Consider the following 57,671-nt stretch of genomic DNA (forward strand, 5'->3'; position numbering starts at 1 on the left):
CCACCGCCGAGCTGGTGAAGGTCTCGGCCAACGCCTTCCTCGCGACCAAGATCTCGTTCATCAACGCGATCGCCGAGATCGCGGAGGTGACCGGCGCGGACGTCACACAGCTCGCCGACGCCATCGGCTACGACGTGCGGATCGGCCGCCGCTTCCTGAACGCGGGCATCGGCTTCGGAGGCGGCTGCCTCCCGAAGGACATCCGCGCCTTCTCGGCCCGCGCCGGTCACCTCCGCGATCTCGGCGATCGCGTTGATGAACGAGATCTTGGTCGCGAGGAAGGCGTTGGCCGAGACCTTCACCAGCTCGGCGGTGGCGTAGTCGGTGACCACGAGCGGGGTCTCGGCCGCGAGCGCCGTCGCGTAGACCTCGTCGAGGGTCGCCTTCGCCGCTGCTCCGGCCTCGCCCGCGGGCACGCCGTAGACGAGGCGGTCGGGGCTGATCGTGTCCTTCACGGCGAAGCCCTCGCGTAGGAACTCGGGGTTCCAGGCGAGGGTCGCACCGGAGGAGGCGATGCGGTCGGCCAGGCGGGCGGCGGTGCCGACGGGGACGGTCGACTTGCCGACGACGAGGGAGTCCGCCTCGAGGTAGGGCAGGAGACCGTCGATCGCCGAGTCGACGTAGGTCATGTCCGCGGCGTTCTCGCCCGGCTTCTGCGGGGTGCCGACGGCGACGAAGTGCACGGCGGCACCGGCGGCGTCGGCCATGTCGGTCGAGAAGCGCAGGCGCCCGGAGGCGACGCCGGAGGACAGCAGCTCCGGGAGGCCGGGCTCGAAGAACGGCGCGGTGCCGGCGGCCAGGGCGTCGATCTTCTTCTGGTCGACGTCGATGCCGATGACGTCGTGGCCGAGCTCGGCCATGGCGGCAGCGTGGACGGCACCGAGGTAGCCGCAGCCGATGACAGAAAGCTTCACAGGGGTTCTCCGAATCGTGGCGGGTTCGTGTCGCGGTCGCGACGGTGAGGAGGAGCGATGCGATGCGGCGAGGCGTCAGCGCGCCCGCGGACGCGCGACTACCGCCGCGCCAATGCTCTCAGATCACGGGAGAGGTCGGCGACAGCCGCCGCGATCTGCGCCGCCACGCGCTCGTGCACGGCCTCGCTGCGGCCGATCGGGTCCTCGATGTCGTCGCCGCCCTCGCCCCGCGGGGCGCGCCCGCGGTGGGCGGCGGCGAGCCGCACGACGGCGCGGAGCCGCGCGGCGGGGTCCTCGACCGTCGGCAGCGGCACCTCCCGCAGCACGAACGGCAGCACGCGGGCGAACTCGAGCAGCGTGAAGCCGCGGAGGAGGAGCGACGGGAAGCGCCGGGAGGCGTCGACCAGGTGGTCGCGCGTCATCGTGAGCAGGAGGTCGGCGTCGCCGACGATCGCGTCGCCGAGCACCGCGCTCGTGTGCGCGGCCGGGTCTCCCCCGTGCTGAGCCGAGAAGCGGGCCGAGACCGGGTCCATCGGCAGTCCGTCGCGCGTCCTCACTCCGGCGCTCGTGAACGCGAAGAGCGGACCTCCCGCGGGTGAGGTCGCGTCGGCGAGTGCGGCGCGCAGCAGCTGCTCCGCCATCGGCGACCGGCAGATATTGCCGGTGCAGACCGAGAGCACGGTGAAGACGGGCGCGGCGGAGGCGGCGACCGGTTCGTCCGGTCGCCAGCTCCGGCGGGCGGGGCGGGCGGAGTCGTCTCCCGGGAAGATCATCGCGGGGCGCTCAGGCCGAGGTCGACGCGGGCTCGGGCTCGACGGCCGTGTCCGGGCGGGCACCCGATCGCTCGGAGCCGTAGTAGCTCGTGTAGTAGTAGCCGTAGCCCCGGCCGACCTGGCCGCGCGCGGGCACGCGGTTGAGGATCACGCCGAGGGTGTGGCCGCTGACCCGCTCGAGGTTCTGGATCGCCTTGCCCAGCTCGTCGGTCGTCGTCCTGCCCGCGGAGATGACCACGAGCGCGCCGTCGGTGCGGGCGGTGAGAATGGCGCCGTCCGTGACGGGCAGGAGCGGCGGCGCATCGACGATCACGATGGCCTCGCGAGCGATCTCGTGCAGGAGGATGTCCATGCCGTTGGAGCCGAGCAGCTCGGACGGGTTCGGCGGGATCGACCCGGCTCCGAGCACCCAGAGGTTGCCGGACGGGCCCCACGGCTGCAGGACGTCCTGCAGCTCCGCCTTGCCGATCAGCAGGTCGGTCAGGCCGACGCCGGGAACAAGGCCGAACGACTTGGCGACGGTGGGCTTGCGGAGGTCGCCATCGACGACGACGGTCCGCTGGCCGGAGGCGGCGAGCGTCACCGCGAGGTTCGCGGTCACCGTCGACTTGCCGTCCGAGGGCAGCGGGCTCGTCACGACGATGATGCGCGGCGGGCTGTCGATGTTCATGAACTGCAGGTTCGTGCGGAGCTCGCGCAGCGCCTCGGCGAGTGCGTGCTTGCCGTCGGCCTTGATGTAGTCGGTCGTGTCGGCCTCGGGGACGATGCGGTTGGTCTCGCTGAGGCGCTTGTCGACGGGGAGGGTGCCGACCACGGGGAGGTCGAACAGGCGCTCGACCATCTCGGCGGTGCGGATGCGCCGGTCCAGCGTGTTGCGGACGAACGCGTAGACGAGGCCGAGGACGAGGCCCGCGAGCGCGCCGACCGCGAGGACGAGGCGCAGGTTCGGGAACGCCGGCGAGGACGGGAGCGCCGCGGTCTGCAGGACGGTGAGGGAGACCGTGTCGCCGACGCCCGTCTCCTGGTTGACCTGCTGCACCTTGGTGGCGATGGCCGCGACCCAGGCGTCGGCGAGCTTCTGCGCGCCCTCGGGGGTGGAGGCGGTGGCGCTGACCTTCATCACCGGGGCGACCGTGTCGGCCTGCACCGCGATCGCCGAGATCAGCGTGGCGGGCGAGACATCGAGGCCGAGGCTGTCGATCGCGATCTGCGCCACGTCGCGCGAGGTGGCGATCGGGACGTAGGTGGCGAGGCTCGACTTGGCGACGGACTGCGCGATCTGCTGCGTGTAGATCGCCTGGCTGTCGTCGGCACCGGTGGTGGCGACGGAGACGAGGCCCTGCGAGTCGGCGACGTACCGCGGCTTCTGCGTCAGCGACCAGCCGAAGGCGACGAGAGTGCCGAGGAGGATCGCCGCGACGATCGGGATCCAGTGGTCGCGCAGGAGCCGGAGGACGTCTCGAAGTTCCACAGAGTCAGATTTCCTTCGCTGGTACGGATCACGCGGCGGGCGCCGGAGACGGGTTCTTCCGAATTCTGACACAGCGCTTCCGCGCCCTCGGCGCCAGGCGCGTCAACCGTGCCACCCGTCGGGGGTGGGCTCCGGCGGAGTCCCTCTCGTGATCACTCCGAGGCCCTCGAGCTCGACGACCGCCGACTCGACGACCGCCTCCGCATCGACGCCGGCGGGCGGCGGGCCCGCCTCCTCGAGCACCGCGGCGACGAGACCGGGCAGATCGGAGCCCCGGCCGGCGTGGCGCCAGATCGTCGGGCCGATGCCGGACAGGCGCACGAGGGTGCCGCCGCAGAACACGAGCAGCTGGCCGTCGGCGAGCTCCACCGCGTCGTCCGCAGGGGTGCGCAGGACGGTGCCGGGCAGGGCCTCGCCCACGGCGTAGAGCGGCACGGAGACCACCTCGGACCAGGCGGACGGGGCCTCGGCGCCGAGGGACGCGAAGACCTCCTCGACCAGGTGCACCACGCTCGCGGCCTCGGAGTAGACCAGTCGCCGGACGCCGCCCAGCGCCGAGAGGGTGCGGACGAGATCGGCGATCGGCCGCGGGCGGGCCGAGAGGTAGGAGGTCTGCGGCAGCAGGTCCTCGATCGCGTCGACCGGGTCGACGTGTTCGAGGAAGGGCGTCCCGACGCCGTCGCGGCGCTCGAGCAGGAGGACGCCCGCCAGCCGCAGGGGCGCCTCCGGGACCGGTCGGAGGGCGAGCGACCCGGGGGCCAGCTGCGCCTTCGGCGCCGATCCGGTCAGCGGCTTCACCGACAGCGGCTTGGGATAGGGCAGGACGCGCCCCTCCGGGGTCACGCCGACCGTCTCGTCGGTGACGTAGCCGAAGCGGGACCCGAGCGTCCGGGCGATGGTGGTCTTGCCGGTCCCGGAGGCGGCGACGAAGGCCAGCACGCGGCCGGACTCGTCGGAGATCCCGCAGGCGTGGAGCATCAGCAGGTCGGCGCGCCTGGCGCCGATCGCCTCGAGGGTCAGGGTCGAGGTCAGGGACTCCTCGAGCTGCGCGAGCGTGGCGCTCGAGACCCGGGGCGAGCCGTCGACCGGGACGGAGGGGTCGTGCCCCACCTCGGCGAGGACGTCGCGTGCTCCCGCGTCGGGCTCGGACGCGCAGGCCGCCCAGCTGTCGGCGATCCGCGCCGCGTCCTCGTCGCCGACGCCGCGTCCGAAGACCACGCGGAACGGGGTCTCGAGGACCGAGACGGACAGGGTGCGGGGCTCGGCGCCCCTCCACCCGGCGATCAGTACGCCCCGTCGCGGGCGAGGACGGCGCGCGCGGTCTTGAAGAGGATGACGATGTCGCCGGTCATCGACCAGTTCTCGACGTAGTACAGGTCGAGGCGGACGGTGTCCTCCCACGAGAGGTTCGAGCGTCCGCTGACCTGCCAGAGCCCGGTGATGCCCGGCTTCATCAGGAAGCGGCGGTGCACGTGCTCCTCGTACTGCTCGACCTCGCGGGCCAGCGGCGGGCGGGGGCCGATCAGGGACATGTCGCCGCGGAAGACGTTCAGGAACTGGGGCAGCTCGTCGAGGCTGAAGCGCCGGAGGATCGCGCCCACCCGGGTGACGCGCGGGTCCTTCGCCATCTTGAAGAGGATCGAGTTCCCCTCCGCACGCTGCTGCGACGCGAGAGCCGCCAGTCGCGCCTCCGCGTCGACGACCATCGAGCGGAACTTCAGCATCTCGAAGGTCGCGCCGTTCAGGCCGATGCGCTCCTGCCGGAAGAGCACGGGCCCGGGGCTGGTGACCTTGACCAGCACGGCGACGACGACGAGCACCGGCGCGCTGAGGATGATCAGCATGGTCGACGCCAGGATGTCGAAGAGGCGCTTGGCGAACCGCTGGCGGCCGTCGAAGCGCGGGGTCTCGACGTGGATCAGCGGAAGGCCCGCGACGGGGCGGGTGTGGATGCGCGGACCGCCGATGTCGGTGAGGCTCGGCGCCACGACGAGGTGCTCGCGCCCGGGCTCGAGCGTCCAGCTCAGCTCGCGGATCCGCTGCGGCGCCAGCTCGTCGGAGCTCGTGACGACCACCGTGTCGGCACCGGTGGCGTCCATCACGGCGCGGACGCCGTCGATCCCGGTGAACCCGTGGACCGCGAGGCCCGAGAGCTCCTGCTCGCTCCGCAGCGCGTCCGCACCGCCGACCGAGGTCGAGACGGCGCCGACGAGCTTGTAGCCGGCCTCGGTGCCGCGACGCAGCTCGCGCGCGGTGTGCAGGACGCTCGCGCGGGAGCCGAGGAGCACGACCTGGCTCGAGAAGCGGCCCGCCCGACGCTGCCGGGTGAGCCAGGAGCGCCAGACCAGGCGGCCGACGCAGATCAGCACGATCCCGGCGGGGAACGCCGTGATGATGTAGCCGCGCGCGAGCAGGATCTGGAGCAGGTAGGCGATGATCGCGACGATGCCGAAGAGCCAGATGGAGGCGTCGACGACGCGGCGGTACTCGACGTAGCCGGTGCCGACGATCCGGCGGTCGCGCGTGTCGAAGACCTGGAGGGCGAGGAGCCAGCCGACCGACAGGGCGACGGACACCCAGGTGTAGCTGACCGCGATGTCGGCGGGGTTCTTGAACCCCAGATCCGAGTTCAGGTTCAGGTCGAACCAGAAGAGCTGCGTGCCGAAGACGGAGAGGACGATCGCGACGACGTCCGTGATGAGCAGCCGTCGCCGGTAGTCCTGCTCCCACGACGGCCGACGCCTCAGCGGTGCCCCTTGCGCCGTCATCGTTTCCCCCGACCTTTCCTGCTGCTTCGAAAGGCGTAATTCCGTTTCCGGTGTTGTCACGTCGTCAGGCTACCCACTTCCTCGTTTCGGAGGGGTGTCGCACCGGTGAGGAACGCTCGACCGGTCAGCCGCGGAGCCGGCCGCGACTCTCCTGGAGGTAGCACGCGCCGCACAGCGACTCGTAGGTGACCGCCGTTCCGTCGATCGCGACCTGATCGCCGTCGAAGACGAAGCGGCCGTCCACGACGCGCCCGTTGAAGATCGCTTTGCGCCCGCACCGGCAGATCGTCTTCAGCTCCTCGAGGCTGTGGGCGATCTCCAGGAGCCGCCTGCTGCCCGGGAACGCGGCGGTGCGGAAGTCCGTGCGGATGCCGTACGCCAGGACGGGCACGTTCTCGAGGATGGCGATCCGGAGCAGATCGTCGACGTGCGACTCCGGCAGGAACTGCGCCTCGTCGACGAGCAGAGCACTCACGTCGCGCTTCGACTCGGCCAGCACGCGGGCCCGGGCGGCGGTGAAGACGGCCACCGGGTCCCCGTCGGGCTCGAACAGGATGTCCACCGGACGGGTCACGCCGAGCCGCGACACGATCAGCTCCTCGCCCTTCGTGTCAACGGCCGGCTTGGCCAGCAGCACCCGGTGCCCGCGCTCCTCGTAGTTGTGCGCGGCCTGCAGGAGCGACGTGCTCTTCCCGCTGTTCATCGCTCCGTAGCGGAAGTACAGCTTGGCCATCAGGTCTCCTCGGGGCGGGTCCGGAGGCGGGGCCCCCGGGGTGAGCAGGGGCCGGTCACGGGAGGAACCCGTCCTCGCCGGCGCGGCGGATCAGATCGGCCCGGCGGCTCGCTGGCCTGCCGACGGCGACGTACTTGCGGCGCACGCGCTGCAGGTAGGTCTTCGCGGTCTCGAACTGCACGTTCATCTTGGCGGCGACCTCGGGGGTGCTCGATCCGGACGCGTAGAGGCGCAGCGCCTCCAGCTCGCCGGCGCTGAGCCGTGGGCGCTGCTGCGCCGCGACTCCGGACGGCAGGGGCCGCCACTGCGCGGACGAGACGTCGGCAGAGCGCATCTCGAGAGCGGCGCGGGTCTGCTCCATCACCTCGGCGAGCGGGCGCGACTTCGCCAGGTGCCGCACCGCTCCGGCCTTCAGGGCGCGCTCGCGGACCTCGTCGTCCTCGCTCGCGGAGAGCGCCACGACCGCGGCTCCGGCCGCCCGGCAGGTCCGGATCCGCGCCTCGATCGAGATCGGCTCGCGCAGCTCGACGTCCATCACGACCACCTGGGTGGGGAAGACATCGCTCGTCACCAGGTCGTGCCAGGTGGAGGCGGCCACGACGACCTCGAAGTCCGGGGCGTGGGTGCGGATCCACGCGCTCGTCGCCGCGAGCAGGTCCTCGCGCGGGTCGAGCAGGCCGAGCCGGACCGCACGGGGTGGCGCGTCGCGGGCGCTCCGGGCGGAGGAGCCCGAGGGCTCACCGGAGCGGGTGACCATGCGGACGATCCTAGCCGCGGCCGGGCCCGCCCCCGGCTCAGAACAGCGTCGGCTGTCCGACGCCCGGCAGGATCGCAGCGCGCTCCGGCCCGAGCTCCCCGACCAGCAGCCCGTCGTGCTGGAGGGAGCGCCGCTCGCCGCCGAGGGTCCGCAGCGTCCCGAGCGAACCGAGGGCGGAGGACTTGACGGAGCCGGTGGCCGGGTCCTCCTCGCCGCGCTCGAGCCCGTGGGCGCGCATCAGCGGGCGGATGCGCGCCGAGAGCCAGCGCCGGTACTCGAGAGGCGCGTAGGCGTCGCGCCCCGGGTAGAGCGCTCGGTACTTGTCGACCAGCTCGGGGTGCTTCTGCCCGAGCCACTGCAGGAACCACTCCTTCACCCCGGGCTTGAGGTAGAGGGTCGAGTACATGATCGTGCTGGCGCCCGCCTCGCGGCAGGCCCGGAGCGACTCGTCGAGGTGCGCCCGGGTGTCGGTGAGGAACGGCAGGATCGGCATCAGGAACACCGAGCAGTCGAAGCCGGCCTCCCGTGCCGCGGTGACCGTCGCCAGCCTGGCCGCCGCAGTCGGCGCACCCGGCTCGACGGAGCGCTGGAGGCCCTCGTCGTAGACGGCGATCGAGACTCCGAGGTCGACCGGGACGTGCTCTGCGGCCTCGCGGAGCAGCGGCAGGTCTCGCCGCAGCAGCGAGCCCTTCGTGAGGATCGAGATCGGGGTGCCCGAGGCGGCGAGCGCGGCGATGATGCCCGGCATCAACCGGTAGCGGCCCTCGGCGCGCTGGTAGGGATCGGTGTTGGTGCCGAGTGCCACGGGGTGCCGCTCCCAGCTCGGCTTGGCGAGCTCCCGGGTGAGGACCTCGGCGACGTTCACCTTCACGACGATCTGCGAGTCGAAGTCGCGGCCGCCGTCGAACTCGAGGTACTCGTGCGTGGGCCGGGCGAAGCAGTAGGTGCAGGCGTGGGTGCAGCCGCGCATCGGGTTGATGCTCCAGCCGAACGGCATCTTCGAGGAGGTGTGCACGCGGTTGAGCGCCGACTTCGCGAGCACCTCGTAGAAGGTGATGCCCTCGAACTCCGGCGTGCGCACCGTCCGCACCAGGTCGGTGAGCTTGACGAGCCCGGGCAGCGCGGCCTCGTCGGCCGTGCCGATCGACTGCCCGCTCCACCTCATGGAGCCATTAGAACATATGTTCGAACGGGTCGCACCCGATCAGACCGAGGCGGACAGCTCCAGCGTCTCGGCGGTCGCGGTGACCGTCTGCTCGGCCTTCTCGGGCGCGTCGTTGAGCGTCGAGCCGTAGCTCGGCACCAGCGCGCGGATCCGCGGCTCCCAGGCCTTCATCCGGTCGGGGAAGCACTTCTGCACGATGTCGAGCATGATCGGCACGGCGGTCGAGGCTCCGGGCGAGGCGCCGAGCAGGCCGGCGATCGTGCCGTCCCCTCCGGTGATGACCTCGGTGCCGAACTGCAGCACGCCGCCCTTCTTCTCGTCCTTCTTCATCACCTGGACGCGCTGGCCGGCGGTGATCAGGTACCAGTCCTCGTCGCGGGCGGTGGGCAGGAACTCGCGCAGGGCCTTCATCTTCTTGCCGCGGCCCGCGAGCACCTCGCCGATCAGGTACTTCATCAGGTCGAGGTTGTCGCGGGCGACCGCGAGCATCGGGCCGATGTTGTGCGGCCGGATCGACAGGGGCAGGTCGAGCCACGAGCCCCGCTTCAGGAACTTGGGCGTGAAGCCCGCGTAGGGGCCGAAGAGGAGGGACGACTCGCCGTCGACGACGCGCGCATCGAGGTGCGGCACCGACATCGGGGGCGCACCGACCGCGGCCTTGCCGTAGACCTTCGCCTTGTGCCGGGCGACCAGCTCGGGGTTGTCGGTGCGGAGGAACTGCCCCGAGATCGGGAAGCCTCCGAAGCCCTTGATCTCGGGGATGCCCGACTTCTGCAGGAGGTGCAGCGCACCGCCGCCGGCGCCGACGAAGACGAAGCGGGCGGTCACCGACTGGGGCGTGCCTCCGACGACCTGCTTGAGGTCGAGGCGCCAGGTGCCGTCCTTCTGCCGGGTGATGTCGGTGACCTCGCGGCCGGTGTCGAGCGTGCCGCCGTGGGCGACGACGTGGTCGAACAGCTGGTGGGTCAGCGAGCCGAAGTCGACGTCGGTGCCGGCCGGCACGCGCGTCGCCGCATAGGGGCCGCCGCCGGCGGGACGCTGCTCCATCAGCAGCGGCGCCCACTCGTGGATGGTCTTGACGCTCTCGGTGAACTCGATGCCGGCGAACAGCGGCTGGTCCTTGAGCGCCTCGTAGCGCTTGCGGAGGTACTCGACGTTGGCCTCGCCGTGCACGAAGGTCATGTGCGGCGCCGGGTTGATGAAGCTGGAGGGCTCGCGGATGTCGCCGGACTTTACCAGGCTCGACCAGAACTGGCGCGAGATCTGGAACTGCTCGTTGATCTGGATCGCCTTGGCCGGGTCGACGGAGCCGTCGGCCGCCTCGGGCATGTAGTTCAGCTCGCAAAGGGCCGCGTGACCGGTGCCCGCGTTGTTCCACGGGTTCGACGACTCCTGCGCCACGTCGCCGAGGCGCTCGTAGGCGGCGATCGTCCAGTCGGGCTGCAGCTGGGTGATGAGGGCGCCGAGCGTGGCGCTCATGATGCCCCCACCGATGAGGGCGACGTCGACCGGTTCCGAGGAGTTCACGAGAGTCGAGTTTACGCTCGCCCGAGCACGCCGCGGCGGGGAGGGGCCCCGCTCCCCCATCAAATTCGCGGCTTTTCCACCCGGAAGGGGCCGGAGCGCTCGGCGCCGGCCCCGTCCACGGAGGTCAGGAGACGGGCTGCTTCGCCGCGATGAGCTCGGCGATCTGCACGGCGTTCAGGGCCGCGCCCTTGCGGAGGTTGTCGTTGCTGATGAAGAGCGCGAGGCCGCGTCCCTCCGGAGCACCCTCGTCGGCGCGGATGCGGCCGACGAAGCTCGGGTCCTTGCCCGCGGCCTCCAGCGGAGTCGGCACCTCGCGCAGCACGACGCCGGGCGCGTCGGCCAGCAGCTCGCGAGCACGCTCGGGGCTGAGGGCGGAGGCGAACTCCGCGTTGACGGAGAGCGAGTGGCCGGTGAACACGGGGACGCGCACGCAGGTGCCCGAGACCAGCAGCTCCGGGAGCTCGAGGATGCGGCGGCTCTCGTTGCGGAGCTTCTTCTCCTCGTCGGTCTCGTTCGAGCCGTCCTCGACCAGGCTCCCCGCGAAGGGGATGACGTCGAAGGCGATCGGGGCGACGTACTTGTCCGGCGCGGGGAAGTCGACCGCCGAGCCGTCGTGCACCAGGTCGAGCAGGTGCTCGTCGGCGACGGCGGCGCGGACCTGGCCGGCCAGCTCGTTCGCTCCGGCCAGTCCGCTGCCGGACACGGCCTGGTAGGTGCTGACGATCAGGCGCGTGAGCCCCGCCTCGCGGTCGAGGACCTTGAGGATCGGCATCGCGGCCATCGTGGTGCAGTTGGGGTTGGCGATGATGCCCTTGACCGCCTGGTCGATGGCGTGGGGGTTCACCTCGCTGACGACCAGCGGGACCTCGGGGTCCATCCGCCACGCGCTGGAGTTGTCGATCACGGTGACGCCGGCCGCGGCGAAGCGGGGCGCCTGCGCGCGCGAGCCCGTGGCTCCGGCCGAGAACAGGGCGATGTCGAGCCCCGACGGATCGGCGGTCTCCACGTCCTCGACCACGACGTCCTCGCCGCGGAACGGCAGCGTCGTGCCCGCCGAGCGGGCGGTGGCGAAGAAGCGGATGGACGCGATCGGGAAGTCGCGCTCCTCGAGGAGGCGGCGCATCACCTTCCCGACCTGGCCGGTCGCGCCGACGACGCCCACGTGGAGGGGGGTGCTGCTCATGCTGTGCTCTTTCGTCCGTGCGGCGCGCGGGCCGCTCGTGGCGGGGGGATCGAGGGAGAGGGTACCGGTCGGTCCGGCCGCTCGGGAGGAACGGCCGGATCGCGAGGGTGTCCGGCCGTCAGCGGCCGGTGCCGGCGTAGACGACGGCCTCGTCCTCGGCGTCGAGCCCGAAGGCCGTGTGCACGACGCGCAGGGCCTCGTTCACGGTGTCGGCGCGGGTGACGACCGAGATGCGGATCTCGCTCGTGGAGATCATCTCGATGTTGATCCCGGCCTCGTAGAGGGAGCGGAACAGCTTCGCGGAGACGCCGGCGTTGGTGCGCATCCCGGCGCCCACGAGCGCGAGCTTGGCGATCTGGTCGTCGTACTGCAGGGACTCGAAGCCGACCTCGTCCTTCTCGGCGTTGAGAGCCATGAGGACCGTCTGGCCGTCGGCCTTGGGCAGGGTGAACGAGATGTCGGTGCGGGCGGTGGCCGCAGCCGACACGTTCTGCACGATCATGTCGATGTTGGAGCCGGTCTTGGCCACGATCGTGAAGATCTGCGCGGCCTTGCCCGGGATGTCGGGGACTCCGACGACGGTGATCTTCGCCTCGTTCAGGTCGGCGGCGACTCCGGCGATGATGGGCTCTTCCACGGCTTGTCCGTTCTGCTCGACGCCGGAGGTCTCGGCGTTGTAGACGATGGTGCCCTCGTTGGGGCTGAAGGAGGAGCGCACGTGGAGCGTGACTCCGTGGCGGCGGGCGAACTCGACGGCGCGGATGTGCAGCACCTTCGCTCCCGCGGCGGCCAGCTCGAGCATCTCCTCGCTGGTGATGCGGTCGAGCTTGCGGGCCTTCTTGACGACCCGCGGGTCGGCGGTGAAGACGCCGTCGACGTCGGTGTAGATCTCGCAGGTGTCGGCGCCGAGTCCTGCGGCGAGCGCGACGGCGGTGGTGTCCGAGCCGCCGCGGCCGAGGGTGGTGATGTCCTTCGTGTCGCGGTTGAAGCCCTGGAAGCCCGCGACGATGACGACGGCGTTCTCGTCGAGCGCCTCGCGGAGGCGGACCGGGGTGATGTCGACGATGCGGGCGGCGCCGTGCTGTGCGTCCGTGATCATGCCGGCCTGGCTGCCGGTGAAGGAGCGGGCCTCGAAGCCCATGCTCTTGATCGCCATCGCCAGCAGCGCCATCGAGATGCGCTCGCCCGAGGAGAGCAGCATGTCGAGCTCGCGGGGGGCGGGGATGGGCGTGACCTGGTGGGCGAGCTCGAGCAGGTCGTCGGTGGTGTCGCCCATGGCCGAGACGGCGACGACCACGTCGTTGCCCGCCTGCTTGGTGGCGACGATCCGCTTCGCGACCCGCTTGATGCTCTCCGCGTCGGCGACGGAGGACCCGCCGAACTTCTGGACGATCAGGCTCACGTGCTGCTCCCGTGTCGGTGGCTGGACCGCCGTCGCGACCCGACGGGCGAGTCTACCGGTCGACCGCATGCCGGAGCGGTCATGCGACTCCGGCGGCCGCGTCAGTTCTCGACGAGCCGGCGGCCCTCGAAGGCGCGGCCGAGGGTGATCTCGTCGGCGTACTCGAGGTCTCCGCCGACGGGCAGCCCGGAGGCCAGGCGGGTGATGCGGATGCCGAGGGTGCTGAGCATGCGCGAGAGGTAGGTCGCCGTCGCCTCGCCCTCGAGGTTCGGGTCGGTCGCGATGATGACCTCCTGCACCTCGCCGTCCGCGAGCCGCTGCAGCAGCTGGCGGATGCGGAGCTGATCCGGGCCGATGCCGTCGATCGGACTGATCGCGCCGCCGAGCACGTGGTAGAGCCCGCGGAACTCGCGGGTGCGCTCGATCGCCGGGACGTCCTTCGCCTCCTCCACGACGCAGATGACGGCGCGGCTGCGGCGCGGATCGCGGCAGATCCCGCAGGTCGCCTCCTCCGCCACGTTCCCGCAGATGTCGCAGAAGTGCACGCGGCCGCGCAGCTCGAGCAGGATCTCGGCGAGCCTGGTGACGTCGAAGGTCTCGGTCTGCAGGATGTGGAACGCGATGCGCTGGGCGGACTTCGGGCCGATGCCGGGGAGCCGGCCGAGCTCGTCGATCAGCTCCTGGACGATGCCTTCGTACATGCGGTCGCCTCCTCTCGGGTGGGGCGGACGGGGGTGCTCCTCGATGAACTGGGCGCCGAGGATCTCGCGCACGACCGCCTCGCCGTAGCGCTGACGGCCGTCGGCGGTGGCCGAGCGGGTCGTGCGGGTGACCGGGCGCGCGGCGGGAGCCGGACGCTCGGCGACGGGGGCGGGCCGCGACGGGGCGGCGGGCTCGGGCGCGGCGGCGGGCTCGGGCGCGGCGGCGGGCTCGCCGGGAGGTGCGACGGTCGCCCAGGAGTCGGGCATCGGCGGCTCGACCGGCGGCATGTCCTCCTCCGGCGGCTCCTCGTCGAACGGGGGCTCGTCGCCGGCGGGAGCGGCTGCAGCAGCGGCGGCGGCGGGAGCGGCGCGCATCGGCTCGGCGCCCACGGCGGGGGCCTCGACCGGAGCGGACGGAGCAGCCGCCTCGGCCGCAGGGGTCGGATCGGCGGGGATCGCCACTGTGGCCCAGCCGTCGGAGCCGGTCGCGGCCGGGATCGACGCAGCCGGAGCGGGCGCGGCGGTCGCCTCGACGGCGGCGCGCTCGGCCTCGGGGGCAGCGGCGCGCGGCTCGACGCGGGCGATGTACTTCACCCGCAGGCCGAGGACCTGCTGGATCGCCTGACGCAGGTACTCGCTGACTCCGGGCTGCCCGGCGGTTCCCGGCATCTTGAACGACTCGACGTCGTTCTGGCTCGGGAACGAGAGGGTCAGCACGTCGTCCTTGAGGGCGCGCACCTGGGCGGTGTAGGCCACCAGCCAGGCGGTCATCTTCGCCTTCTGCACGACCTCGAGGATCTCGGGCCAGGTGTCCTTCATCCGCTGGAGGGTGACCGCGCCGTCGGCGGGTGCGTCGCCCGCGGCCGCAGCGGGTGCGGAGGCGGCGGCCGCGGAGGCGGCGGCCGCCTCATTGGACGCAGCGGCCTGATCCGACGGCTCCTGCTCGACCGGCTCCGGACGAGCCGCCGCGGCGGTCGTCGCGCGGGGGCGTCCTGACTCGGCCGGCGCGGACTCGTCCGCCTCCGGGGCGGCCGCCGTCTCGTCGGGCGCCTTCGCCGGCGGCGCAGCGACCGGTGCGGACGCCGTCACCGGCGCCTCGGTGCGCGGAGCGGCCGCGATGGACTCGGGCACCGAGCCGGGAGCGGCGGCGTGCGAGGCGTGGTGGGGCTCGGGCGCACGGGACGGCTCGGACGCGCGCGACGCCTCGGACGACCGCGGGGCGGGCGCCGCGGACTCGCGCGGCGCGGCCACGTGCCGCGGGCGCTCCTCCTGGGCCGCAGCGGGCGCGATGCCGGCGCCGGTGCCGTGCACCAGGGTGCGGGCGATCATCAGCTCGAGGTGCAGGCGCGGCGAGGTCGCACCGGTCATCTCGGTGAGGGCCTCGTTGACCACGTCGGCGATGCGGGAGAGCTCGGCCAGGCCGAGCGCGCGCGACTGGCCGGCCATGCGGTCGAGCTCGTCCTGCGAGACGCCGCGGAGGACGGCCGAGGCCGCGCCCCCGGTCGCCGCGACGACGATCAGGTCGCGGAGCTTCTCGAGCAGGTCCTCGACGAAGCGGCGCGGGTCCTGCCCCGTCTGGATGACGCGGTCGACCGCTCCGAACGCCTCGGCGGAGTCGTGCTCGGCGAGCGCGTCGACCACCTCGTCGAGCAGGGCGCCGTGGGTGTAGCCGAGGAGGGCGACGGCCCGCTCGTACTCGACGGTCTCGGCCTCGGAGCCGGCCATCAGCTGGTCGAGCAGGGAGAGCGTGTCGCGGACGGACCCGCCGCCCGCGCGGACCACGAGCGGCAGCACGCCGGCCGCCACGTGCACGCCCTCGCGCTCGCAGAGCTCCTGCGTGTAGTCGAGCATCTGCGCCGGCGGGACGAGCCGGAACGGGTAGTGGTGCGTGCGCGAGCGGATCGTGCCGATGACCTTGTCCGGCTCCGTGGTCGCGAAGATGAACTTCACGTGCTCCGGCGGCTCCTCGACGATCTTGAGCAGCGCGTTGAAGCCCTGCGGCGTGACCATGTGCGCCTCGTCGAGGATGAAGATCTTGAAGCGGTCGCGCGCCGGGGCGAAGATGGCGCGCTCGCGCAGATCGCGCGCGTCGTCGACTCCGTTGTGGCTCGCGGCGTCGATCTCGACCACGTCGAGCGAGCCCTGGCCCTCGCGGCTGAGCTCGACGCAGCTGTCGCAGACGCCGCAGGGGGTGTCGGTCGGGCCCGTGGCGCAGTTGAGGCAGCGGGCGAGGATGCGCGCCGAGGTGGTCTTGCCGCAGCCGCGGGGGCCGCTGAAGAGGTAGGCGTGGTTGACGCGGTTGGTGCGAAGCGCCGTCATGAGCGGATCCGTCACCTGGGACTGGCCGATCATCTCGGCGAACGTCTCGGGCCGGTACCGGCGATACAGGGCTGCTACCACCCGACAAGAGTAGCCGCGACCTCCGACACCGGAGCCGGGACGGCGGAGACCGGAGCGCGCGTAGCCTCGGTCCCGTGCTCCCGCCGCCTCCGCTCCCCCGCTTCGACGCGGTCGTGCTCGCCGGCGGACGCGCTTCCCGCCTCGGCGGCGCGGTCAAGCCGCTCCTCCGGCACCGCGAGTCGACGCTCCTCGGCACCGCCCTCGCAGCCGTGCGCGGAGCCGAGCGGAGGGTCGTGGCCGGACCGTCGTCGCTCGCACCGGCCGTCGACGGCGCCGAGCTCGTCCAGGAGGATCCGCCGTTCGGCGGCCCGGTCGCGGGCCTGGCCGCCGCGCTGCCCCTGCTCGACCGCCCGGGCGCTCCGGACTGGGTCGTCGTGCTCGCCGCCGATCTCGTCGCCCCCGCTCCCGCAGTGCACACGCTGCTCGAGGTCGCATCGAGCGCCGTCGAGGCCTCCCTCCTGGCCGTCGACGCGAGCGGCCGCGCCCAGCAGCTCCTCGGCGTGCACCGGCGAGCGGCCCTCGTCGAGGCGCTCGCCGCGCTCGGCGATCCCGACGGCGCCTCGGTGCGCGCCCTCCTCCGGGACCTTCCCCCGCGGCTCGTGACGGTGCCCGGAGGGACGACCGACGACGTCGACGCGCCCGCCGACGCGCTCCGGCACGGGATCGACCTGCCGGGCCCGCGCGGCGCAGACTGAGCGGATGGACGACACGACCGGCCCCCGCCCCTCCGCCTCCGACGGCGCCCGCCCCACGGAGGAGGTGCTCGCCGGCTGGTGGGCCGAGCTGTGCTCCGCGCTCGGCCTCGGCGAGGTCCCGGTGGACCCCGACGCCCTGCTCGCCCTCGCCGGTCGCGCAGCGCACGGAGTGGTCCGGCCGGCGGCTCCGCTGACCACGTTCCTCGCGGGCTACGCGGCGGGCCTGGCCGGGGGCGGACGGGACGCGCTCGACGCGGCGCTCGCGGCCTCGCACCGGGCGGTGGACGAGCGTCCGCACGCCTCCTGAGACGCTACTCCACCGGCCTCGATCCGGCACCAGGTCGACGCCGTACGGTTCCCCCGAGTCCCGGCGCCGCGGCTCGGACCGAGAGCGGCGCAGGACTCCCGCGGCCGACTGCGCCGCGGTCGTCCATCTGAAGGAGCCCCGCATGTCAGGCAACAGAGCCGTCGCCTACAAGTCCCCCGGAGTCGTCGAGGTCATCGACATCGACTACCCCACCTTCGAGCTGAAGGACGGACCCGGCGTCAATCCGGCGAACATCGGGCGGAAGCTGCCGCACGGCGCCATCCTCCGCACCGTCTCCACCAACATCTGCGGCTCGGACCAGCACATGGTCCGCGGCCGCACCACCGCTCCGTCGGACCTCGTGCTCGGCCACGAGATCACCGGCGAGGTCGTGGAGGTCGGCCCCGACGTCGAGTTCGTCAAGGTCGGCGACATCGTGTCCGTGCCGTTCAACATCGCCTGCGGCCGCTGCCGCAACTGCAAGGAGCGCAAGACCGGCATCTGCCTCAACGTGAATCCGGACCGCCCGGGCAGCGCGTACGGCTACGTCGACATGGGCGGCTGGGTCGGCGGGCAGGCCGAGTACGTGATGGTCCCCTACGCCGACTGGAACCTCCTGGTGTTCCCGGACCGCGATCAGGCGCTCGAGAAGATCCTCGATCTGACGATGCTCTCGGACATCTTCCCGACGGGCTTCCACGGCGCGGTGACCGCCGGAGTCGGCGTCGGGTCCACGGTCTACGTCGCAGGAGCGGGACCGGTCGGACTCGCCGCGGCGGTCGGAGCGCAGCTGCTCGGAGCGGCCGTCGTGATCGTCGCGGACCTCAACGAGGAGCGTCTGGCGCAGGCGCGCTCCTTCGGCTGCGAGACGGTCGACGTCTCGAAGGGCGATCCGGCCGGCCAGATCGAGCAGATCCTCGGCGTGCCCGAGGTCGACTGCGGAGTGGACGCCGTCGGCTTCGAGGCGCACGGCAACGGCGCCGACTCGGGGAAGGAGGCGCCGGCGACGGTGCTGAACTCGCTGATGTCGATCACCGCGGCGGGCGGCGCCCTCGGCATCCCGGGCCTCTACGTCACGGGCGACCCGGGCGGAGTCGACGAGGCGGCCCAGGAGGGCTCGCTGTCGATCCGCCTCGGGCTCGGCTGGGCGAAGTCGCTGTCCTTCACCACGGGCCAGTGCCCGGTCATGAAGTACAACCGGCAGCTGATGATGGCGATCCTGCACGACCGGGTCCACATCGCCGACGCGGTCCAGGCCACCGCGATCAGCCTGGACGACGCTCCCCGCGGCTACGCCGACTTCGACAAGGGCGCCGCGAAGAAGTTCGTGCTGAACCCGAACGGCTACCTGGGATGACCGACGGGGCGGGTCCTGCCCAGGGCCCGCCCCGAGCCCCGGGAGAATGGACGGGATGAGCGCACACGGGCACGAGGCGACCGACTGGGACGAGGCCAGGCGGATCGTCGGCGAAGCGGTGGCGCGCTCCGGCGTCTCGACAGTCCCCCTCCTCGACGCCCGCGGAGCCGTCCTCGACCGCGCCGTCACCGCCGCCCGGCCGCTCCCCCACTACGACTCCTCGGCCATGGACGGCTGGGCCGTGCGCGGACCCGGGCCCTGGCCGCTCGAGGACGGCACCGCCGCGCCGATCGTCACCGGAGCCGCCGTGCCCGACTGGAGCGACGCGGTGCTGCCGTCCGAGCAGGGCGCGGTCCGCGACGACCTGCTCACGGCGCGGGCGCCCCTCCCGCCCGGCCGCCACGTCCGGCGCGCGGGCGACGAGGCCGCCCGCGGAGCCGTGCTGGTCGATGCCCGGACCCGCCTCACTCCCGCGCACCTCGCCCTGCTCGCGGTCGCCGGGATCGACGCGCTCGACGTCCGCCCGCCCGCCGCGGTCGACCTGCTCCTCACGGGGGACGAGGTCGACACCGAGGGGATGCCGCCCGCCGGACGGGTGCGCGACGCGTTCACGCCGCTGCTGCCCGCGCTGGTCGAGCTCTCGGGCGGAGCCGTGGGAGAGGTCGTGCGCCGCGGCGACGACGAGGACGCGATCGCCCGGACGCTGCTGGCGGGCACGGCGCCGATCCTCCTCTCGACGGGCGGGACCGGGCGCTCCCGGGTGGACGCGGTCCGTCGCGCCCTCGATGCGGTGGGCGCGCGCGTCCTCGTCGACGGAGTCGGCATGCGCCCCGGCCACCCGACCATGGCTGCGCTGCTGCCGGGCGGGACGCTGGTGATCGCGCTGCCGGGCAATCCGCTCGCCGCACTCCTCGCGGCGCTCTCCTTCCTGCCGCCGGCCCTCGACGCGGCGTCGGGCGCCGCTGCCCGACTCCTCGGGCGGGGCGTCCTCGCCGAGCCGCTCGGGCGCGCGGGGGCCACGGTGCTCGTGCCCGTCTCCTCCGGAGAGGACGGCTGGCGGGCCTCCGCGGGCATCCGCTCGCACATGCTCACCGGTCTCGCCGGCTCGGAGGCCGTCGCCGTCGTGCCCGCACCGGGAGCGGCAGCGGGCGACTCCGTGCGCCTGCTGCCGCTGCCCTGGTGAGGCCTACGCCGCCGGTTCGAGGCGGATCACGACCGACTTCGAGGTCGGCGTGTTGCTGATCTTCGCGGTCGAGTCCAGCGGTACGAGGACGTTCGTCTCGGGGTAGTAGGCGGCCGCGCAGCCGCGGGGCGTGTCGTACGCCACGACGCGGAACGCCTCCGCCCGCCGCTCGACGCCGTCGGGCCACTCCGAGACCAGGTCGACCATCGCGCCGTCCGCGAAGCCCAGCTCGGCGACGTCGGCGGCGTGGACGAACACCACCCGGCGGCCGTCGTGGATCCCGCGGTAGCGGTCGTCCTTGCCGTAGATCGTGGTGTTGAACTGGTCGTGCGAGCGCAGCGTCTGCAGCAGCAGCCTGCCCTCCGGCACCCGCGGGTACTCGAGCGGATTCGCGGTGAAGCGGGCCAGGCCGGAGGGGGTGTCGAAGCGGCGCGAGTCGCGCGGCGGGTGCGGGAGGACGAAGCCGCCGGGCACGTCGATCCGGGCTTCGAAGCCGTCGAAGCCGGGGACGACGTTGGCGATGTGCGAGCGGATGCGGCGGTAGTCGTCGCGCAGTCCCGCCCAGTCGACCCGCGGGACGTTCTCGCGGCCCTCGAGCAGCCGCTCCGCGATCCCCGTGAGGATCGCCACCTCCGAGCGCAGGCCCGGGCTCGGCGGGCGCAGGCGGCCCCGGGAGGCGTGCACGGCGCTCATCGAGTCCTCGACCGTGACCCGCTGCTCGCCCGAGCGCTGCACGTCGGAGTCGGTGCGGCCGAGGGTGGGCAGGATCAGCGCGCGCCGGCCGGTGACCACGTGCGAGCGGTTGAGCTTGGTCGAGACGTGGACGGTGAGGGCGAGCGAGCGCATCGCCGCCTCCGTCACTCCGCTGTCGGGCGTCGCCCGGGCGAAGTTGCCGCCGAGCCCCATGAATACGCGGGCCTTCCCGTCGCGCATCGCCCGGATCGCGGCGACCGTGTCCGTCCCGTGCACGCGCGGGGAGGAGAAGGAGAACTCGCGGTCGAGCGCGTCGTGGAAGGAGTCCGGCATCCGCTCGAAGATGCCCATCGTGCGGTCGCCCTGCACGTTCGAGTGGCCGCGCACCGGGCAGACGCCCGCGCCGGGCTTGCCGATGTTGCCGGTGAGCAGGAGCACGTTGACGACGTCCTTGAGCGTCGCGACCGAGTGCGCGTGCTGCGTGAGGCCCATCGCCCAGCAGACGACGGTGCCCTCGGACGCCGCGATCAGCTCCGCGACGGTGCGGATGCGCGTCTCGTCGATCCCGCTCGCCCGCTCGATCTCGTCCCACTGGACCTCCCGCAGCCCGTGGAGGTACTCGGCGAGGCCGCCGGTGCTCTCGCGGATGAAGGCGTGGTCGAAGACGTCGCCGCGCGCCTCCTCAGCCTCGAGCAGCGCCTTGCCCAGACCCTGGAACAGGGCCTGGTCGCCGCCCAGCCGGACCTGGAGGAAGTGGTCGGCGAGGGCCGTGCCGTCGCCCAGGGTGCCGCGGACGGTCTGCGGGTTCTGGAAGCGGAGCAGCCCCGCCTCCGGCAGCGGATTCACGGCCACGATGGTGCCGCCGGCGCGCTTGGCGCGCTCCAGCGCGGTCAGCATCCGCGGGTGGTTCGTGCCGGGGTTCTGGCCGGCGACGATGATCAGCGGTGCCCGCTCCACGTCGCGCAGGCTCACCGAGCCCTTGCCGATCCCGATCGTCTCGGTGAGGGCGGATCCGCTGGACTCGTGGCACATGTTCGAGCAGTCGGGCAGGTTGTTCGTGCCGAAGCCGCGGACCATCAGCTGGTAGACGAAGGCCGACTCGTTCGAGGTCCGGCCGGACGTGTAGAAGATCGCCTCGTCGGGGCTCGCGCAGGCGCGCAGCTCCTCCGCCACGAGGTCGAGCGCCTCGTCCCAGCCCACGGGCCGGTAGTGCGTCGCGCCCTCCTCGAGCAGCATCGGCTCCGTGAGCCGGCCCTGCTGGCCGAGCGCGAAGTCGTCCCACTCCTCCAGCTCCGCGACGGGGTGCGCGGCGAAGAAGGCCGATGTGACGGTGCGGAGCGTGGCCTCCTCGGCGACCGCCTTCGCTCCGTTCTCGCAGAACTCGGCGACGTGGCGCTTGTCGCCCTCCGGCCAGGCGCAGCCCGGGCAGTCGAATCCGGTCTTCTGGTTCACCCGCAGGAGCGTCTCGGCGCTGCGCACCGGGCCCATCTGCTTGAGCGAGATCTCGAGGGCGTGGGCGACGCCGGGGATCCCGACGGCGCGTCTCTTCGGCGACCGGACGGAGAGGCGGCTCTCGTCGATCGGACTCTCGCGGGGCTCGGCGTCATCGACCATTCCAGCATCGTACGTCCGTACCCCGGCATCGCTCCCGGTTCCCGGTGGGAGGATGACCTCCACCGCCTGAGGAGACCCATGAGCCGCAGTGTCGCCCGCACCCGCCTGACCGCCGTCCGCGCCGACGATCCGCCCCGACGCCGCGAGGACGTCCTGGCCGTCGAGGAGCCGCTCGAGATCCGCGTCGGCGGACGGCGCTTCAGCGTGACCATGCGCACGCCCGGCGACGACTTCGACCTGGTCGCGGGATTCCTGGTGTCCGAGGGGGTGCTCACCGAGTCGGAGCAGCTGGCGGCGATGCGCTACTGCGCGAGCGGCTCCGGTCCGGGCGAGAACACGTACAACGTGGTCGACGCGAGCGTCCGCGGCGGGCGGGAGGCCGTGCTGCTCGAGCGCGAGCGGTCGGTCTACACGACGAGCTCGTGCGGAGTGTGCGGGCTCGCGTCGCTCGAGGCGGTCGCCACCGACTCGGCGTGGAGCGTCGCGGAGGACGACCTGCGGGTCGAGCGGGAGCTGCTGGTCTCGCTCCCCGATCGGCTCCGCGAGGCGCAGGCGGTGTTCGAGCGGACGGGCGGCGTCCACGCGGCCGGGCTGTTCGACGCGGACGGCTCGCTGCTGGTGCTCCGGGAGGACGTCGGGCGGCACAACGCCGTGGACAAGGTGGTCGGCTGGGGGCTCCGGGAGGGGCGGCTGCCGTTGCGGGGGACGCTGCTGCAGGTGTCGGGGCGCGCCTCGTTCGAGCTGGTGCAGAAGGCCGTGATGGCCGGCATCCCCCTGCTCGCCGCGGTCGGTGCCCCGTCGTCGCTGGCGGTGGACCTGGCTCGCGACTCCGGCCTCACCCTGATCGGCTTCAGCCGAGGCTCCGGCTTCAACCTCTACGCGGGCGACGCGCGCCTGCTGCCCTGAGCCGGGGCTCCTCAGTCGGCTCCTGCGGATGGAGCAGCCCGCACAGCGGGCGCATCGAGATCCCCCTCGTACTCGGTGGCTCTCGACACGCCGCGTCCCGCGGCTACTCGACCAGCGAGGGTCGCCGCGTGTTCGGCAGAGGGCGCGACCCGGAATCGCGTGCGAGCGATTCAGGGCAGCCCGACAAGACCCGCTCTGCGCAACGCAGGCCCACGAGAAGCCGACCGAGGTCGCGCAGCGGGCCACCGCTGCACGACGAGCGAGCACCGCCGCGTGCCAGCGATTCAGGACAGCCCGACAGGAGCCGCTCCACGGGAGCCGCCACCCCCGGAAGCCGACCGCGAGTCGTGTCGCGGCTCCGCCGCTACACGACCGACAAGCTCTGCCGGGCGATCTCCAGCTCCTCGTTCGTGGGGATGACGAGGACGGCGACGCGGGAGTCGTCGGTGGAGATGCGGCGGGCGCCGCGGTCGGAGGACGTGTTGCGCTCGGGGTCGAGCTCGATGCCCAGGCCCTCGAGGCCGCGGAGGGCGCCGGCTCGGACGGCGGCGACGTTCTCGCCGACTCCGGCCGTGAACACCACGGCGTCGACGCGGCCCAGCTGGGCGTAGAAGGCCCCGATGTAGTGGCGGAGGCGGTGGTAGTAGACCTCGAGTCCGGCGCGGGCCCGCTCGTCGCCGGCCTCGGCCGCCTCCTGGACGTCGCGCATGTCGCCGCGACCCGTGAGGCCGAGGAGCCCGCTGCGCCGGTTGAGGAGGGTGTCGAGCTCGTCGATCGAGAGGCCCGCCTTGCGGGCGAGATGGAAGACGACGGCCGGGTCGAGGTCGCCGGAGCGGGTGCCCATCACCAGGCCCTCGAGCGGGGTCATGCCCATCGAGGTCTCGACGGAGACGCCGCCGTCGACGGCGCAGGCGGACGCTCCGTTGCCCAGGTGCAGGACGATCGTCTTCAGGTCGGAGCGGCGGCGGCCGAGGTAGGCGGCGGCGGCCTCCGAGACGAACTTGTGCGAGGTGCCGTGGAAGCCGTAGCGGCGGACGCGGTGCTTCTCGGCGAGCTCGGCGGGCAGCGCGTAGGTCGACGCCTCGGCCGGGATCGTGTGGTGGAAGGCGGTGTCGAAGACGGCGACGTGCGGGACGTCCGGGAAGGCCTTCTGCGCCGCCTCGATGCCCTCGAGGTTGGCGGGGTTGTGCAGCGGGGCGAGGTCGGCGAGGTCCTCGATGTTGATCTTTACCAGGTCGGTGACGACGGTGGGCTCGAAGAAGCGCTTGCCGCCGTGCACGACGCGGTGGCCCACGGCGACGGGAGGGTACTCGTCGAGGCTCGGGCCGTGCTCGCCGAACGCGCGGATCATCGCGTCGAAGCCGGCGGTGTGGTCGGGGATCGGCCCCTCGATCTCGAACGACTCCCCGTCGCGGGTGTGCTTCGTGCGGCCGGTGTCCTCGCCGATCCGCTCGACGAGGCCGCTGGCGAGCGTCTCCTCGGTGGTCATCTCGATGAGCTGGTACTTGAACGACGACGATCCGCTGTTGACGACGAGGACGACGGACATGAGGGGACTCCTGGGGTGATCGGGGTCGGGAGGGGCGGCGGCGGGGTCGCCGCTAGCGCACCACGGGGATGGCGGCGGTGGGCGGGACGATGGCCTGGGTGGCGGCCTGGATGGCCGTGATCGCGACGGTGTTGACGATGTCCTGCACGAGCGCGCCGCGCGAGAGGTCGTTGACCGGCTTGCGCAGACCCTGGAGGACCGGTCCGATGGCGACGGCGCCGGCCGAGCGCTGCACGGCCTTGTAGGTGTTGTTGCCCGTGTTAAGGTCGGGGAAGATGAACACCGTCGCGCGCCCGGCGACCTGGGAGCCGGGCATCTTCGAGGCCGCGACCGCCGCGTCGGCCGCCGCGTCGTACTGGATCGGGCCCTCGACGAGCAGGTCGGGCCGGCGCTCGCGCACCAGCGCCGTCGCCGCGCGGACCTTCTCGACGTCGGCGCCGGCTCCGCTCTCGCCGGTGGAGTAGGAGAGCATCGCGATGCGGGGGTCGATCCCGAACTGCTGGGCGGTCTCGGCGGACGAGATCGCGATGTCGGCGAGCTGCGCCTCGGTGGGGTCGGGGTTCACCGCGCAGTCGCCGTAGACCAGCACGCGGTCGGCGAGCGCCATCAGGAACACGCTCGAGACGACGGAGACGCCCGGGCTCGTCTTGATGATCTCGAAGCCGGGGCGGATGGTGTGCGCCGTCGTGTGCGCGGCTCCCGAGACCATCCCGTCGGCCAGGCCGAGCTGCACCATCATCGTGCCGAAGTAGGAGACGTCCGTGACCGTGTCGTAGGCGTGGTCGTAGGTGATGCCCTTGTGCGCGCGGATGCGGGCGTACTCCTCGGCGAAGCGCGCGCGGTGCTCGGGGTCGAGGGTGCTCAGCACGCGCGCGCCGTCGAGGTCGAGGCCGAGGCCCGCCGCACGGGCGCGGATCTCGGCCTCCTCGCCGAGGATCGTGAGCCGGGCGATGCCGCGCTTGAGCACTGTCGCGGCGGCACGGAGGATCCGGTCGTCGCCGCCCTCGGGCAGGACGATGTGGCGGTCGGCGATGCGCGCGCGCTCGATCAGCCCGTACTCGAACATCAGCGGCGTGACGACCTCGGACCGGCCGACGTCGAGGAGGGTGAGCAGCTCGACCGCGTCGACCGCCTCCTGGAAGAGGGCGAGGGAGGTGTCGCGTTTGCGCGGGGAGTCGGCCGCCAGGCGGCCGCGGGCCGCAGTGACGCGGACGGCGGTGTCGTAGGTGCCGAGCTCGGTCATCACGATCGGCACGCGGCTGTCGACGCCCTCGATCAGCCGGACGATCGGCTCCGGCAGCTCGAAGCCGCCGTTGAGGATGATGCCGGTGACCGTGGGGAACGTGCCGGAGGCGTACGCCATGATCACGGCGAGGACGACCTCGGGCCGGTCGCCGGGGACGATCACGACGCCGCCCTCGGTGAGCCGCGGCAGGACGTTCACCATGGACATCCCGGCGATCACCACGCCGAGCGCCTCGCGGCCGAGCAGCTCCGGATCGCCCGCGACGACGACGCCGTCGACCGCCTCGACCAGGCGGGACAGGCTCGGAGCGACGAGGAACGGATCCTCGCGGATCGCCCAGACCGGGACGGTGGCGGGGATGCTCTCGCGGATCGCGGCGACGGCGTCGGCGGCGGTGTCGGGGTCCGCGCGGTTCGCGATCACTCCGATGAGGCTCGCGTGGGCCGTGCGCAGCTCGACCGAGGCGAGCTCCGTGATCTGGCGCATCTCCTCCGGCGTGCGCGCGGGAGCCTGGCCCAGCTGCTCGCTGCGGGACGAGTCCCGGCCGGTGAGGACGAGCAGGACCGGGGCACCGAGGTTGGCGGCGATGCGGGCGTTGTAGCCGAGCTCGGTGGGGCTGCCGACGTCCGTGTAGTCGGAGCCGAGGATGACGACGGCGTCGCACCGGGCCTCGACGCCCTTGTACCGCTCGACGATCCGCGAGAGCGCCGCCTCGCCGTCGGCGTGGACGTCCTCGTAGGTGACGCCGATGCAGTCCTCGTAGGCGAGGCCCGAGTCGGAGTGGCCGAGCAGCATCTCGAGCACGTAGTCCGGCTCGGAGGTGGAGCGGGCGATCGGGCGGAAGACGCCGACCCGCTGCACCTGGCTGCTGAGCGCATCGAGGACGCCGAGGGCGACCGTGGACTTGCCCGAATGACCTTCGGCGGACGAGATGTAGATGCTCTGAACCATCGGATCCAGCCTACCGAGGGGGTCCCTCCGCCTGGCTGAGTAGAGGCCAGGGATGGGAGGGCGTGCACGGCGCGCGGCTGTGGAGGAGCGTCCGCCGCCGGTAGGGCCTCGTAGAGGCTGTGCGGCGGTCCATGGGCGGAGCAGGCGGGCCGCTTAACGGAAGAAGACCCCCCGCGCACCCGCCAGAGCCCGGTTACCCTTGCTGCGTTTCCGCCCTGGGGGAGTTGGCCTGGATGGCGCCACGCGGGGAGCCGGGTGACAGTCTAACCGACGACGGCGGCCGAGGAGAGCGGGGCGTGTCGGGGTCGTGGTCAGCGGGAGCCTCCGACACCGGCTAGTATCGATGAGTCGCGGCTCAGGTCGTGCCAGGAGGATTCGCCTAGTGGCCTATGGCGCACGCTTGGAAAGCGTGTTGGGTGAAAGCCCTCGGGGGTTCGAATCCCCCATCCTCCGCGAACGGTGTCCGTTGCTCTCGCCAGCACGGGCACCGTTTTGTTTAACCGGTGCGGCCGATCGTCGGAGCCCGGTCGACCGGTGAAGGCGTCGATCGGAGCGGCCCACTCACGCAGCGCCGGGTTCGCCCTGCCGGGGCACACCCGGCTGCAGCCGACGACGTCGCGCCGAGCAGGCGCCGCCGATCGTTCGGCGCGCGCCGGGCGTGCGGGATCAGCCGTAGAGGTGGTTCGTCCGCGCGCAGGAGTCGGAGCAGAAAGCGCCACGGCGGGCGACGAGCGGGGCCGAGCAGGCGGCGCAGACGGGGCGGAAGAAGAGTTCGGCTATGGATCGCGACATGGTCCGACCGTAGGTGCCGGTCCCGGATCGTGCCCGTCGCCATCCGTATTACGACAACGCGGACGACAGGGCGGCGATACGGACCCTCCGGCGACGCCGGCCGTCAGTCGGCGATGCGCTCGAGCCATTCGTCGAGCAGGAGCCGCTCCCCCGCGCTGAGGGGCTCGATCTGCGGCAGCGCCGTCCGCAGGGCGACGGCGTGCGCGACGACCGCACGGGCGGCGGGATCGGTGGGGCCCGCCTCCGCCGTGGTGATCGCCGCGAGGACGGACTCGCGCGAGCGGGACGAGAGCTCGTCGTCGGGGTCCGCGAGGGCGGTCAGCGTGAGGGTGCAGCCGAGCGCGGCCGACTGGAGCAGGCGGGAGGCCCGCTCGACGTCGACGGTGAGGCGGCCGGCTTCGGCGACGGCCCGGACCGCGTCGAGGAGGACGCCGCGGGACAGGCGCGCCGCCTCCGACTCCTCCCCCGGCCGCGCGGTGAACATCAGCGCGTAGAGGTGCGGTTCGGCGAGTCCGAAGGCGACGTGGTGATCCCAGGCGGCACGGAGCGCGTCGACCGGGTCGGCCGGCGCCTCGCTCCGCTCGAAGTCGGCGAGGGCCGTGGCGAATCCGGCTGCCGCGGCCGAGTCGAGCAGCCCGCGCAGGTCGCCGAACGTCCGGTAGATCGTAGGGGCCTGCACCCCCGCCGCCGCGCTGATCGCCCGCGTCGACACCGCGTCGCGCCCGCCGTCCGCCAGCAGCTCGACCGTCGCTCGGAGGATCCGCTCCCGCGTCGTCCCGCTCTCACTCATGCTACCGACGCTAACACGCTCCCGTTAGCGCCTCGTCTCCCCGAGCGGCCCCGGTCGCGTCAACGCCGTCGGGCGGTCCCGAAGATCCCGCGGACCACCTCGCGCAGCAGGGTCCTGCCGGCGCTCGAGCCCAGCACCTCCTCGACGACCGTCTTGTCGCGGCGGGCGGTGCGGGTCCCGCGGGAGGTCGGTGCCGTGCGCCGTCGGGAGCGCTCGGCGGCCTGGTCGGCGGCGCGCTCGGCGGCGGCCCGCTCCTTCGCGCGGCGGGCGGCGTCCGCGGTCTCCTCCTTGGCGCGACGCGCGTCCTCCTTGGCGCGGCGGGCGTCGTCGGCGGCCTGCTGCTCGGCGGCGGCGCGGGCCTCCTCGGCGTCGGCGGCGGCGTCGAGCCGGCGGGTGAGGATCTCGCGGGCGGAGTCGCGGTCGAGGGGCGTTCCGTAGCGCGCGAGGAGCGGGGACCTCTGGACGCTCGCCTCGCGGTCGGCCTCGGGGGTGGGCTTCATCGAGCCGAGCGGGGCGCGGAGACGCGTCCAGGCGACCGGGGTCGGGGCGCCGCGCTCGTTCATGACCGTCACGATCGCCTCGCCGATGGGGAGCGCCTGGAGGACCTCGCCGAGGTCGTAGTCGCTCTCGGGGTAGGTCGAGACGGTGGCGCGGAGGGCCTTGGCGTCGTCCGGCGTGTGCGCGCGGAGCTGGTGCTGCACGCGGGAGCCGAGCTGGGCGAGGACGTCGCCGGGCACGTCCTTCGGGGTCTGCGTGACGAAGACGATGCCGACGCCCTTGGAGCGGATGAGGCGCACGGTCTGGGTGATCGCGGCGAGGAAGTCCTTCGACGCGTCGCGGAAGAGCAGGTGCGCCTCGTCGAAGAAGAACACCAGCTTCGGCTTGTCGAGGTCGCCGACCTCCGGCAGGTCGTTGAAGAGGTCGGCGAGGAGCCACATCAGGAAGGTGGAGAACAGAGCCGGTCGGTCGGCGACTCCGGGGACCTCGAGGAGGCTGACGACGCCGCGCCCGTCGGCGGCGAGGCGGAGGAACTCGGCCGTGTCGATCTCGGGCTCGCCGAAGAACACGTCGGCGCCCTGGTCGGCGAACGCGATCAGCTCGCGGAGGATCACGCCGGCGGTCGCCTTGGACAGCCCGCCGAGCTCGGCGAGCTCCGCCTTGCCCTCGTCGCCGACGAGGTAGGTGAGCACGGCGCGGAGGTCGGACAGGTCGACGAGCGGGAGACCGGCGCTCTCGGCGTAGTGGAAGACGAGACCGAGGCTCGACTCCTGCGTGTGGTTGAGGCCGAGCACCTTCGCGAGCAGCAGCGCGCCGAATCCCGTCACGGTGGCGCGGACGGGGACGCCGGTGCCGATGCCGCCGAGCGCGAAGTACTCGGCGGGGGCCGCCTCCGCCCGCCAGTCCTGGCCGATGCCGCGGGTGCGGGCGAGCAGCGCGTCGGTCGCGGTGCCCGGAGTGGCGAGGCCGGAGAGGTCGCCCTTGATGTCCGCAGCGAAGACGGGGACGCCGTGGGCCGAGAGCTGCTCGGCGAGGACCTGCAGCGTCTTCGTCTTGCCGGTGCCGGTCGCGCCGACGACGAGGCCGTGCCGGTTGAGCATGCCGAGCGGGATGCGGACGGGCACGTCGATCCGCGCGTCGCCGTTGACGAGGGCGCCGAGCTCGAGGGCCGGGCCGGTGAACGCGTACCCGGCGCGCACGGCGTCGACGGCGCTCTCGGGGAGCGGAGCGGAGCAGTCCGCTGCTCCCGTTGCTCCGGACGCCGTCGCTCCGGACGCCGTCGCTTCCGGCCCGATCGCTCCGGATGCAGATGCTCCGCTCCGCTCCCCGACGCCGCCACCAGCCGCACGTCGTCCGCGACGGCCTCCGCCTCCTCCGGGCCGGCCGCCGCGTTCAGCGCCGCGGCCGCCGCCTCCGCTCGCGCCAGGGCCTCGGCGGCCTCCGCCTGCAGTCGGCGGGCGGCCTCCAGGGCTGCGCGCGCCTCGTCCCTCGCCGAGGCGAGCCCGTCGTCGTCACTCATGGGCTCAGCCTAGGTCGGCGGCGCCGGTCAGTCCTCGCGGACGTGCCAGGACTGTCCGTACCCGCCGTCGGCCTCGGGGCGGGCCATCAGCTCGAGGAACGGGTCGGCGCTGAACGCCTCCGGCCCGAGCACTCCGGCGCCGGTCCACACGCCGGTCGCGAGGAGCTCGAGCGCGACCACCGGGTTGAGCGCCGTCTGCCAGACCACGCACTGGGTGCCGTACTCGGCCATCGTCCACTCGTTGTCGCTCACGTGGTAGAGGTACACCTCGCGGCGGGCGCCGTCCTTCGTGCCGGAGACGAAGAGGCCGGCGCAGGTCCTGCCCGTCATCCGCGGGCCGATGCCGGCTGGGTCGGGCAGGGCGGCGGCGACGACGTCGCGCGGCGAGACCTCGACGGGACCGCCGGCCGAGCGGACCCGCAGGGGCTCGGTGCTGTCGAGGCCGAGGAGGTGGAGGGTGCGCAGGACGCCGATGAACTGCTCGCCGAGGCCGTACTTGAAGGTGACCTTCTTGGCGTCGAGCCAGCGCGGCATCAGCAGCACCTCCTCGTGCTCGACGTTCACGCACTCGACCGGGCCGATACCCTCGGGGAACTCGAACACCTCCGGCTCCGAGAAGGGGGCGGTGGTGTACCAGCCGCGGTCGCGCTCGAACACCACCGGCGGGTTCAGGCACTCCTCGATCGTGGTCCAGATGGAGAAGGACGGAGCGAAGATCTCGCGGCCGTCCGCGTCGTGCACGACGAGGTTCGCGCCGTCGCGCACTCCGAGCTCGTCGATCTCGTCGAAGAGGTGGTCGGAGGCGTAGCGGGCGAAGACGTCGGAGAGTCCCGGCTCCACGCCCATGCCCACCAGGGCGAGGCGGCCGCGGGAGGACCACTCCTCCGCCGCGGCGAACTGCTCGTCGCCGAGCTTGAGCCCCGTCAGCTCGTGGGGCTGCTCGGGGTGCGGGAGCGAGAGGCTCATCGCCATGTCGAGGTAGTCGGCCTCGGCGGCGAGCGCTCCGGCGAAGATCGTCGGGACGAAGCGCGGCTCGACAGCGTTCATCACGTGGGTCGCCCCGTGCGCGCGGGCGACGGTCTCGACGTTCTCGGCGTCGGAGGCGTCGATCCGCGCGGCGACGAAGCGGTCGTCGGCACCGTGCCGCTCCGCGATCCACGCGACCGTGCGCTCGGCCCGGGCGAGGTCGTAGTCGCAGACGATGATCTGCTCGAAGAAGGAGCGGCGCGCGGCGATCTTCGCGAAGGCGTCGCCGACGCCGCCGGCGCCGACCAGGAGGATTCTCATGGGGACACCGTACCGACGGATCGCGTCGTCCACCATGCCGAGCACCGACGGAATCGGAGCGGAGCGCGCCTTTAGGCCACCGGATCCGTCACAGGGCGGCCCGCTCCCCCGCTCGAGCAGGCGGAGGAAGCCGGAGAGGTGCCCGAGGCCGGTCAGCGAGGTCGGGAGCGAGGCGGCGAGCGCCGGCGAGTGCACCAGGTACGCCGCCCACTTCGCGCGCGAGACCGCGACGTTCAGGCGGTTGGGCAGGAGGAGGAACTCCATCCCGCGCGGGACGTCGGCCCCGGAGGACGCAGCGAGCGACACGATGGCGACCACCGCCTCCCTGCCCTGGAAGAGGTCGACCGTGCCGACCGGCGTCTCCTCGAGGCCCGCGGCGTCGAGGGCGGCGCGGAGGAGCCCGCCCTGGGCGTTGTAGGGCGCGACGACGATGACGTCGGCCGCGGTCAGCGTCCGCTCGCCGTGCTCGTCGGTCCAGGCGCGGCCGACGAGGGAGAGGGCGATCTCGACGACGCGCCTCGCCTCGTCCGGCGAGGAGGTGGTGTCGCCCGCGTGCTCGACCGGGACGGAGTGCACGCCCGGCTCGACCCCCTCCAGGTGGCGCACCTGCGGCGCCCGCGACCGCAGCGCGCCCTCGTAGGACAGCTCGGAGACGGCGTCGGAGAGCGCCGGGTGCATCCGGTGGGTCTGCGCGAGGAAGTAGCCGTACTCGGGCGGGAGGACGTCGTGCCCGTCGGCGAGCCAGCCGAGCGCCGACTCGTCGACCGGCTCCGGGTGCGCGCCCTGGCTCACCTGGGGCAGCTGCTGCGGATCGCCGAGCAGGAGCAGCCGCTGGGCGGAGACGCCCGACGCGATCGTCGGGGCGAGCGAGAACTGCCCGGCCTCGTCGACCACCAGGAGGTCGAGCGAGCGGCGCGGCACGGTGACCGGATTCGCGAAGGTCCAGGCGGTGCCGCCGATGACGCAGCCGCCGCCCTCCTCGAGGACCGCGGTGAGTGCCGCCGCGTTCTTCACCGGCGCCCAGGGCGCCGCCGCGAGCGCCTCGGGCGGCGTGCCGTTCTTGGGCACCTTCGCCACGCGGGAGGGATCGACGCCGCGGCCGACGACGGCGCTCAGCACGTTCTCGACCACCGAGTGCGACTGGCCGACCACGCCGATGCGCCAGCCGTGCTCGTTCACCAGCCGTGCGATCACGTGGGAGCCGACGTAGGTCTTGCCGGTGCCGGGCGGACCCTGCACGGCGAGGGTCGCCCGCTCGAGTCCGAGCAGAGTGGTGACGACCGCGCCGATCACGTCGTCGCCCTGCACCGGAGCGACAGCTCCCGGTGGCACGCGGCGGAGGACGTCGAGCGCCGGGTCGGCCAGCATCGCGGGCAGCGCGTCGAGGACCTCGCCGCCCCACTCCGCGATCGCCTCGGGCTGGGGCGCGGCGCGCGGAGGCGGCGCGGGGGCGAGGGCGACCGGAGCGTCGTCGTGCGGATCCTCCCCCGCCTTCAGGCCCTCCTTGAGGAGCAGGACGATCCGCTCCCCGTCGTCGTCGACCGCGAGGATCTCGGAGCGCTCGGCGGCGCCGCGCAGACCGGGACCGGGCGAGGGTGCACCAGGGGGCGCCGGGGCCTCGTAGACCAGGTACGGCGACGAGCCGGTGCCGAGCCGGCTGCCGGGAGCGAGCCGGCCGAGGATCCGCAGCTCGCGCGACTGCGTGCGGGCGCGCGGGAGCTTCGCCCAGTCGCGGACGACCTCGACCCGGTCGATCATCACGACGTCGCGGGTGTCCGCCCACTCGTCCAGCGGCTGCCGGAGGCGGTCGAAGTGCTCCTGCCAGAAGGTCTTGGCCTCGCGGCGGTGGTAGTCGATCGCCGCGCCGGCGAGGGCGAGCGCGGTCTGGTCGGCCGTGCGCTCGCGCGGCTCGATCCCCTCGACCTGCGCCAGCAGTGCGACCGCGACCGGGTGCGGCTCGCGGGGCACGGGGATCTCGACCTCGAGCAGCGGCGGCAGCTCCTCGCGCGGCGGAGCGAGCTCCAGGAGCCAGTCGCGCAGGCGGAGCGTGGAGCGGCAGTCGTAGGCGTTGTACTCGGCGACGAGGTCGAGCCCGCGCTGCCCCTCGACAGGATCGGCCCTCTGTGCGGCGCGCGCCTCCACGTACATCTCGATGCTGTCGGCAGCGTTCGTGACGCCGGACGCGTCGCGCTCCTCCTCGCCCATGTAGAGCGGCTCCAGCTTCTTGAGCGAGTAGCTGCGCGAGCCCACGCGGAGCGCCCGCCGCACCACCGGGTACAGGTCGACCAGGACGCCGTCGCGCAGGAGCGCGTCGACCTCCTCCTCGCCGACCCCGTGGCGGAGCGCGAGCGAGAGCAGGTGACTGCGCTCGTAGGAGGCGTAGTGGTAGACGTGCATCCGGGGGTGCTCGGCCCGGCGCGCCTGCAGGAGCGCGAGGAAGTCGAGGAGCGCCCGGCGCTCGGCCGCGAGGTCGTGCGCCCAGAGCGCGGTGAAGCGCTCCTGGTCGTCGACCATGCCGAAGAGGTAGTCGAGGCCCCACTCTCGGTTGTCCTCGGTGTAGAGAGGGTCGCCCTCGAAGTCGAAGAAGAGGTCCCCCGGATCGGGGGCGGGCAGCCCGGCGAGCACGGAGGCGTCGATCACCTCGACGGCCGGCACCGGCGAGGACTCCGATCGCAGCTGCAGCCGCGCCTGGGCGCGCAGGCCCTCGAGCGTGCCCGCGCTCAGCCCGGGGACGGGGCCGTCGTGCTCGGCGAGCGCGTCGAGGGTGAGCACGCCGGCCGCCCCGAGCTTCGCCCGCTGGTCGAGCCGCATCCCGGCGACGAGGATCGGATCGCGGTGCGCCTGGACCTCGGGCGCGCAGACCGAGCAGCGTCCGCAGGAGGGGTAGCGCCGATCGCCCCACGCCAGCGGCTCGTCGGCGGCGAGGCGCTCGTCGAGCACGGCGCGGAGCCGGGCGCGCTGCACCCGCTGGACCGGGGCGACGACGGCCAGCTCGTGGCTGGTGACGGAGCCGTCGCCGAGCACGAGGTGCACCTGCTCCCCCACGCGGATGCCGCGCGCCTGCATCTGCTCGGCGTAGGCGGCGAGCTGCAGCAGCGCCGGGATCTTCGCGTGCCGGGCGAGCTTGGTGTCGTAGACCTCGTAGGCGCCGTCGGCGGTGCGGAGGAGGAAGTCCGAGAAGCCCAGGAACTCGCCGTCGAAGAAGGTGGCCTGGTAGAGCACGTCGACCCCGGCGCGCATCGCCTCGACGGCCGCCTCGGCCGCCTCGGGGTAGCCGGCGGGCTCGGGGCGCTCGAACTCGAGCACCTCGTGCGTGCGCTTCAGCTCGGCGAGGAAGCGGTGCTCGTGCTCGTCGCCGAGCACCGCGGTGCGCTCGAGCATCCCGTCCTTCTCGGCCTCGAGGCGCGGGGCGCGGCCGAGCAGGGCGTCGAACCGGCGAAGGACCGCCCACTCGCAGGCCGCCCAGTTCGACAGGTCGGTGGGGCTCGTGACCACGCGGCCGGACTCCAGGTACACGCGACTCCTTCCGCGACCACCGGGCGGCGATCGGCTCCAGGCTAGGGCGCCCCTCCGACACTCGTGCGGCTGCGGCCACCACCCGCACCGCTCCGGCTCCGCGTGGCAGGCTGGGCCGATGACCCGCGCGCGCTTCGAGATCATCCCGGCCGACGACATCGGCGAGCGCGCCGCGCGGGAGTTCCCGGACCCCTCCGCGGTGACGCTGACCGTGACCAGCCTGCCGAAGCACGGGACCGGGCGGACTGTGGACTGCGCGGTCGCCCTGGCGGGGCGCGGGTTTCGCGTGGTACCCCACCTGGCGGCGCGGAACGTCGAGGGCCGCGCCGCACTCGAGCGGGTCCTCGGCCGGATGGGCGAGGCGGGGATCGACGAGGCGTTCGTGATCTCGGGCGACGCGTCCTCGGCGGCCGGCACCTACTCCACGAGCCTCGAGCTCATCCGCGACGCCCGCGAGATCTCACCCGGGCTGGCCCTGGACATCGCAGGCTACCCCGAGGGCCACCCGCACCTCTCCGACGAGAGCATCGAGCGGCACCTGCGCGAGCGCGCTCCGTTCATCCGCTCGATCGTCACGCAGATGTGCTTCGACGTGGACGCGGTGGTCCGCTACGCCGATCGGCTCCGCGAGACGGGGATCACGGCCGATCTGTGGGCGGGCGTGCCGGGGCCGGTCGAGCGCTCGCGGCTGCTGACGCTGGGCGCGCGGATCGGAGTGGGCTCCTCGCTCGGCTTCCTGAAGCGGAGCACCTCGGTGGCCGGCGGGCTCCTCCGCGGACGCCGCTTCGACCCGTCCGCGTTCGTCGCGCGCCTGGAAGCGGCGGCGGGCGACCGCCTCGCGGGCCTGCACGTCTACACCTTCAACGAGCTCGACTCTCTCGCCGCCTTCGGCTGATCGGCGAGCCTCCGCGCTCCTCGGGCGCCGATATTGAGGGCCTCGAAACCCTCGCGCGGAGAGAACTGCGCCGGTCAGGTGGTGCGGCGGATCCAGATCGGCGGGTGCGGGAGCTCGGCCTCGGTGCGCAGGCGGCCGGCGAGCGGAGCCCAGACCACGAGCGCCACGCCGATCCCGAGCAGCAGGCCGCCGACGGTGTCGCTCAGCCAGTGGGCGCCGAGGTAGGTGCGGCTCGCCATCATCGCCACGGTGTAGAGGAAGCCCGCGATCCAGACCCACAGCAGCGGGAACACCAGGGCCAGCACCATCGCCGTCGTCGCCGCGTTGGCGGTGTGGCCGGACGGGAAGGAGCCGTAGTCGCTGGTGACGAGCATGTCGGCCGGGCGGGCGCGTCCCACCAGCTCCTTGACGAGCTGGGTGGCGCCCACGCTGACCAGCGCGGCGATCGCGTAGTAGAGCGCGGCCCATCGCCTGCGGAACACCAGCAGCACGGCGACGATCCCGAGCGGGATGAGCGTCGTGCCGACGAGCCCCGCTCCGACCGTGTTCATGACGAGGGCCGGGATGTCCCAGACCGGCGAGCGGTGCTCGACGATCTCGTCCATCCACTCCACGTCGAAGCGGAAGGCCGAGGTGGGGCGGAAGGCGATCAGCACGGCGAGGAGCACCGTGAGCAGGATCGCGAGCGACGCGGAGATCAGCGGCCAGCGGCGGGAGACCCGGTGGGCCGCCTCCTTCGTCAGCAGCCGGGCGGCGACGTCGTCGGACGGCACCTGCTCGCGCATCCGCGCACGCTGGACGGCGTCGGGGCGCGCGATTCCGGGCTCGGTCGACAGGCGGTCGTCGCGGTGATCCATCCGGACATGATGCCGTCACCCGGCGTTCCCCCGCTGGGGGTTGCGGGGCGGCTCGGCCGACCGTTCGGAAGCCCGGCGTCCGTGCGCCGGGTTCGTGGCACGGTCCGACCGGCCGTGCGGATGCCCGGCCTTCCCCCGCGGGGGTCTCGCGGCGCGGCTCAGCCGGCCGCGCGGGCCAGGCGGGCGGCGCGGAGGGCGTCGAGCCGGGTCGGCTCGGAGGAGCGGGCGAGGAGCCGCGCGGCGACGGCGCTCACGCGGGAGTCGTCCGAGGCGGAGGCCCGCTCGAGGGCGGCGGCCGCGTCGGGACCGGTGATCGAGCCGAGCGCCATCACGGCCGAGACCGCGAGCGCGGAGTCGTCGCTGCCGGCGGCCCCGTCCAGCGCGTCGACGGCAGGACGCGCGTCGTCGCCCAGGTAGCCGAGTGCGGCAGCGGCGTGACGCCGGACCGGCGCGGACCCCTCGCGGAGGGCCTGCTCCAGACCGGGGACGGCCGCGGCGCCGAAGGAGGCGAGGACGTCGGTGAGCACGTTCTGCGCCTCCGCGTCGTCGTCGCCGAGCAGGCCGAGCAGGACCGGCAGCGCGCGCTCGTCGCCGAGGCGGCCCAGCGCGAAGCGGGCCTTCGCGGCGACGGCGGGCTCGGAGTCGGCGGCCAGCGGGGCGATGTCGTCGAGCGTCGCCGGGTCGAGGATCTTGCTGAGCACGTGCAGCGCCTGCGTGCGCACTCGGGGCTCGCGGCCGAGCGCCTCCCGGGCGACGGGGACGGCGGCGGAGCCGAGGCGGCCGAGCGCCCAGGTGAGCACGTCGCGGACGAAGAAGTCCGGCTCCTCCCACAGGTGCGCGGCGAGGGGCTCGGCGGTGGCGGGCTCGGCGAGCTCGCCCAGGGTCATCGCCGCACGGAGGCGGACGTCGCGGTCGGGGTCGGAGAGCTCGGCGAGCAGGGCGGAGGAGTCGCGGGAGGACATGGGAGGGGACTGTAGCAGCGGCGCTCGGGAGCGGATCCAGCGAGGGCCCGAACACCCGGGAGGAGCTGCAGGAGCGGGGCGTGCCGGACCGCCGGGACCCGGAGCCGAGCGCTCAGTCCTGCAGCGCCGGGACGCTCCTCGGCCGGACGATCAGCCAGAGCGCCAGGATCGACACGGTCGCCGTCGCCATCATCACCACGGCCATCGGCACGGCCGAGCCGGCGCCGAAGACCCCCGAGATCGGCGACAGCAGTCCGGCGGTGCCGAAGTTGACCGCTCCGAGCAGCGACGCGGCCGTCCCCGCCTCCCGGCCGTGGTTGACCAGGCCGAGGACCTGCACGCACGGGAAGCTGAAGCCGCAGGACGCGATGAAGAACCACAGCGGGACGAGCGTGCCCCAGAGCCCCAGCCCGAGCACGTCGAAGAGGGCGATCAGGCCGGCGGAGGTGAACAGCGTCAGCGTCGTGATCGCGAGGATCCACTGCGGCCCGATCCTCCGGCTGAGGTAGGAGGACGCCTGCACGCCGAGGACGACGCCGAGCGAGTTCACGGCGAAGAGCAGCCCGTACTGCTGCGCGTCGAATCCGTAGAGGCCCTGGAACAGGAACGAGGAGCTGGAGAGGTAGGTGAACAGGCCGGCGAAGGTCATGCCCCCGATCACCGCCACTCCGAGGAACACGCGGTCGCTGAGGACGGCCCGGTAGCGCTGCACGAGCGAGCGGTGCTCGCGCTCGTGTCGGGCGGCGCGGGGCCGGGTCTCGACGACGAGCAGGCCGACGGCCGCGACGACCAGCACGCCGTAGGCGGCGAGGAAGACGAAGATCCCGCGCCAGTCCATGATCAGCAGCAGCTGCGAGCCGATGACCGGCGCGAGCACGGGCGCGAGGCCCGACACCAGGGCGAGCCGGGACAGCATCCGCACCAGCGGGCGTCCGCCGAAGAGGTCGCGGACCATCGCCATCGCGACCACGCCGCCCGCCGCCGCACCGGCCCCCATCAGGAAGCGGAAGACGCCGAGCGTGACGATCTCGGGGGCGAGCGCCGCGCCGACGCAGGCCAGGACGTGCAGCGAGGTGGCCAGGAGGATCGGCAGGCGCCGGCCGACCGCGTCGCTCCAGGGGCCCACGATCAGCTGGCCGAGCGCGAAGCCGAGGGTCGTGCCGGTGAGGGTCAGCTGGACCGCCGCCTCCGACACGTTCAGCTCGCTCTGCAGCGCGGGGAACGCCGGCAGGTAGAGGTCGATCGTGAACGGCCCGAGGGCGGTCAGCGAGCCGAGGACGATCACGTAGACGAGGCGCTGGCGGGCCGTCAGGGCATCGCCCGGGTGGCGGTGCACGGGGAGAGAGCCGGTCGGAGTCGAGGCGGGAGTGGACACGGAGTGCCTTCCTGCGCAGGGCGCAGCGGGGTGGGAGGGAGGGGTGCGGCCGGTGTCGTCCTCGGCGCGGGAGCGGACCTCGTCGGCTCCACGCCGCTCGGTCGAATCAATTCGATCACGTGTCGGACAGCGGCGCCACCCCTCGGCCCGCCGTCGGGTCAGACCGGGTGGAGCGGAGTGCCGAGCGGGTCGGCGAGCAGGCGCTCGAAGGCGAGCTCGGCTGCGCCCAGCATGAGCAGATCGGCGCCGAGCTCGGTCCGAACGATGCGCACGGAGTCGAGCGCGACCCGGAAGGGGCCGCCGCGGCCCAGGCGCTCCTCCAGGAATCCCGGCGCGACTCCGATCAGCGCCCCGAGGAAGCCGCCCAGCACCACGAGCTGCGGGTTGAACACGTTGATCACGTTGCGCAGGGCGACCGCGAGGTGCCCGAGCTGGCGCTCGACCTCGCCGCGGACGGCCGGGTCCTCGGAGGCGGCGAGCGCCTCCTCCAGCCGCTCGCTCTCGTCGAGGCCGAGCACGGTGAGCAGCTCGGCGCGGCCGACCTCGGTCTCGAGGCAGCCGACGGCGCCGCAGTGGCAGTCGATGCCCGCGCTGTTGACGAGGGTGTGGCCGATCTCCCCCGCGTAGCCGTCGATGCCGTGCAGAGGCGCGCCGCCGACGATGACGCCGGCGCCCACTCCGCTCGCGCCTCCGTTGAGGTAGACGAGGTGCGAGACGTCGCGGCCGGCGCCGAGGACGCTCTCGGCGAGCGCACCGAGGTTGGCGTCGTTCGCCGAGAGGACGGGCAGGCCGGTCGCGTCCGCGAGCATGCGGGAGAAGGGCTCGTCGTCCCAGCCGAGGTGCGGGCCGACCCGGACGAGGCCGTCGGCGTCGCGGACGAGGCCGGGCACGGCGACGCCGATGCCGACGGTCCGCGTCTCCTCGGGCAGCTCGGCGAGCAGCTCGGCGACCGCCTCGGCCGCCAGACGCGCGGCGGCCTCGGCGGTGGGGACGGAGGCGGAGCGGCGGATGCGGCGGCGGACGACGGCGTCGACGCCGACCACGGCGACCGTGACGGCGTCGATCTCGGGGTTCACGGCGAGCGCGACGACTCCGGGATCGGCCTCGACGACGGGGCTCGGCCGGCCGACCTGGTTCGGCGTGGCGGGCTCGCGCTCGCGCACGATGCCGAGCTCCACCAGCTCGCCGACCAGCGCCGCGATCGTGGAGCGGTTGAGGCCGGTCAGGCGGGTCAGCTGCGAGCGGGAGCGGGGGCCGCCGCGGTGCACGAGGCGGAGGATCGCCGAGAGGTTGTGCCGCCTGACGCGGTCGAGGTTGTTGCCGCGCGTCGCGTGGTCGGGCATCCGCGGTCTCCTCTGCTTGCGGGGGTCAGCCTAGCCGGGGGCGGGGCCGGGGTCTCGAGGGGCGGGCTGCGCCCGCTGCTCGATCAGCAGGAGGGCGCCGCTCAGGCCTCGACCCAGGTCCAGGTGCCGGCCGGGCCGTCGACCGAGACGTCGCCGCCGGAGCGCGTCACGGTGAACACCGTCTCGTCCCCCGTGTCGTGCGCGACGACCCGGACCGGCGTCGCTCCGTCCGGCCCCGGGAACACCCTCAGCTCGAGCCCGTCGAGGTAGTCGTACTCGGCCGAGTCCTGGCGGGCCCCCACCGGGATCACCGCGCCCTCGCGCACGTACAGCGGCAGCGAGTCGAAGCCGTGGACCTCACGACGCCACTCCCCCGTCGAGACGGTCCGCTCGCCCGTCCACCAGCTCGTCCACGTCCCGCGCGGGAGGTAGAACTCGACCGTGCCGTCCTCGGTGAACACCGGAGCGACGAGCAGGTCGCGCCCGAGCAGGTACTGCGTGTCGAGGTGGGCGGCGCTGCGGTCGTCCTCGAACTCGAGCGCCATCGGGCGCATGATCGGGACGCCGGTGCTCGCCGCCTCCGCCCCCGCCGCGAAGAGGTAGGGCATCAGCGAGAGCTTCAGCCGGGTGAAGAGCCGGGTGACCTCCACGGCCTCCTCGTCGAACGCCCACGGCACGCGCACCGAGGAGGATCCGTGCAGCCTCGAGTGCGAGGAGAGCAGGCCGAACGCGAGCCAGCGCTTGAACACTCCGGGATCGGGCGTGCCCTCGAAGCCGCCGATGTCGTGCGCCCAGAAGCCGAACCCGCCCAGCGCGAGCGAGAGGCCTCCGCGCAGGGTCTCGGCCATCGACACGTAGGAGGAGGTGTTGTCCCCGCCCCAGTGCACCGGCAGCGACTGCCCGCCGACCGTGGCGCTGCGGGCGAAGAGGACCGCGCGGCCCTCGCCGAGCTCCTGCTCGAGCACCTCGTGCACCGCGCGGTTGTAGAGCTGGGTGTACCAGTTGTGCATGGCCTCGGGGTCGGTCCCGTCGGCCCAGACGACGCCCTCCGACGGGATCCGCTCGCCGAAGTCGGTCTTGAAGGAGTCGACGCCCTGGCGCACGAGGACGCGGAGCTTCTCCTGGAACCAGGAGGTCGCCTCCGGATTCGTGAAGTCGATCAGCGCCATGCCGGCGACCCACATGTCCCACTGCCAGACGTCGCCGGAGGCCGTTCTGAGCAGGTACCCCTTCTCGCGCCCCTCGGCGAACAGCGGCGACGCCTGCGCGATGTACGGATTGATCCAGACGCAGGTGTGCAGCCCGCGCTCGTGCAGGCGGGCGAGGATCCCCTCGGGGTCCGGGAAGGTGCGCGGGTCCCACTCGAGGTCGGTCCACTGGAACTCGCGCATCCAGAAGCAGTCGAAGTGGAACGCCGACAGCGGCAGCTCCCGCTCCGCGAAGCCGTCGATGAAGGAGTTCACCGTCTCCTCGTCGTAGCTCGTGGTGAAGCTGGTCGTCAGCCAGAGCCCGTAGCTCCAGGCGGGGACGACGGAGGGGCGGCCGGCGAGACCGGTGTAGCGCCGCAGCACGTCCTTCTTCGTCGGGCCCTGGATCACCAGGTACTCCAGCGCCTCGCCACCGACCGAGAACTGCACGCGCTCGACCGCCTCGGAGCCGATCTCGAACGAGACGAGGCCGGGATCGTTGAGGAGCACGCCGTAGCCGCGGCTGGAGAGGTAGAACGGGACGTTCTTGTAGGCCTGCTCGGAGGAGGTGCCGCCGTCGGCGTTCCACACGTCCACCGTCTGGCCGTTCTTCACGAAGGGGCCGAAGCGCTCGCCGAGCCCGTAGACCAGCTCGCCGACGCCGAGGTCGAGCTGCTCGTGCAGGTAGGCGGCTCCGTCCGGTCCGGTCAGGTAGCCCTGCGCCTTGTGCCCGGACCCGGTGAGGCGCGTGCCGGTCGAGGTGTCCCAGAACTCCAGCGACCACGGAGCGCCCTGCCTGATCCGGACCTCGAGGTCGCCGGTGCGCAGCACGCCGCCGGACTCCGTCACCTCCGCCGCTCCGACGTCGCCCTCGGCCAGCTCGAAGCCGGGGCGCACCGCCGTCCCGCGCCAGTGCTCGATCCGCACCCGCGCGACCCCCTCGGCCGGCGAGGACACCGTGACCGTGAGCGCCGGCCGGTTGAGGACGTCGCCGCGGCCCTGGATGACCCGGGTCGGGGCGATCACCTCGAGCGAGGTGCCATCGGTGCGGATGTCGTACGCCTCCTGCGCGAACAGGGGCGTGAATCCGGCCCGCGTCTGCCAGAACCCGTCGGTGAACTTCATGGGGGTGCCTTTCGATGGCGCGCCGGCGGATCCCGCGAGGGAGGCGCCGACGGAGGGAGAGAGGGCTACTTGACCGCGCCGGCGGTGATGCCGCGGGTGAGGGTGCGCTGGAAGATCAGGAAGAAGATCAGCGTCGGGAGAAGGCCCAGGAGAGCGCTCGCGCTGGTCGTGGTGACGTCCATGATCTTGTCGCCCTGGAGGCTCGAGATCGCGATCGGGACGGTCTGCGTCGCGTCGCTCACCAGGAAGACCAGCGGGATGAGGAACTCGTTCCAGGTCCAGATGAAGAAGAAGATCATCAGCACCGAGAGGGTGGGCCGCGAGATCGGGACGATCACCCGGGTGAGGACCTGCCACTTCGAGGCGCCGTCGAGAGCCGCGGCCTCGAGGATCTCCTTCGGGAAGGTGCCGTAGACGCTCGAGAGCAGATAGGTGCCGAACGCCGACTGGATGACGGTGAAGATGACGATGACCGACAGCTGGGTGTCGTAGATCCCGACCGCTTTGAACATGTAGTACAGCGGGTAGAGCAGGGCCTCCTGCGGGAGCATGTTCGCCAGCAGGAACAGGACGATGATCCAGCTCCGGCCGCGGACCCGGCCGATGCCGATCGCGTAGGCGTTCAGCACCGAGAGGGCGACGGCGAGGATCGCGACCGACCCCGAGATGAGGATCGAGTTGCCGAGCTTCTCGGGGAAGTCGACGCGGCTCCAGAAGGTCGAGAGGCCGTCGAAGGAGAGGCCGGTCGGGAAGGCGAGCGGGCCGTTCGCCGAGTACTCCGCGGGGGTCTTGAAGGAGTTGAGCAGGATCAGCAGCACCGGGCTGATGATCACGAGCCCGATCACCACGGCGACGGCGAGGATCACCCAGTCGCCGAGGGTGCGCTTCGTCGTGCCCTTCGCGGGCTTGGCGGGACGGGAGGACGGGAGGTCCGCGTCCTGCGTGCCGGCCTGGGTGAGGGGCAGGGTCTCGATGGCCGACATCAGCGGGCTCCTTCGCTGCGCTCGACGCGCTCCTGGGCGCGGATGAACAGCACGGCGAGGATCACGATGACGATCGTGAGCGCGGTCGCGATGGTGGCGCCGTAGCCCACCTGCTGCTTCTGGAAGAACTCGGTGTACGAGTAGTAGGAGGGGACGATCGTGGAGTCGCCGGGGCCGCCACGGGTCAGGGCGTAGATCGGGCCGAAGACCTTCAGCGCGGCGATGGTGCAGGTGAGGGTGACCACGAAGATCTCGGGCCGGATGATCGAGACCGTGATCCAGCGGAAGCGCTGGAACCAGTTCGCCCCGTCGAGCTCCGCCGCCTCGTAGAGCTCGGGGTCCACGCGCTGCAGCGCCGCCATGAAGATGACGACCGGGTAGCCCAGCTGCACCCAGATCATCACGACCATGATCGAGAGCATCGCGGTGTCCGGCTTGCCGAGCCAGTCGTGCGAGAGGGAGCCGAGCCCGACGGCCTCGAGGATCGAGTTCAGCGCGCCGTTGTCGGGGCGGAGGATCCAGCCGATGACGATCGCGGCGATGACGGTCGGCAGGATCTGCGGGAGGTAGTAGGTGGCGCGGAGGAAGCTCGCCAGGCGCCCGCCGAACTTCTTGCCGACGAGATCGAAGAGGATCGCCGCGAGCAGGAGCCCGAGGATCGTGGGGACGATCACCATCGCGATGATCATGTAGACCGAGTTGAGGAACGAGGTCCAGAACTGGTCGTCGCCCATCAGCTCGATCCAGTTGTCGAGGCCGATGAAGATCGGCGGCTTGATGCCGCGCCAGGACGTGAAGCTGATGTAGACGTTCCAGATCAGCGGGATCAGCACGATGAACGTGAAGAGCACGAACCCGGGGATCAGGTAGAGCCAGTAGCCGCCGGAGCGCTTCTCGCGGGGCGGCGTCGTGGGAGGCGGCGCGCTCTCCGCGCGACGAGGTGCTGTCGTCGTCATGGGTACTCCTAGGTCGGACGGGGTCGTGGGTGTGCTGCCGCGGGATGCCGCTCCGGTACGGAGGCGACGGCGTGTCGCGGACCGGAGCGGCATACCGCGGTGGGGTGGAGGCTCGGCGGTGTTCGTGCGACCCCCTCGAGGGGTCGCCGTCACGTCCTCAGGTCTTCCACGGCCGTTCCGCGCCTGCAGGCGCGGGGCCGGCCGCCGTGGCCGACATCACGTGACGCTTCCGCGTCACGTGATGTCGGCGACTCCGTCGTCGTACTTGGCCTGGAGGTCGGAGAGCATGGCGGACTCGTCGGAGGAGCCGTTGATGAGCTCCTGCGTGGCGGCGACCAGGTCGTCGTAGAAGGTCGCGGTGGGCCAGTCGGGGTAGAAGGAGAGCTGGTCGCCGTCGACGACCGTCTTCCACTGCGCAAGCAGCGCCTTGCTCTTCTCGTCCGTGATGGCGCTCTCGTCGACGACCAGCGGGATGCCTCCGTTGTTGCCGATGAGGTTCTGGATCTCGGGTCGCATCGTGATGTCGATCCACTTGTAGGCGAGGTCCTTGTTCTTCGCCGTCTCCGGGATCACCCAGTGGTTGCCGGCGGAGCCCATCGTGAACTCGGCACCCGGGAAGAGGAACGTGTCCCACTCGAATCCGGTGATCTCGGTCTTGAAGCGGCCGAACCACCAGGAGCCCGAGAAGAAGATCGGGTACTCGCCCGAGATGAACGCCGTGCCCGCGTCCTCCGCCTTCAGCCCGGAGGCGTCGGCCGAGAAGTAGCCCTTGTCGACGTAGGTCTTCAGCTGGTCGGCCGCGTAGCTCCAGGCCGCGTCCTCGAAGTCGACCTCGCCCGTGTAGGTCTGGTAGTCGGTGATCCAGGAGCGGTCGGCCTTCAGCAGCGCGAGCTGGTAGAAGAGCTGCTGCAGCGGGTACTCGGCGCCGGCCTCGGCCAGCGGGGTGATCCCCTTGGCCACGAAGGCGTCGAGGACGGCCGTGAACTCCTCGTAGGTGGTGGGGACCTCGAGGCCGTTCGCGGCGAAGGCGTCCTTGTTGTAGTAGACGAAGGTGAACTCGCCGTAGTTGGGGATGCCGTACCAGGAGCCGGAGCCCATGATCCCGTTCTCGTCGTACTTCGCGGTGGTCTGCAGCGCGCCGGGGATCAGCGAGTCCCAGCCGTAGAACTCGACCGCCTCGTCGAGGTTGGTGAGCAGGCCCTGGCTCGAGAGGAGTCCGCTGGTCGCGTTGCCCTTGTTGTACTCGACGACGTCGGGCGCCGAGTTGGAGTTGAAGATCTGGCTGGCGCCGGTGCGCAGCTGCTCGAAGGCCTTGAACTCGTACGCGATCTCGGCCCCCGTCTCCTGGGTGAAGCTGTCGCGGGCGGCGAGCCAGGCGATGCCGCGGTCGCTGTCGGGCGTCTCGAAGTCCCAGAGCGTGAGGGTGCGGCCGGCGCCGTCGACCGTGGTCGAGAGCGCGTCGGAGCCGGCGTCGGAGCCGCCACCGGAGCAGGCGGCCAGCGCGAACATCGCGCTGAGGCCGACTCCGCCGGCGAGGAGGTTGCGCCGGCTGAGACCGGCGGTCGGGCGGTGGAAGGCGGAGCGGGATCGGAGCGACATTGCGGTGGTTCTCCTTCGAACGGTGCGGTGGTGCTGCGGACGTGGTGCAGGGAGCGCTCTCTCGCGGAGGCGCGGTGTCGAAGCGTTTCGACAGTGCGCAGAGCCGGAGCGGGCTGGAAGAGGGTGGAGGACTAGAGGGAGGCCGGCGCGGGAGTGCCGGACGGGACCGCCGGCACCGGAGCGCCGATCGGAGCGACCGCGAGGGATCCGCGGTCGACGTAGGAGGGCGGGAGCAGCTCGACGCCGACGGTGCGGCCGGAGTCGATCTGCTGGAGGGTCCGCGCGACGGCCGCTCGGCACATCGCGTCGAACGGGAGGGGAAGACTGCTGGTGGGGACAGGGAGGGCGCCGCCGTCGTAGCTGGCGCAGGCCGCCAGGATCGACAGGTCGCCCGGGACGGAGAGGCCGCGCTCGAGGACGCGCTCGATCGCCGCCTCCGCCACGGGCTCGTTGCAGTGCAGCACGAGCGCGGTGGGCGGGACGGGTGCGGCGAGGATCGCGTCGATCGCAGCCTGTGCGCTCGGGCGGCCGATGTGCGGGCGCTCGACCGCGATCTCGACTCCGAGCGCTGCGGCCTCGGCGCGGAACGCCTCGTCGAAGCGGCGGACGAAGCCGGCGTTGCGGTCGGTGTAGGACTGCGGATGCTCGAGCAGGCCGAGCGAGCGGTGGCCCAGCTCAGCGAGCCGGCGGACGCTCTGGCGGGCGGCCTCGGCGAAGTCGAGGTCGACGCAGGCGAGATCGTGGGAGTCGGCGGGCACGCCGATGAAGGTGGCGGGGACCCCCGCCGCGCGGATCAGCTCGGCGCGGTCGTCGTCGTCGTCGACGCCCATCAGGACGATGCCGTCGACGAGCGAGGAGGAGGAGACGCGCCCGATGCCGCTGGAGGCCTCGTCGGTGACGAGCAGCAGGACGTCGTAGTCCGACTCCCGGGCGCGCTCGAGCACCTCGGTGACGAAGCGCATGTGGGTCGGCAGGTGCAGCTCGCCGCGCATCGGCGCGGAGAGGGCGAGGATGTGGGTCCGCGCCCCGGCGAGCATCCGGGCTCCCGCGTGGGGCCGGTAGCCGAGCTGGCGCACCGCGTCGTCGACGCGCTGCCGGGTGGAGGCGGCGATCGAGCGCTTGCCGGAGAGGGCGTAGGAGACGGTGCTGATCGAGACTCCGGCAGCGCGGGCCACGTCGTGGATGGTCGCCATGGCTCCTCCTGCCGGACGTCGTCGTCGGTCGCGGTCGGGCTTCGAAGCGCTTCGACCGGTCGTGCTGGAGCGACTGTACGCACAGTCGAAGCGCTTGCGCAAGCGGTCCTCGCGACGACCTCCCCGGGCGCCGGCCCGCTCCGCGAGCGGTTCCGCGGCTCGGGCGGGCGGCACCCGCGAGGGGCCGGAGGGCGACGCGCCGGGCCTTCCGCTCGTTGCGCCTCCCGACCCTCACGGGATATGTTGGGCCCAACAACAATTCGGCGACGTCGCCGGAAAGGATTCGGATCCCATGTCCCTGACCCCCACCCGCGCCGACAAGTTCTCCTTCGGCCTCTGGACCATCGGCTACAACGGGACGGACCCGTTCGGCGGCCCGACCCGCGAGCCGCTCGACGTCGTCCACGCGGTCGAGAAGCTCGACGAGCTCGGCGCCTACGGCCTCACCTTCCACGACGACGACCTGTTCGCCTTCGGCTCCACCGACGCCGAGCGCCAGACCCAGATCGACCGCCTCAAGGGCGCGCTGGAGTCCACCGGCCTCATCGTGCCGATGGTCACCACCAACCTCTTCAGCGCCCCGGTCTTCAAGGACGGCGGCTTCACCTCGAACGACCGCGACGTCCGCCGCTTCGCGCTGCGCAAGGTCCTCCGCAACATCGACCTCGCCGCCGAGCTGGGCGCGAAGACCTTCGTCATGTGGGGCGGCCGCGAGGGCGCCGAGTACGACTCCGCCAAGGACATCCGCGCCGCGCTCGAGCGCTACCGCGAGGCCGTCAACCTGCTCGGCGACTACGTCACCGACAAGGGCTACGACATCCGCTTCGCCATCGAGCCCAAGCCGAACGAGCCCCGCGGCGACATCCTGCTGCCCACGCTCGGCCACGCGATCGCGTTCATCGACTCCCTCGAGCGCCCCGAGCTCGTCGGCGTGAACCCCGAGGTCGGCCACGAGCAGATGGCGGGCCTGAACTTCACCGCCGGCATCGCCCAGGCGCTGTACCACGGCAAGCTCTTCCACATCGACCTCAACGGCCAGCGCGGCATCAAGTACGACCAGGACCTGGTCTTCGGCCACGGAGACCTGCACAACGCGTTCTCGCTCGTCGACCTCCTCGAGAACGGCGGCCCCGGCGGCGTCCCGGCCTACGACGGCCCGCGCCACTTCGACTACAAGCCCTCGCGCACCGAGGACGAGACCGGAGTCTGGGACTCGGCCGCCGCGAACATGCGCACCTACCTGCTGCTCAAGGAGCGCGCCGCGGCCTTCCGCGCCGACCCCGAGGTGCAGGAGGCGCTGGCCGCCGCGAAGGTCGCCGAGCTCTCCACCCCGACGCTGAACGAGGGCGAGTCGTACGACGACCTGCTCGCGGACACCGCCTCGTACGAGTCGTTCGACGCCGACGCCTACCTCGGCGGCAAGGGCTTCGGCTTCGTGCGCCTGCAGCAGCTGGCCACCGAGCACCTGCTCGGCGCCCGCGGCTGACCCGCACCCTCTGAGCCCGCGGTCAGCCGCGGGACGACCTGAGACGGACGAGATCCCCTGCACCGGCACGGGATCTCGTCCGTTCTCCTGCATCCGGCCCGGTTCCGCACCGGACGCCTGAACCCGCACCCCCAACGAAAGAGGACAGCGATGACGCTCGTCGCAGGGATCGACTCGTCGACCCAGAGCTGCAAGGTGGTCGTCCGCGACCTCGACACCGGCGCCGTGGTGCGCACCGGCCGGGCGAGCCACCCGGACGGCACCGAGGTCGATCCGGCCGCGTGGTGGGAGGCGCTGCAGCTCGCCCTCGCCGACGCCGGCGGGCTCGACGACGTCGCCGCGATCTCGGTCGGCGGCCAGCAGCACGGCATGGTCGTCCTCGACGAGAGCGGCGCCGTCATCCGCCCCGCTCTGCTCTGGAACGACACCCGCAGCGCGCCCGCCGCCGCCGCGCTCATCGAGGAGCTCGGAGCCGGGGCCTGGGCGGAGCGGACCGGATCGGTGCCGGTCGCCTCCTTCACCGCCACCAAGCTCCGCTGGCTGCGCGACGCCGAGCCCGAGAACGCCGCCCGTGTCGCCGCCGTCGCGCTCCCCCACGACTGGCTGACCTGGCGCCTGCTCGGCTACGGCCCCGACTCCGCCCGTGGTCCGCAGCTCGACGCGCTCACGACCGACCGGTCCGACGCGTCCGGCACCTCGTACTGGGGAGCGGACGGCTACGACCTCGACCTGCTCGAGCGCGCCCTCGGCCACCGCCCGCTGCTCCCCCGCGTGCTCGGCCCCTCGGAGGAGGCGGGCCGCACCGAGAGCGGACTCGTCGTCGGCCCCGGCGCGGGCGACAACGCGGGCGCCGCGCTCGGCCTCGGCGCCGGCCCCGGCGACGTGGTCGTCAGCATCGGCACGAGCGGCACCGTCTTCGCAGTCACGGACGACCCGGTGCGCGACGCCTCCGGGACCGTCGCCGGCTTCGCCGATGCGAGCGGGCGCTTCCTGCCGCTGGTCGCGACGCTCAACGCGGCGCGCGTGCTGGCCTCGACCGCGACCCTGCTCGGCAGCGACTTCGACGAGTTCGCCGCACTGGCGCTCGAGGCGGGGCCGGGTGCCGACGGCCTCGTGCTGGTCCCCTACTTCGAGGGCGAGCGCACGCCGAACCTGCCGGACGCGACCGCGAGCCTGCACGGTATGACCATCGCCTCGACCACGCGCCCGAACCTCGCCCGCGCGGCGATCGAGGGCATGCTCTGCGGACTGGCCGACGGCCTCGACGCCGTTCGCGCGCAGGGAGTGGAGGCGCGGCGCATCCTCCTCATCGGCGGAGCCGCGCAGAACCGCGCCGTGCAGCTCGCTGCCTCGCAGGTGTTCGACGTGCCCGTGCAGGTGCCGACGCCCGGCGAGTACGTGGCCGACGGTGCCGCCGTGCAGGCCGCCTGGGCGCTGACCGGATCGCGTCCGACGTGGACCGTCACCTCGGTGGCCGAGCCCGCGCCGGACCACCGCCCTGTGATCCGCGAGCAGTACGCGGCCGCCCGCGCCTGAGAATCCGGCCCCGGCCCTCATCCAGGGCCGGGGCCGCGCCGCAAGCCCCAGTGGACGGGGAGCGGAATCGCGCTACTCTCATTACTCAGCCAGCTGACTAACGGAGGAGCGACATGACCGCCACACGAACCCCCGACCGCGCCGACCGGATCCGCCAGGTCGTCGTCGCCGTGAGCGCGGTGCTCGCCCTCATCGGCTCGTTCATCGGCTCGGGCGCCGCGGGCGGCACGCAGATCCAGAACGCGGCCGGCGGCGCCCTGACCGCGTCCTCGACCCCCATCGCTCCCGACGGCCCCGCCTTCGCGATCTGGAGCGTCATCTACACCGGCCTCATCGCCTACGCGATCTGGCAGTTCCTGCCCTCGCAGACCGCCCGCACCCGCCACCGCCGGCTGGGCTACTGGGCCGCCGCCAGCCTCCTCCTGAACGCCGCGTGGATCCTGGTCGTCCAGGCCGGCTTCCTGACGCTCAGCGTCGTCGTGATCGCCCTGCTGCTCGCCGTGCTCGCGCGCATCTTCGTGATCCTGCGGACCACCCGGTCGGCCGGAGTGGTCGACGCGATCGTGACGGACGGCACCTTCGGGCTCTACCTCGGCTGGGTGTGCGTGGCCACGGCCGCGAACGTCACCGCCGGGCTCGTCGGCGCGGGAGTCGGCAGCGCGGACGGTCCGGGCGCCGCGGTCTGGGCGGTCGTCGTCCTCGCCGTCGCCGCGCTCGTCGGACTCCTGATCGCGGTCACCGGCCGCGGCCGCATCGCCCCGATGCTCTCGCTCGTCTGGGGACTCTCCTGGGTCGCCGTCGGCCGCTTCGCCGGCGAGCTCGTCTCGGTCCCCGCCGGGATCGCCGCGCTGGTCGCCGCCGCCGTGGTGCTGGTGGTCACCCTCCTCGTCCGCGCCACCGCGGGACGCCGGGTCAGCGCCGCCTGACCCCTGCGCGACGAAGGCCGAGAGGCCGGGACAGCCCTGGTCCGGGGCCGCCCGGCCTCTCGGCCTTCGTCGTGGTGGCGGATCAGGTGATCAGCGTGTCGACGTACTCCCGGTTCTCGTCCATCCACGCGGCGAGGGCTGCGGAGCGGTCGTCGGCCCCGTCGTTGAACAGCGCGTTCTCGAGCGAGTAGAGCGTCTTCGAGTCCATCCGGAAGTCGCGGATCCAGCGGCTCATCGTCGGGTAGTCCGCGTCGAACGCGGCCGAGCCGAAGGAGTGGATCCCCTCCGCCTGCCCGAGCAGGCCCTTCGGGTCCTCGAGGTCCTTGACCGGGAAGGCGTCGTAGGCCCAGTGCGGGCGCCAGAGCGTGACGGCGATGTTCTCGCCCGCGGCGGTCGCGCTCGAGAGCTCCTGGAGCATGGCCGGCGTCGACGAGGTGAGGTAGTCCATCCCCTCCAGGCCGTAGCCGGGGATGACGTCCTCGGTCGTCGTCTTGTTGAGACCGGAGCCGGGCTCGATGCCGATCAGGCGGTTCCCGACGACGCCCGGGTCGGCGGCGAGCTCCTCGAGGGAGTCGATCGGGGCGTCCTCGTTGACCGCGATGGTCAGCTTCGCCTCATCGTTCCACGCGCCCAGGTCGACGATCGAGTCGCCGTACTGCTCGACGTACCGGGCGTGGGTGAGCGGCAGCCAGGTGTCGAGGGCGAGGTCGTAGTCGCCGGTCGAGAGGCCCTGGAAGCCGGGGGCGACGTCGGCGTTCTGCAGGGTCACGTCGTAGCCCTGCTCCTCGAGCACCGCCTCCCACAGAGCGGAGACGGCGATCCCCTCGTCCCAGCCCTGGAACACGGCGACGGTCACGTCGGTGCGGTCGCCGTTGTCGACGGAGGCGGCGGTGGCGGGAGCGGCGAGGGTCGCGGCCCCGAGGGACGCGACCAGGCCGATCGAGACGACGCCGACGGCCGAGCGGGTCGCCACGACGGCGCGGCGGTTCTTCGCCCGGGCGACCCTCGCCGGCGAGGGCGAGCCCAGCGCGCCGGTCATCCGGTCGAGGACGACCGCGAGGATCACGACGGAGATGCCCGCCTCGAAGCCGAGCGCGACATCGATCCGGTTGAGGCTCGCGACGACGTCGCCGCCCAGCCCTCCGGCGCCGACCATGCCCGCGATGACGACCATCGAGAGCGAGAGCATGATGACCTGATTGAGGCCCGCCAGGATCGAGGGCAGCGCGAGCGGCAGCTGGATCTGGCGGAGGATCCGCCACTTCGAGGAGCCGAACGACTCCCCCGCCTCGACGAGCTCCGGGTCGACGCCGCGGATGCCCAGCTCGGTGAGCCGGACGCCCGGCGCCATGGCGAACACGATGGTCGCGACGATGCCCGGCACCACTCCGACCCGGAACAGGATCAGCGCGGGGATCAGGTAGACGAAGGCCGGCATCGTCTGCATCAGGTCGAGCACGGGCCGAATGACCGCGGAGGCCGTGCGGTTGCGCGCGGCGAGCACGCCCAGCGGAACGCTCAGCGCGATGGCGATCACGGAGGCGACGAGCACCAGCGCGAGGGAGTCCATCGCGTTCTCCCACTGGTCGACCCCCACGATCAGCAGGAGCCCCACGGCGGTGCCGGCCGCGAAGACCCAGCCGCGGACGGCGTAGGCCAGTACGGCGAGGAAGGCGACGATCACCCAGAAGGGCGGTGTCGCGAGGACGAGGTCGACGCCGGAGTAGAGGGCGCCGAAGACGGTGCGCAGCAGGTCGAAGACCGGCTGGAAGGTCTGCGTGAGGACGTCGACGGCACCCTCGGCGAGGGCGCCGAGCGGGAGGCGGAAGCCGAGATCGGTCATCGTGCACCTCCGTCCGCCGCGAGGACGGCGTCCTCGACGGGGCCTCCGGTCGCGTGCAGGGTCGCGGTGACGACCTCGGTCGAGACGGTGGCGGGCGGCTCGATCACCGGGTGCTCGCCGGTGCGGGCGGCCACGTTGCCGAGCGCCGCGAGCAGGGTCACCCGCGGGATCGCTCCGAGCAGACGCCCGTCGGCGTCGACCACGGCGACCGGCAGCGCCGACTCGACGGCGGGCTCGATGACCTCGCTGAGGGCGGTGTCCGGACCGACGGTGACGACGTCGGAGGTGAGGACCGCCGAGAGGTCGCCGGTGCTCCGGCGCACCTGCTCGATCACGTCGCGGTCGCGGACCGTGCCCAGCAGGCGGCGTCCGCCGCCGACCACGAACGCGGCCGAGGTCTGCAGGTCGCGCATGCTCCTCAGCGCGGCGCGGGGACCGGCCGCGAGGGTGACCACGGAGCGGGCGGGCTCCATCACGGCGGAGGCGGTGAGCACGCGGGCGCGGTCGACGTCCTGCACGAACTGGGCGACGTAGTCGTTCGCCGGGTCGGTGAGGATCTCCTCCGGGGTGCCGATCTGGACGATGCGGCCGTCGCGCATCACCGCGATGCGGTCGCCGAGGAACATGGCCTCGTTGAGGTCGTGCGTGATGAAGACGATGGTCTTGCCGAGCTCGTGCTGCAGCTCGATCAGCTGCTCCTGCATCTCGCGGCGGATCAGCGGGTCGAGTGCCGAGAACGCCTCGTCCATCAGCACGATGTCGGTGTCGGCGGCGAGCGCCCGGGCGAGGCCGACGCGCTGGCGCATGCCGCCGGAGAGCTCGTCGGGCATCTTCTCGTGCCAGCCGGCGAGACCGGCGCGCTCGACCGCGAGCAGGGCCCGCTCGCGGCGCTCGGCCGCGGGGACGCCCTGGATCTCGAGCGGGTACGCGACGTTGTCGAGCACGGTGCGGTGCGGGAGGAGCGCGAAGTGCTGGAACACCATCGACACCGACGAGCGGCGCACGCGGCGCAGCTCCGCCTCGGAGACGCCGGTGATGGTGGAGCCCTCGATCAGGACCTCGCCCGCGGAGGGCTCCTGGAGCCCGTTCAGCATGCGGATGAGGGTGGACTTCCCGGAGCCGGAGAGGCCCATCACGACGAAGATCTCGCCGCGGCGCACGGTGAAGGACGCGTCGATCACCGCGGCCGTGCCGAGTCCGGCGAGCTCGCCGCGGTCGGCGCCCTCGCTCAGTCGGCGGACGACCTCGTCGGGCTTCCGGCCGAACACCTTGAAGAGGTGGCGGGCCTCGAGAGCGGGGGTCGCGGGATCGGCGCCCGCCTCGCTCCGGGGCTCGCTGATGATCTGCTGGTTCTGGTGCACGTACACTCCGTCGGCGCGCAGGGACGACGCCCTGCGCTCATCTCGTGGTGCCGGGTCGGGAGCGTGGGACAGCCGTGCGTCGAGCCTCCGCGTGCGTCCCGCCGCTCAGCGCGGCAGGGGGTGGAGGCGAGAGCGTCCGAGGCGGCCTCGGGGCCGCCTCCACTCCCGTTGACCGTACGATCGCGGCGCGTCCTGGGGGGACGCCGTGCGAGCGCGGACCGGTTCATCGGGGCCCGTGAGGACCGCCGACCACGGTAGCCGCGGAGCCGCCGAGGGGCAAACGTCGGACAATTGCGGGGGCGGGTCCAGGGGTGGTGATGAACCGATCGGCGCGAGCGAATGTGCTGGTCGGAGCTGGTTTCCGGAGTGTTGCGCGATCGTTACCGTGATGGCGCGGCCGGCGGCGCTCGTTCCGGCCGGTCTCCATCCGCCGCTGCTCGACCGGCGAGGAGGCCCCGCAGCTCAGACGGTGGTCTCGCCCGCCGGGCCCGAGGGGGCCGCCGCGCCGACTCCACTGACGGGCTCGCCCTGCCAGGACACGAGCGTCCACGCGTCGCCCGAGCCCTCGAGGACGACGACGCCGGTGTTGTCGAGCAGGTGGTCGGCGATGAAGCGCGCATCGAGGTCGAGGGAGCGCAGACCCGCCCAGCAGCGGATGGCCGCGCCGTGGCTGACCAGCGCGACGACCTCGTGCCCGAGCGCCTCCGCCTCCGCCACCACCGCGTCGTAGCGCGCCGCGAACTCGTCGCCCGTCTCGCCGCCCGCCAGCCGGATCGACGTCTCGCCGCCGGCCCAGCGGAAGACCGTGCCCATGTACTCCTCGACCGCCGCGTCGTCGCCGCGCATCTCGAGCCCCGCGGCCGCGACCTCGCGGATGCCGTCGCGCTCCATCGGCTCGAGCCCGAGGGCCGCGGCGAGAGGGGCGGCCGTCTCGTGGGTGCGGACCATCGTCGAGACGAGCAGCGCGCCGATCCCCTCGCCGGCGAGCCGACCGGGCAGTGCCGCGGCCTGGGTGCGGCCGAGGTCGGTGAGCCCGGGTCCGGGGATGCGGGTGTCGAGGAGCCCGGCGACGTTGGAGGGGGTCTGGCCGTGGCGGATCAGGAGGAGGCGCATCCGCCCACGCTAACCGCGGAGGCTGGGCTTCCGGGGCGCGCGGTCGCGCTCGCTCCCACCGTTGTGCGGCGAGTGCGGCGCTGTCACGATGTGCGGGGACGCTCCCGGACCGGGAGCCGCAGACGGACGGGACGGGCGGACATGGCCTCCGAAGACGGTTTCTCGAAGGACGAGCGCGCGGCGATGAAGCAGCGCGCGGCCGAGCTGCGGGCGGAGGCGAAGCGGCAGAAGAGCGCCGACAAGGCCGACGCCGACCGCAGGGACGCGGAGGCCGCGATCGCCGCGATGACCGACGAGGAGCGGCCGATCGCCCAGATGCTGCACGACGTCGTCGGCGAGACCGCCCCCGATCTCCTCCCGAAGACCTGGTACGGCTTCCCCGCCTACGCGCGCTCGGACGGCAAGGCGATCGTCTTCTTCCAGCCCGGCGCGAAGTTCGGCACGCGCTACTCGACCCTCGGCTTCCAGGACGGCGCCCAGCTCGACGACGGCACGATCTGGCCGACCGCCTACGCGCTCGTCTCCGCCGACGCCGAGACGCGCGCCGCCGTCACCGAGCTGGTCCGCCGCGCGGCCGGGGCCTGACCCCGTGGCGCACGTCTACGACGAGATCGACGAGAGCCTCTGCTCCTGGATCCACGAGCAGCCGATGTGGTTCGTCGCCACCGCGCCCCTCGCCGCGGACGGGCACGTCAACATGTCGCCGCGCGGCCACGACTCGTTCTCGATCCTGGGCCCGCGGCGAGTCGGCTGGGTCGACTACACGGGCAGCGGAGTCGAGACGATCGCGCACCTGCGCGAGAACGGGCGCGTGTGCCTGATGTTCGCGTCGTTCGGACCGCGTCCGCGCATCGTCCGCCTGCACGGCACCGGCTCCGTGCACCTGCCCGGTTCGGAGGCGTTCGCCGAGGTCGCGGAGCAGCACCCCGAGCACCCGAGCACCCGCGCGGTCGTCACCGTCGAGCTCACCCGCATCAGCGACGCGTGCGGCTGGGGCGTGCCGGTGATGGAGCCGGTCGGCGAGCGCGACCTGCTCCTCCTCCAGGCCGAGAAGAAGGGCCCCGACGGCATGGCCGAGTACCGCGCCACGCGGAACGCGGTCAGCATCGACGGGCTGCCGGGCTACCCGTTGGACTGAGCGGGCGGGACGCGGCCGCAGCGCGGCGCGCACGAGCACGCCGACCAGCTCGAGCAGGGTCTCAGTGACGACGGCGAGCGGGTTCGACCCGGTCGGGCGGGAGTCGACGGAGAACCGGGTCTTCGTCATTCGTCAAGACCTCGACCGCTGACCGCCGCTCAGCACGACCAGACGTGCATCACGGTCCGTCTCCCGTTCGGGAACCCCGGGTCGATCGACGTGTTCGTCGTCGGTGCGGGTCTGAAGCGGGCGCTCCTCGCGGGGTCGCTGACCGGCGGCCTCGTCGACGGGTACACCGCCGCCGTCTCAGGGAGATCGCACAGCGCGACGGGACCGGTTCGCGGAAGCACGCACGAGGACGCTTCGCACACGTCCCCAGGGGATGTACTCCTGGGACCAGTAGTCGGCCCGGATCTTCAGGAGGGGCCCCTCGACGGTGGAAGCCACCGAGATGGAGCGAGGGTCCCGGAGGGTTCCCGCGATGCGTGTCTGCGGGGTCCTTTCGAGCTCGCTCGACAACTGCTCGGGAGTGATTCGCGTCGGGAGGGACGACCGCGAGCAGCCGTCGGCATCCACCGGAGGCGCATTCGACGGTCCCGCTGACGAGTTCGCTCCCCTGTGGACGGTCGATGGCCGAGGCCGCCGACCGCGCTGGTGAGGCTCATCCATGGATCGGGACGAGAGCGAGCTCCGGGGAGCTCCGGCCGATCCCAGGAGGGGCGGACGTGGAGCGCGACTGAGGCCTGCTCGATCGACGGTCGGATCGGACGGCGTCCCTACCATCGGCCCCGCAGAGATCCCCTGGCCGATCCGCCCGCCGCTACCCCCGCTCGTCGACGGCCCGGATCGAGAACAGCTCCTGCGGGGTGCAGTCGAGCGCGTCGCAGATGAGCGTCAGCGTCGTGAAGCGGATCGCGCGGGCGCGGTTGTTCTTGAGGATGGAGAGGTTCGCCATCGTGATGCCGGTGCGGGCCGAGAGGGCGGTGAGGGTCACGCCGCGCTCGGCCAGCACTGCTCCGAGGTGGCAGTCGATCCGGTGCCTCTCGTCGTCGGCGGGCTCAGACAACGCCGTCGACGTCCCGTTCGAGCTTCGCGC

The 57,671-nt window shown here is 72.7% G+C and carries 43 protein-coding genes, 1 tRNA gene, 1 other RNA gene and 4 pseudogenes (1 of these 49 running past the window's edge); 13 read left to right on the forward strand and 36 right to left on the reverse strand.

The window, feature by feature from the left end; translation table 11 throughout:
• Positions 1-14 precede the first annotated feature (14 nt).
• A pseudogene (locus tag C5C82_RS17970) lies at positions 15-167 on the forward strand (UDP-glucose 6-dehydrogenase); the annotation flags it as partial.
• Here the strand turns inward: C5C82_RS17970 and C5C82_RS06050 are convergent.
• The 13 genes and pseudogenes from C5C82_RS06050 to C5C82_RS06105 all read right to left on the reverse strand — a co-directional run.
• Positions 159-914 (reverse strand): annotated as a pseudogene (locus C5C82_RS06050) (nucleotide sugar dehydrogenase); the annotation flags it as partial. The pseudogenes C5C82_RS17970 and C5C82_RS06050 sit on opposite strands and share 9 nt — an antisense overlap.
• A gap of 98 nt (positions 915-1,012) precedes the next feature.
• Complete coding sequence (locus tag C5C82_RS06055; protein WP_104256506.1) at positions 1,013-1,687, reverse strand: low molecular weight phosphatase family protein; 675 nt, start codon at positions 1,685-1,687, stop codon at positions 1,013-1,015.
• A gap of 10 nt (positions 1,688-1,697) precedes the next feature.
• Positions 1,698-3,158 (reverse strand): polysaccharide biosynthesis tyrosine autokinase, encoded by a 1,461-nt coding sequence (locus tag C5C82_RS06060; protein ID WP_159939611.1) that lies wholly within the window; start codon positions 3,156-3,158, stop codon positions 1,698-1,700.
• A 102-nt stretch (positions 3,159-3,260) separates the two neighbouring features.
• Positions 3,261-4,376, reverse strand: coding sequence for a hypothetical protein (locus C5C82_RS06065; protein WP_104354783.1), 1,116 nt, complete (start codon positions 4,374-4,376; stop codon positions 3,261-3,263).
• Positions 4,377-4,441: 65 nt separating this feature from the next.
• A complete protein-coding gene (locus C5C82_RS06070) occupies positions 4,442-5,926 on the reverse strand; it encodes a sugar transferase (RefSeq protein WP_104222171.1) in 1,485 nt (494 codons plus the stop codon).
• Positions 5,927-6,050: 124 nt separating this feature from the next.
• The gene (locus C5C82_RS06075; RefSeq protein ID WP_104227256.1) at positions 6,051-6,659 is read right to left on the reverse strand and encodes a thymidine kinase; all 609 of its coding nucleotides are present in this window, start codon (positions 6,657-6,659) and stop codon (positions 6,051-6,053) included.
• Positions 6,660-6,714: 55 nt separating this feature from the next.
• On the reverse strand, positions 6,715-7,416 hold the full coding sequence (locus C5C82_RS06080; RefSeq protein WP_146076549.1) for a LuxR C-terminal-related transcriptional regulator: 702 nt from the start codon (positions 7,414-7,416) through the stop codon (positions 6,715-6,717).
• 37 nt (positions 7,417-7,453) lie between these two features.
• Positions 7,454-8,581: an Rv2578c family radical SAM protein gene (locus C5C82_RS06085; protein WP_104354784.1), complete on the reverse strand. Its 1,128-nt coding sequence runs from the start codon at positions 8,579-8,581 to the stop codon at positions 7,454-7,456.
• A 39-nt stretch (positions 8,582-8,620) separates the two neighbouring features.
• The gene (locus C5C82_RS06090; RefSeq protein ID WP_104354785.1) at positions 8,621-10,168 is read right to left on the reverse strand and encodes a malate:quinone oxidoreductase; all 1,548 of its coding nucleotides are present in this window, start codon (positions 10,166-10,168) and stop codon (positions 8,621-8,623) included.
• Positions 10,169-10,232: 64 nt separating this feature from the next.
• The gene (locus C5C82_RS06095) at positions 10,233-11,291 is read right to left on the reverse strand and encodes an aspartate-semialdehyde dehydrogenase (RefSeq protein WP_104227259.1); all 1,059 of its coding nucleotides are present in this window, start codon (positions 11,289-11,291) and stop codon (positions 10,233-10,235) included.
• 118 nt (positions 11,292-11,409) lie between these two features.
• Positions 11,410-12,693, reverse strand: coding sequence for an aspartate kinase (locus C5C82_RS06100; RefSeq protein WP_104237730.1), 1,284 nt, complete (start codon positions 12,691-12,693; stop codon positions 11,410-11,412).
• A gap of 101 nt (positions 12,694-12,794) precedes the next feature.
• Positions 12,795-13,394 carry a recombination mediator RecR gene (recR, locus tag C5C82_RS17250; RefSeq protein WP_104222157.1) on the reverse strand — a complete coding sequence of 200 codons (600 nt, stop codon included), beginning with the start codon at positions 13,392-13,394 and terminating at the stop codon, positions 12,795-12,797.
• A gap of 12 nt (positions 13,395-13,406) precedes the next feature.
• Positions 13,407-15,794: pseudogene (locus tag C5C82_RS06105) on the reverse strand (DNA polymerase III subunit gamma and tau); the annotation flags it as partial.
• 74 nt (positions 15,795-15,868) lie between these two features.
• Here C5C82_RS06105 and C5C82_RS06110 point away from each other — a divergent pair.
• From C5C82_RS06110 to C5C82_RS06125, 4 genes are all read left to right on the forward strand, one after another.
• A complete protein-coding gene (locus C5C82_RS06110) occupies positions 15,869-16,489 on the forward strand; it encodes a molybdenum cofactor guanylyltransferase (protein ID WP_258065984.1) in 621 nt (206 codons plus the stop codon).
• 4 nt (positions 16,490-16,493) lie between these two features.
• A complete protein-coding gene (locus tag C5C82_RS06115; RefSeq protein ID WP_219812223.1) occupies positions 16,494-16,796 on the forward strand; it encodes a DUF6457 domain-containing protein in 303 nt (100 codons plus the stop codon).
• Positions 16,797-16,938: 142 nt separating this feature from the next.
• The gene (fdhA, locus tag C5C82_RS06120; RefSeq protein WP_104225123.1) at positions 16,939-18,153 is read left to right on the forward strand and encodes a formaldehyde dehydrogenase, glutathione-independent; all 1,215 of its coding nucleotides are present in this window, start codon (positions 16,939-16,941) and stop codon (positions 18,151-18,153) included.
• A 55-nt stretch (positions 18,154-18,208) separates the two neighbouring features.
• Complete coding sequence (locus C5C82_RS06125) at positions 18,209-19,336, forward strand: molybdopterin molybdotransferase MoeA (protein WP_181134405.1); 1,128 nt, start codon at positions 18,209-18,211, stop codon at positions 19,334-19,336.
• 3 nt (positions 19,337-19,339) lie between these two features.
• On the opposite strand, the gene C5C82_RS06130 is transcribed toward C5C82_RS06125, so the two are convergent.
• Positions 19,340-21,643 (reverse strand): FdhF/YdeP family oxidoreductase, encoded by a 2,304-nt coding sequence (locus C5C82_RS06130; protein ID WP_104354788.1) that lies wholly within the window; start codon positions 21,641-21,643, stop codon positions 19,340-19,342.
• Between the two features lie 78 nt (positions 21,644-21,721).
• Here C5C82_RS06130 and fdhD point away from each other — a divergent pair, with 78 nt between their 5' ends.
• Positions 21,722-22,549, forward strand: coding sequence for a formate dehydrogenase accessory sulfurtransferase FdhD (gene fdhD, locus C5C82_RS06135; protein ID WP_104225120.1), 828 nt, complete (start codon positions 21,722-21,724; stop codon positions 22,547-22,549).
• A 364-nt stretch (positions 22,550-22,913) separates the two neighbouring features.
• Here fdhD and C5C82_RS06140 read toward each other — a convergent pair whose 3' ends face one another.
• The 3 genes from C5C82_RS06140 to ffs all read right to left on the reverse strand — a co-directional run bounded on the left by C5C82_RS06140 (position 22,914) and on the right by ffs (position 26,551).
• A complete protein-coding gene (locus C5C82_RS06140; protein ID WP_104354789.1) occupies positions 22,914-24,098 on the reverse strand; it encodes an acetate/propionate family kinase in 1,185 nt (394 codons plus the stop codon).
• A 52-nt stretch (positions 24,099-24,150) separates the two neighbouring features.
• Positions 24,151-26,295 (reverse strand): phosphate acetyltransferase, encoded by a 2,145-nt coding sequence (pta, locus tag C5C82_RS06145; protein ID WP_104227473.1) that lies wholly within the window; start codon positions 26,293-26,295, stop codon positions 24,151-24,153.
• A gap of 159 nt (positions 26,296-26,454) precedes the next feature.
• Positions 26,455-26,551, reverse strand: an RNA gene (gene ffs, locus C5C82_RS06150) — signal recognition particle sRNA small type.
• A gap of 112 nt (positions 26,552-26,663) precedes the next feature.
• Between ffs and C5C82_RS06155 the strand changes: the two genes are divergently transcribed.
• Positions 26,664-26,748, forward strand: a tRNA-Ser gene (locus C5C82_RS06155).
• 213 nt (positions 26,749-26,961) lie between these two features.
• Here C5C82_RS06155 and C5C82_RS17975 read toward each other — a convergent pair.
• The 5 genes and pseudogenes from C5C82_RS17975 to C5C82_RS18170 form a co-directional block, all read right to left on the reverse strand.
• A complete protein-coding gene (locus C5C82_RS17975; protein ID WP_258060618.1) occupies positions 26,962-27,087 on the reverse strand; it encodes a hypothetical protein in 126 nt (41 codons plus the stop codon).
• A 103-nt stretch (positions 27,088-27,190) separates the two neighbouring features.
• On the reverse strand, positions 27,191-27,877 hold the full coding sequence (locus tag C5C82_RS06160; RefSeq protein ID WP_104227474.1) for a TetR/AcrR family transcriptional regulator: 687 nt from the start codon (positions 27,875-27,877) through the stop codon (positions 27,191-27,193).
• 59 nt (positions 27,878-27,936) lie between these two features.
• On the reverse strand, positions 27,937-29,574 hold the full coding sequence (locus C5C82_RS06165; RefSeq protein ID WP_104248355.1) for a helicase HerA-like domain-containing protein: 1,638 nt from the start codon (positions 29,572-29,574) through the stop codon (positions 27,937-27,939).
• A gap of 347 nt (positions 29,575-29,921) precedes the next feature.
• A complete protein-coding gene (locus tag C5C82_RS17795; RefSeq protein ID WP_104256687.1) occupies positions 29,922-31,181 on the reverse strand; it encodes a saccharopine dehydrogenase family protein in 1,260 nt (419 codons plus the stop codon).
• A 204-nt stretch (positions 31,182-31,385) separates the two neighbouring features.
• Positions 31,386-34,856, reverse strand: a pseudogene (locus C5C82_RS18170) (TM0106 family RecB-like putative nuclease); the annotation flags it as partial.
• Between C5C82_RS18170 and C5C82_RS06175 the strand changes: the two are divergent.
• Positions 34,816-35,592, forward strand: a complete 777-nt coding sequence (locus C5C82_RS06175) for a methylenetetrahydrofolate reductase (protein WP_104292981.1) — start codon at positions 34,816-34,818, stop codon at positions 35,590-35,592. The pseudogene C5C82_RS18170 and the gene C5C82_RS06175 sit on opposite strands and share 41 nt — an antisense overlap.
• 74 nt (positions 35,593-35,666) lie before the next feature.
• On the opposite strand, the gene C5C82_RS06180 is transcribed toward C5C82_RS06175, so the two are convergent.
• The 9 genes from C5C82_RS06180 to C5C82_RS06220 form a co-directional block, all read right to left on the reverse strand.
• Entirely contained in the window at positions 35,667-36,449 is a 783-nt protein-coding gene (locus tag C5C82_RS06180; RefSeq protein WP_244229597.1) for a phosphatase PAP2 family protein, read from the reverse strand.
• A 158-nt stretch (positions 36,450-36,607) separates the two neighbouring features.
• The gene (locus tag C5C82_RS06185; protein ID WP_104354792.1) at positions 36,608-37,411 is read right to left on the reverse strand and encodes a HEAT repeat domain-containing protein; all 804 of its coding nucleotides are present in this window, start codon (positions 37,409-37,411) and stop codon (positions 36,608-36,610) included.
• Positions 37,412-37,523: 112 nt separating this feature from the next.
• Complete coding sequence (locus tag C5C82_RS06190; protein WP_104354793.1) at positions 37,524-38,786, reverse strand: multidrug effflux MFS transporter; 1,263 nt, start codon at positions 38,784-38,786, stop codon at positions 37,524-37,526.
• Between the two features lie 158 nt (positions 38,787-38,944).
• Positions 38,945-40,129, reverse strand: coding sequence for an ROK family transcriptional regulator (locus tag C5C82_RS06195; protein ID WP_104292979.1), 1,185 nt, complete (start codon positions 40,127-40,129; stop codon positions 38,945-38,947).
• 101 nt (positions 40,130-40,230) lie between these two features.
• Complete coding sequence (gene yicI, locus C5C82_RS06200) at positions 40,231-42,441, reverse strand: alpha-xylosidase (RefSeq protein WP_104354794.1); 2,211 nt, start codon at positions 42,439-42,441, stop codon at positions 40,231-40,233.
• A 65-nt stretch (positions 42,442-42,506) separates the two neighbouring features.
• A complete protein-coding gene (locus C5C82_RS06205; RefSeq protein ID WP_104269664.1) occupies positions 42,507-43,424 on the reverse strand; it encodes a carbohydrate ABC transporter permease in 918 nt (305 codons plus the stop codon).
• Positions 43,424-44,380, reverse strand: a complete 957-nt coding sequence (locus tag C5C82_RS06210; protein WP_104224874.1) for a carbohydrate ABC transporter permease — start codon at positions 44,378-44,380, stop codon at positions 43,424-43,426. The genes C5C82_RS06205 and C5C82_RS06210 overlap by 1 nt, the downstream gene beginning before the upstream one ends.
• A 234-nt stretch (positions 44,381-44,614) precedes the next feature.
• Positions 44,615-45,979, reverse strand: coding sequence for an ABC transporter substrate-binding protein (locus tag C5C82_RS06215; protein ID WP_258065986.1), 1,365 nt, complete (start codon positions 45,977-45,979; stop codon positions 44,615-44,617).
• Positions 45,980-46,110: 131 nt separating this feature from the next.
• Positions 46,111-47,172, reverse strand: a complete 1,062-nt coding sequence (locus C5C82_RS06220; RefSeq protein ID WP_104292927.1) for a LacI family DNA-binding transcriptional regulator — start codon at positions 47,170-47,172, stop codon at positions 46,111-46,113.
• Positions 47,173-47,464: 292 nt separating this feature from the next.
• Here C5C82_RS06220 and xylA point away from each other — a divergent pair, with 292 nt between their 5' ends.
• The 3 genes from xylA to C5C82_RS06235 all read left to right on the forward strand — a co-directional run bounded on the left by xylA (position 47,465) and on the right by C5C82_RS06235 (position 51,120).
• Positions 47,465-48,658, forward strand: a complete 1,194-nt coding sequence (gene xylA / locus C5C82_RS06225; protein ID WP_104224876.1) for a xylose isomerase — start codon at positions 47,465-47,467, stop codon at positions 48,656-48,658.
• A 150-nt stretch (positions 48,659-48,808) separates the two neighbouring features.
• Positions 48,809-50,194 (forward strand): xylulokinase, encoded by a 1,386-nt coding sequence (gene xylB, locus C5C82_RS06230; protein ID WP_104354795.1) that lies wholly within the window; start codon positions 48,809-48,811, stop codon positions 50,192-50,194.
• A 113-nt stretch (positions 50,195-50,307) separates the two neighbouring features.
• Positions 50,308-51,120 (forward strand): tryptophan-rich sensory protein, encoded by an 813-nt coding sequence (locus tag C5C82_RS06235; RefSeq protein ID WP_104224878.1) that lies wholly within the window; start codon positions 50,308-50,310, stop codon positions 51,118-51,120.
• A gap of 82 nt (positions 51,121-51,202) precedes the next feature.
• On the opposite strand, the gene C5C82_RS18175 is transcribed toward C5C82_RS06235, so the two are convergent.
• The 3 genes from C5C82_RS18175 to C5C82_RS06250 form a co-directional block, all read right to left on the reverse strand.
• On the reverse strand, positions 51,203-52,963 hold the full coding sequence (locus C5C82_RS18175) for an ABC transporter permease/substrate binding protein (RefSeq protein ID WP_104248115.1): 1,761 nt from the start codon (positions 52,961-52,963) through the stop codon (positions 51,203-51,205).
• Positions 52,960-54,324, reverse strand: coding sequence for a glycine betaine/L-proline ABC transporter ATP-binding protein (locus tag C5C82_RS06245; protein ID WP_374953864.1), 1,365 nt, complete (start codon positions 54,322-54,324; stop codon positions 52,960-52,962). The genes C5C82_RS18175 and C5C82_RS06245 overlap by 4 nt, the downstream gene beginning before the upstream one ends.
• Before the next feature lie 462 nt (positions 54,325-54,786).
• Positions 54,787-55,437: a histidine phosphatase family protein gene (locus C5C82_RS06250; RefSeq protein ID WP_104292924.1), complete on the reverse strand. Its 651-nt coding sequence runs from the start codon at positions 55,435-55,437 to the stop codon at positions 54,787-54,789.
• Between the two features lie 141 nt (positions 55,438-55,578).
• Between C5C82_RS06250 and C5C82_RS06255 the strand changes: the two genes are divergently transcribed.
• Both C5C82_RS06255 and C5C82_RS06260 read left to right on the forward strand, forming a co-directional pair.
• On the forward strand, positions 55,579-56,022 hold the full coding sequence (locus C5C82_RS06255) for a hypothetical protein (RefSeq protein WP_104227361.1): 444 nt from the start codon (positions 55,579-55,581) through the stop codon (positions 56,020-56,022).
• Between the two features lie 4 nt (positions 56,023-56,026).
• Positions 56,027-56,575 carry a pyridoxamine 5'-phosphate oxidase family protein gene (locus C5C82_RS06260; RefSeq protein WP_104354796.1) on the forward strand — a complete coding sequence of 183 codons (549 nt, stop codon included), beginning with the start codon at positions 56,027-56,029 and terminating at the stop codon, positions 56,573-56,575.
• An 820-nt stretch (positions 56,576-57,395) separates the two neighbouring features.
• Here C5C82_RS06260 and C5C82_RS06265 read toward each other — a convergent pair.
• Together C5C82_RS06265 and C5C82_RS06270 are read right to left on the reverse strand one after the other, a co-directional pair.
• Complete coding sequence (locus C5C82_RS06265) at positions 57,396-57,641, reverse strand: helix-turn-helix transcriptional regulator (protein ID WP_104224883.1); 246 nt, start codon at positions 57,639-57,641, stop codon at positions 57,396-57,398.
• On the reverse strand, positions 57,634-57,671 hold the 3' portion of the coding sequence (locus tag C5C82_RS06270) for a hypothetical protein (RefSeq protein ID WP_104354797.1). The gene runs 631 nt beyond the window's last position; only the last 38 of its 669 coding nucleotides appear in the window; the start codon falls outside the window, past its right edge — the gene reads right to left on this strand; it ends in the stop codon at positions 57,634-57,636. Before C5C82_RS06270 ends, C5C82_RS06265 begins: the two co-directional genes overlap by 8 nt.

The organism is Rathayibacter sp. AY1D5 (assembly GCF_002932515.1).
Taxonomy (GTDB): Bacteria; Actinomycetota; Actinomycetes; order Actinomycetales; family Microbacteriaceae; genus Rathayibacter.

Bases quoted from the DNA above. Each gene is read 5' to 3' on its own strand.
- C5C82_RS06075 (WP_104227256.1), bottom strand. From the start codon at position 6,659: ATGGCCAAGCTGTACTTCCGCTACGGAGCGATGAACAGCGGGAAGAGC.
- C5C82_RS06250 (WP_104292924.1), bottom strand. From the start codon at position 55,437: ATGCGCCTCCTCCTGATCCGCCACGGCCAGACCCCCTCCAACGTCGCC.
- pta (WP_104227473.1), bottom strand. From the start codon at position 26,295: ATGGTTCAGAGCATCTACATCTCGTCCGCCGAAGGTCATTCGGGCAAG.
- C5C82_RS06080 (WP_146076549.1), bottom strand. From the start codon at position 7,416: ATGGTCACCCGCTCCGGTGAGCCCTCGGGCTCCTCCGCCCGGAGCGCC.
- C5C82_RS06140 (WP_104354789.1), bottom strand. From the start codon at position 24,098: ATGTCCGTCGTCCTCGTCGTCAACAGCGGATCGTCGTCGTTCAAGTAC.
- C5C82_RS06195 (WP_104292979.1), bottom strand. From the start codon at position 40,129: ATGCCCGACCACGCGACGCGCGGCAACAACCTCGACCGCGTCAGGCGG.
- xylB (WP_104354795.1), top strand. From the start codon at position 48,809: ATGACGCTCGTCGCAGGGATCGACTCGTCGACCCAGAGCTGCAAGGTG.
- C5C82_RS06220 (WP_104292927.1), bottom strand. From the start codon at position 47,172: ATGGCGACCATCCACGACGTGGCCCGCGCTGCCGGAGTCTCGATCAGC.
- C5C82_RS06125 (WP_181134405.1), top strand. From the start codon at position 18,209: ATGAGCGCACACGGGCACGAGGCGACCGACTGGGACGAGGCCAGGCGG.
- C5C82_RS06235 (WP_104224878.1), top strand. From the start codon at position 50,308: ATGACCGCCACACGAACCCCCGACCGCGCCGACCGGATCCGCCAGGTC.
- C5C82_RS06255 (WP_104227361.1), top strand. From the start codon at position 55,579: ATGGCCTCCGAAGACGGTTTCTCGAAGGACGAGCGCGCGGCGATGAAG.
- recR (WP_104222157.1), bottom strand. From the start codon at position 13,394: ATGTACGAAGGCATCGTCCAGGAGCTGATCGACGAGCTCGGCCGGCTC.
- C5C82_RS06205 (WP_104269664.1), bottom strand. From the start codon at position 43,424: ATGTCGGCCATCGAGACCCTGCCCCTCACCCAGGCCGGCACGCAGGAC.
- C5C82_RS06115 (WP_219812223.1), top strand. From the start codon at position 16,494: ATGGACGACACGACCGGCCCCCGCCCCTCCGCCTCCGACGGCGCCCGC.
- C5C82_RS06185 (WP_104354792.1), bottom strand. From the start codon at position 37,411: ATGTCCTCCCGCGACTCCTCCGCCCTGCTCGCCGAGCTCTCCGACCCC.
- C5C82_RS06175 (WP_104292981.1), top strand. From the start codon at position 34,816: ATGACCCGCGCGCGCTTCGAGATCATCCCGGCCGACGACATCGGCGAG.
- C5C82_RS06210 (WP_104224874.1), bottom strand. From the start codon at position 44,380: ATGACGACGACAGCACCTCGTCGCGCGGAGAGCGCGCCGCCTCCCACG.
- xylA (WP_104224876.1), top strand. From the start codon at position 47,465: ATGTCCCTGACCCCCACCCGCGCCGACAAGTTCTCCTTCGGCCTCTGG.
- fdhA (WP_104225123.1), top strand. From the start codon at position 16,939: ATGTCAGGCAACAGAGCCGTCGCCTACAAGTCCCCCGGAGTCGTCGAG.
- C5C82_RS06215 (WP_258065986.1), bottom strand. From the start codon at position 45,979: ATGTCGCTCCGATCCCGCTCCGCCTTCCACCGCCCGACCGCCGGTCTC.
- C5C82_RS18175 (WP_104248115.1), bottom strand. From the start codon at position 52,963: ATGACCGATCTCGGCTTCCGCCTCCCGCTCGGCGCCCTCGCCGAGGGT.
- C5C82_RS06055 (WP_104256506.1), bottom strand. From the start codon at position 1,687: ATGATCTTCCCGGGAGACGACTCCGCCCGCCCCGCCCGCCGGAGCTGG.
- fdhD (WP_104225120.1), top strand. From the start codon at position 21,722: ATGAGCCGCAGTGTCGCCCGCACCCGCCTGACCGCCGTCCGCGCCGAC.
- C5C82_RS06085 (WP_104354784.1), bottom strand. From the start codon at position 8,581: ATGAGGTGGAGCGGGCAGTCGATCGGCACGGCCGACGAGGCCGCGCTG.
- C5C82_RS06180 (WP_244229597.1), bottom strand. From the start codon at position 36,449: ATGGATCACCGCGACGACCGCCTGTCGACCGAGCCCGGAATCGCGCGC.
- C5C82_RS06070 (WP_104222171.1), bottom strand. From the start codon at position 5,926: ATGACGGCGCAAGGGGCACCGCTGAGGCGTCGGCCGTCGTGGGAGCAG.
- C5C82_RS06090 (WP_104354785.1), bottom strand. From the start codon at position 10,168: ATGGGGGAGCGGGGCCCCTCCCCGCCGCGGCGTGCTCGGGCGAGCGTA.
- C5C82_RS17975 (WP_258060618.1), bottom strand. From the start codon at position 27,087: ATGTCGCGATCCATAGCCGAACTCTTCTTCCGCCCCGTCTGCGCCGCC.
- C5C82_RS06095 (WP_104227259.1), bottom strand. From the start codon at position 11,291: ATGAGCAGCACCCCCCTCCACGTGGGCGTCGTCGGCGCGACCGGCCAG.
- C5C82_RS06160 (WP_104227474.1), bottom strand. From the start codon at position 27,877: ATGAGTGAGAGCGGGACGACGCGGGAGCGGATCCTCCGAGCGACGGTC.
- C5C82_RS17795 (WP_104256687.1), bottom strand. From the start codon at position 31,181: ATGAGAATCCTCCTGGTCGGCGCCGGCGGCGTCGGCGACGCCTTCGCG.
- C5C82_RS06130 (WP_104354788.1), bottom strand. From the start codon at position 21,643: ATGGTCGATGACGCCGAGCCCCGCGAGAGTCCGATCGACGAGAGCCGC.
- yicI (WP_104354794.1), bottom strand. From the start codon at position 42,441: ATGAAGTTCACCGACGGGTTCTGGCAGACGCGGGCCGGATTCACGCCC.